Source organism: Fodinicola acaciae (assembly GCF_010993745.1).
Classification (GTDB): Bacteria; Actinomycetota; Actinomycetes; order Mycobacteriales; family HKI-0501; genus Fodinicola; species Fodinicola acaciae.
Map to the genome: position 1 here is coordinate 1,252,856 of NZ_WOTN01000002.1, position 57,671 is coordinate 1,310,526.

At 66.8% G+C, this 57,671-nt stretch carries 48 protein-coding genes and 1 pseudogene (2 of these 49 running past the window's edge); 29 read left to right on the forward strand and 20 right to left on the reverse strand.

The window, feature by feature from the left end:
* A protein-coding gene (locus GNX95_RS21145) for a helix-turn-helix transcriptional regulator (RefSeq protein ID WP_163509127.1) crosses the window boundary here: on the forward strand, nucleotides 1–162 show its final stretch. Its footprint begins 645 nt before the window's first position; 162 of the gene's 807 nt are visible here — the last part of the coding sequence; its start codon lies off the left edge, out of view; it ends in the stop codon at nucleotides 160–162.
* Here the strand turns inward: GNX95_RS21145 and GNX95_RS21150 are convergent.
* The gene (locus GNX95_RS21150; RefSeq protein ID WP_163509128.1) at nucleotides 122–742 is read right to left on the reverse strand and encodes a dihydrofolate reductase family protein; all 621 of its coding nucleotides are present in this window, start codon (nucleotides 740–742) and stop codon (nucleotides 122–124) included. The genes GNX95_RS21145 and GNX95_RS21150 overlap by 41 nt on opposite strands.
* A 149-nt stretch (nucleotides 743–891) precedes the next feature.
* Between GNX95_RS21150 and GNX95_RS21155 the strand changes: the two genes are divergently transcribed.
* Genes GNX95_RS21155 through GNX95_RS21165 form a run of 3 tightly spaced genes read left to right on the forward strand, consistent with a single transcriptional unit; the run spans nucleotide 892 to nucleotide 3,654 of the window.
* Nucleotides 892–1,878: a Gfo/Idh/MocA family protein gene (locus GNX95_RS21155; RefSeq protein ID WP_222853790.1), complete on the forward strand. Its 987-nt coding sequence runs from the start codon at nucleotides 892–894 to the stop codon at nucleotides 1,876–1,878.
* Nucleotides 1,875–2,849, forward strand: a complete 975-nt coding sequence (locus GNX95_RS21160; protein WP_163509129.1) for a Gfo/Idh/MocA family protein — start codon at nucleotides 1,875–1,877, stop codon at nucleotides 2,847–2,849. The genes GNX95_RS21155 and GNX95_RS21160 overlap by 4 nt, the downstream gene beginning before the upstream one ends.
* Before the next feature lies 1 nt (nucleotide 2,850).
* Complete coding sequence (locus GNX95_RS21165; protein ID WP_163509130.1) at nucleotides 2,851–3,654, forward strand: DUF3626 domain-containing protein; 804 nt, start codon at nucleotides 2,851–2,853, stop codon at nucleotides 3,652–3,654.
* Here the strand turns inward: GNX95_RS21165 and GNX95_RS21170 are convergent.
* Entirely contained in the window at nucleotides 3,648–4,385 is a 738-nt protein-coding gene (locus GNX95_RS21170; RefSeq protein ID WP_222853791.1) for a FadR/GntR family transcriptional regulator, read from the reverse strand. The two genes, GNX95_RS21165 and GNX95_RS21170, sit on opposite strands and share 7 nt — an antisense overlap.
* Before the next feature lie 188 nt (nucleotides 4,386–4,573).
* Here GNX95_RS21170 and GNX95_RS21175 point away from each other — a divergent pair, with 188 nt between their 5' ends.
* The 6 genes from GNX95_RS21175 to GNX95_RS21200 all read left to right on the forward strand — a co-directional run bounded on the left by GNX95_RS21175 (nucleotide 4,574) and on the right by GNX95_RS21200 (nucleotide 12,087).
* Nucleotides 4,574–5,695, forward strand: a complete 1,122-nt coding sequence (locus tag GNX95_RS21175; protein WP_222853792.1) for a sugar ABC transporter substrate-binding protein — start codon at nucleotides 4,574–4,576, stop codon at nucleotides 5,693–5,695.
* The gene (locus tag GNX95_RS21180) at nucleotides 5,695–6,663 is read left to right on the forward strand and encodes an ABC transporter permease (RefSeq protein WP_163509131.1); all 969 of its coding nucleotides are present in this window, start codon (nucleotides 5,695–5,697) and stop codon (nucleotides 6,661–6,663) included. Before GNX95_RS21175 ends, GNX95_RS21180 begins: the two co-directional genes overlap by 1 nt.
* A complete protein-coding gene (locus GNX95_RS21185) occupies nucleotides 6,660–7,400 on the forward strand; it encodes an ATP-binding cassette domain-containing protein (protein ID WP_163509132.1) in 741 nt (246 codons plus the stop codon). The genes GNX95_RS21180 and GNX95_RS21185 overlap by 4 nt, the downstream gene beginning before the upstream one ends.
* A gap of 55 nt (nucleotides 7,401–7,455) precedes the next feature.
* Entirely contained in the window at nucleotides 7,456–8,073 is a 618-nt protein-coding gene (locus tag GNX95_RS21190) for an alpha-ketoglutarate-dependent dioxygenase AlkB (protein ID WP_163509133.1), read from the forward strand.
* A 57-nt stretch (nucleotides 8,074–8,130) separates the two neighbouring features.
* The gene (locus GNX95_RS21195; protein ID WP_163509134.1) at nucleotides 8,131–8,664 is read left to right on the forward strand and encodes an HdeD family acid-resistance protein; all 534 of its coding nucleotides are present in this window, start codon (nucleotides 8,131–8,133) and stop codon (nucleotides 8,662–8,664) included.
* A 693-nt stretch (nucleotides 8,665–9,357) separates the two neighbouring features.
* A complete protein-coding gene (locus GNX95_RS21200; protein ID WP_163509135.1) occupies nucleotides 9,358–12,087 on the forward strand; it encodes an AfsR/SARP family transcriptional regulator in 2,730 nt (909 codons plus the stop codon).
* Here GNX95_RS21200 and GNX95_RS21205 read toward each other — a convergent pair.
* The 5 genes from GNX95_RS21205 to GNX95_RS21225 form a co-directional block, all read right to left on the reverse strand.
* Nucleotides 12,073–13,023: a DNA polymerase domain-containing protein gene (locus GNX95_RS21205; RefSeq protein ID WP_163509136.1), complete on the reverse strand. Its 951-nt coding sequence runs from the start codon at nucleotides 13,021–13,023 to the stop codon at nucleotides 12,073–12,075. The genes GNX95_RS21200 and GNX95_RS21205 overlap by 15 nt on opposite strands.
* On the reverse strand, nucleotides 13,020–13,208 hold the full coding sequence (locus tag GNX95_RS21210) for a hypothetical protein (RefSeq protein WP_163509137.1): 189 nt from the start codon (nucleotides 13,206–13,208) through the stop codon (nucleotides 13,020–13,022). The genes GNX95_RS21205 and GNX95_RS21210 overlap by 4 nt, the downstream gene beginning before the upstream one ends.
* A gap of 86 nt (nucleotides 13,209–13,294) precedes the next feature.
* Entirely contained in the window at nucleotides 13,295–14,197 is a 903-nt protein-coding gene (locus tag GNX95_RS21215; RefSeq protein WP_163509138.1) for a carbohydrate ABC transporter permease, read from the reverse strand.
* A gap of 10 nt (nucleotides 14,198–14,207) precedes the next feature.
* Complete coding sequence (locus GNX95_RS21220; RefSeq protein ID WP_163509139.1) at nucleotides 14,208–15,134, reverse strand: carbohydrate ABC transporter permease; 927 nt, start codon at nucleotides 15,132–15,134, stop codon at nucleotides 14,208–14,210.
* Nucleotides 15,135–15,310: 176 nt separating this feature from the next.
* A complete protein-coding gene (locus GNX95_RS21225) occupies nucleotides 15,311–16,399 on the reverse strand; it encodes a glycoside hydrolase family 172 protein (RefSeq protein WP_163509140.1) in 1,089 nt (362 codons plus the stop codon).
* Nucleotides 16,400–16,648: 249 nt separating this feature from the next.
* On the opposite strand from GNX95_RS21225, the gene ngcE reads away from it, so the two are divergent.
* A complete protein-coding gene (gene ngcE / locus GNX95_RS21230; protein ID WP_163509141.1) occupies nucleotides 16,649–18,073 on the forward strand; it encodes an N-acetylglucosamine/diacetylchitobiose ABC transporter substrate-binding protein in 1,425 nt (474 codons plus the stop codon).
* A 1,020-nt stretch (nucleotides 18,074–19,093) separates the two neighbouring features.
* Here ngcE and GNX95_RS21235 read toward each other — a convergent pair.
* Nucleotides 19,094–20,293, reverse strand: a complete 1,200-nt coding sequence (locus GNX95_RS21235) for a lipase family protein (RefSeq protein WP_163509142.1) — start codon at nucleotides 20,291–20,293, stop codon at nucleotides 19,094–19,096.
* An 89-nt stretch (nucleotides 20,294–20,382) separates the two neighbouring features.
* Between GNX95_RS21235 and GNX95_RS21240 the strand changes: the two genes are divergently transcribed.
* Nucleotides 20,383–21,021: a TetR/AcrR family transcriptional regulator gene (locus GNX95_RS21240; RefSeq protein ID WP_163509143.1), complete on the forward strand. Its 639-nt coding sequence runs from the start codon at nucleotides 20,383–20,385 to the stop codon at nucleotides 21,019–21,021.
* Here the strand turns inward: GNX95_RS21240 and GNX95_RS21245 are convergent.
* From GNX95_RS21245 to GNX95_RS21255, 3 genes are read right to left on the reverse strand one after another with little or no spacing between them, the layout of a single operon-like run.
* Nucleotides 21,014–22,003: a LacI family DNA-binding transcriptional regulator gene (locus GNX95_RS21245; RefSeq protein WP_222853793.1), complete on the reverse strand. Its 990-nt coding sequence runs from the start codon at nucleotides 22,001–22,003 to the stop codon at nucleotides 21,014–21,016. The genes GNX95_RS21240 and GNX95_RS21245 overlap by 8 nt on opposite strands.
* Nucleotides 22,003–22,830, reverse strand: a complete 828-nt coding sequence (locus GNX95_RS21250; RefSeq protein ID WP_222853794.1) for an ROK family protein — start codon at nucleotides 22,828–22,830, stop codon at nucleotides 22,003–22,005. Before GNX95_RS21250 ends, GNX95_RS21245 begins: the two co-directional genes overlap by 1 nt.
* A complete protein-coding gene (locus GNX95_RS21255) occupies nucleotides 22,827–24,500 on the reverse strand; it encodes a class I mannose-6-phosphate isomerase (RefSeq protein ID WP_163509146.1) in 1,674 nt (557 codons plus the stop codon). The genes GNX95_RS21250 and GNX95_RS21255 overlap by 4 nt, the downstream gene beginning before the upstream one ends.
* Nucleotides 24,501–24,630: 130 nt before the next feature.
* Between GNX95_RS21255 and GNX95_RS21260 the strand changes: the two genes are divergently transcribed.
* From GNX95_RS21260 to GNX95_RS21285, 6 genes are all read left to right on the forward strand, one after another.
* Complete coding sequence (locus GNX95_RS21260; RefSeq protein ID WP_222853795.1) at nucleotides 24,631–25,896, forward strand: ABC transporter substrate-binding protein; 1,266 nt, start codon at nucleotides 24,631–24,633, stop codon at nucleotides 25,894–25,896.
* Nucleotides 25,893–26,828: a carbohydrate ABC transporter permease gene (locus GNX95_RS21265; protein WP_187369668.1), complete on the forward strand. Its 936-nt coding sequence runs from the start codon at nucleotides 25,893–25,895 to the stop codon at nucleotides 26,826–26,828. Before GNX95_RS21260 ends, GNX95_RS21265 begins: the two co-directional genes overlap by 4 nt.
* A gap of 5 nt (nucleotides 26,829–26,833) precedes the next feature.
* Nucleotides 26,834–27,646, forward strand: a complete 813-nt coding sequence (locus GNX95_RS21270; protein ID WP_163509148.1) for a carbohydrate ABC transporter permease — start codon at nucleotides 26,834–26,836, stop codon at nucleotides 27,644–27,646.
* 7 nt (nucleotides 27,647–27,653) lie between these two features.
* On the forward strand, nucleotides 27,654–30,692 hold the full coding sequence (locus GNX95_RS21275; RefSeq protein WP_163509149.1) for a glycoside hydrolase family 38 N-terminal domain-containing protein: 3,039 nt from the start codon (nucleotides 27,654–27,656) through the stop codon (nucleotides 30,690–30,692).
* Nucleotides 30,693–30,778: 86 nt separating this feature from the next.
* Complete coding sequence (locus tag GNX95_RS21280) at nucleotides 30,779–33,556, forward strand: AfsR/SARP family transcriptional regulator (protein WP_163509150.1); 2,778 nt, start codon at nucleotides 30,779–30,781, stop codon at nucleotides 33,554–33,556.
* 55 nt (nucleotides 33,557–33,611) lie between these two features.
* A complete protein-coding gene (locus tag GNX95_RS21285) occupies nucleotides 33,612–34,247 on the forward strand; it encodes a class I SAM-dependent DNA methyltransferase (RefSeq protein WP_163509151.1) in 636 nt (211 codons plus the stop codon).
* A 610-nt stretch (nucleotides 34,248–34,857) separates the two neighbouring features.
* Here the strand turns inward: GNX95_RS21285 and GNX95_RS21290 are convergent.
* Both GNX95_RS21290 and GNX95_RS21295 read right to left on the reverse strand, forming a co-directional pair.
* Nucleotides 34,858–36,834 carry an ABC transporter ATP-binding protein gene (locus GNX95_RS21290; protein ID WP_163509152.1) on the reverse strand — a complete coding sequence of 659 codons (1,977 nt, stop codon included), beginning with the start codon at nucleotides 36,832–36,834 and terminating at the stop codon, nucleotides 34,858–34,860.
* A complete protein-coding gene (locus tag GNX95_RS21295; RefSeq protein WP_163509153.1) occupies nucleotides 36,831–38,564 on the reverse strand; it encodes an ABC transporter ATP-binding protein in 1,734 nt (577 codons plus the stop codon). Before GNX95_RS21295 ends, GNX95_RS21290 begins: the two co-directional genes overlap by 4 nt.
* Before the next feature lie 136 nt (nucleotides 38,565–38,700).
* On the opposite strand from GNX95_RS21295, the gene rnhA reads away from it, so the two are divergent.
* The gene (gene rnhA, locus GNX95_RS21300; RefSeq protein ID WP_163509154.1) at nucleotides 38,701–39,156 is read left to right on the forward strand and encodes a ribonuclease HI; all 456 of its coding nucleotides are present in this window, start codon (nucleotides 38,701–38,703) and stop codon (nucleotides 39,154–39,156) included.
* A 158-nt stretch (nucleotides 39,157–39,314) separates the two neighbouring features.
* Complete coding sequence (locus GNX95_RS21305) at nucleotides 39,315–39,485, forward strand: hypothetical protein (RefSeq protein WP_163509155.1); 171 nt, start codon at nucleotides 39,315–39,317, stop codon at nucleotides 39,483–39,485.
* On the opposite strand, the gene GNX95_RS21310 is transcribed toward GNX95_RS21305, so the two are convergent.
* The 3 genes from GNX95_RS21310 to GNX95_RS21320 form a co-directional block, all read right to left on the reverse strand.
* The gene (locus GNX95_RS21310; RefSeq protein WP_163509156.1) at nucleotides 39,472–40,233 is read right to left on the reverse strand and encodes a hypothetical protein; all 762 of its coding nucleotides are present in this window, start codon (nucleotides 40,231–40,233) and stop codon (nucleotides 39,472–39,474) included. The genes GNX95_RS21305 and GNX95_RS21310 overlap by 14 nt on opposite strands.
* Nucleotides 40,234–40,521: 288 nt before the next feature.
* Nucleotides 40,522–42,156: an amidase gene (locus tag GNX95_RS21315; protein ID WP_163509157.1), complete on the reverse strand. Its 1,635-nt coding sequence runs from the start codon at nucleotides 42,154–42,156 to the stop codon at nucleotides 40,522–40,524.
* Nucleotides 42,153–42,434: a hypothetical protein gene (locus tag GNX95_RS21320; protein WP_222853796.1), complete on the reverse strand. Its 282-nt coding sequence runs from the start codon at nucleotides 42,432–42,434 to the stop codon at nucleotides 42,153–42,155. Before GNX95_RS21320 ends, GNX95_RS21315 begins: the two co-directional genes overlap by 4 nt.
* Before the next feature lie 386 nt (nucleotides 42,435–42,820).
* On the opposite strand from GNX95_RS21320, the gene GNX95_RS21325 reads away from it, so the two are divergent.
* Nucleotides 42,821–43,099, forward strand: a complete 279-nt coding sequence (locus GNX95_RS21325) for a DUF2277 domain-containing protein (protein ID WP_163509158.1) — start codon at nucleotides 42,821–42,823, stop codon at nucleotides 43,097–43,099.
* Here the strand turns inward: GNX95_RS21325 and GNX95_RS21330 are convergent.
* On the reverse strand, nucleotides 43,096–43,638 hold the full coding sequence (locus tag GNX95_RS21330) for a CGNR zinc finger domain-containing protein (protein WP_163509159.1): 543 nt from the start codon (nucleotides 43,636–43,638) through the stop codon (nucleotides 43,096–43,098). The two genes, GNX95_RS21325 and GNX95_RS21330, sit on opposite strands and share 4 nt — an antisense overlap.
* Nucleotides 43,639–43,709: 71 nt before the next feature.
* Here GNX95_RS21330 and GNX95_RS21335 point away from each other — a divergent pair.
* A pseudogene (locus GNX95_RS21335) lies at nucleotides 43,710–44,537 on the forward strand (DMT family transporter); the annotation flags it as partial.
* A 9-nt stretch (nucleotides 44,538–44,546) separates the two neighbouring features.
* On the opposite strand, the gene GNX95_RS43330 reads toward GNX95_RS21335, so the two are convergent.
* Entirely contained in the window at nucleotides 44,547–45,278 is a 732-nt protein-coding gene (locus GNX95_RS43330; RefSeq protein WP_163509161.1) for an enoyl-CoA hydratase/isomerase family protein, read from the reverse strand.
* Entirely contained in the window at nucleotides 45,275–46,180 is a 906-nt protein-coding gene (locus GNX95_RS21345) for an SDR family oxidoreductase (protein ID WP_163509162.1), read from the reverse strand. Before GNX95_RS21345 ends, GNX95_RS43330 begins: the two co-directional genes overlap by 4 nt.
* Before the next feature lie 192 nt (nucleotides 46,181–46,372).
* On the opposite strand from GNX95_RS21345, the gene GNX95_RS21350 reads away from it, so the two are divergent.
* The 5 genes from GNX95_RS21350 (at nucleotide 46,373) to GNX95_RS21370 (ending at nucleotide 53,605) form a co-directional block, all read left to right on the forward strand.
* Nucleotides 46,373–48,196, forward strand: a complete 1,824-nt coding sequence (locus GNX95_RS21350; protein ID WP_163509163.1) for a glycoside hydrolase family 97 protein — start codon at nucleotides 46,373–46,375, stop codon at nucleotides 48,194–48,196.
* A 13-nt stretch (nucleotides 48,197–48,209) separates the two neighbouring features.
* The gene (locus GNX95_RS21355; RefSeq protein ID WP_222853797.1) at nucleotides 48,210–50,453 is read left to right on the forward strand and encodes a glycosyl hydrolase family 95 catalytic domain-containing protein; all 2,244 of its coding nucleotides are present in this window, start codon (nucleotides 48,210–48,212) and stop codon (nucleotides 50,451–50,453) included.
* A gap of 120 nt (nucleotides 50,454–50,573) precedes the next feature.
* Nucleotides 50,574–51,242: a DUF4097 family beta strand repeat-containing protein gene (locus GNX95_RS21360; RefSeq protein ID WP_163509164.1), complete on the forward strand. Its 669-nt coding sequence runs from the start codon at nucleotides 50,574–50,576 to the stop codon at nucleotides 51,240–51,242.
* 121 nt (nucleotides 51,243–51,363) lie between these two features.
* On the forward strand, nucleotides 51,364–52,764 hold the full coding sequence (locus GNX95_RS21365; RefSeq protein ID WP_281356868.1) for an IS1380 family transposase: 1,401 nt from the start codon (nucleotides 51,364–51,366) through the stop codon (nucleotides 52,762–52,764).
* 307 nt (nucleotides 52,765–53,071) lie between these two features.
* A complete protein-coding gene (locus tag GNX95_RS21370; protein WP_163509165.1) occupies nucleotides 53,072–53,605 on the forward strand; it encodes a GNAT family N-acetyltransferase in 534 nt (177 codons plus the stop codon).
* A 20-nt stretch (nucleotides 53,606–53,625) separates the two neighbouring features.
* Here GNX95_RS21370 and GNX95_RS21375 read toward each other — a convergent pair whose 3' ends face one another.
* Nucleotides 53,626–56,070, reverse strand: a complete 2,445-nt coding sequence (locus GNX95_RS21375) for a GH39 family glycosyl hydrolase (protein WP_163509166.1) — start codon at nucleotides 56,068–56,070, stop codon at nucleotides 53,626–53,628.
* A 388-nt stretch (nucleotides 56,071–56,458) separates the two neighbouring features.
* Here GNX95_RS21375 and GNX95_RS21380 point away from each other — a divergent pair, with 388 nt between their 5' ends.
* Nucleotides 56,459–57,301 (forward strand): helix-turn-helix transcriptional regulator, encoded by an 843-nt coding sequence (locus GNX95_RS21380; protein ID WP_222853798.1) that lies wholly within the window; start codon nucleotides 56,459–56,461, stop codon nucleotides 57,299–57,301.
* A 36-nt stretch (nucleotides 57,302–57,337) separates the two neighbouring features.
* Nucleotides 57,338–57,671, forward strand: partial view of a DMT family transporter gene (locus tag GNX95_RS21385; RefSeq protein ID WP_163509168.1) — the 5' end (the start) only. 584 nt of this gene lie beyond the right edge of the window; the window shows 334 of its 918 coding nt (coding positions 1–334); the start codon lies at nucleotides 57,338–57,340; the stop codon falls past the right edge of the window.

The window sequence follows — 57,671 nt, forward strand, 5'->3', positions numbered from 1 at the left end:
CGCCGCCGGCTCCTCGACGGCGAGCCGCTCGCCGAGGTCGCCGTCGGTGTCGGATTCTATGACCAGGCGCATTTTACCCGGCATTTCAAGCGATACGCCGGCATCACGCCGGGCCGTTTCGTCACCAGTTCCCGGTTTCCGGCCCCATCGCGCCATAGGTGAGCTCGCCGGCTCGAGTGTACGTCGCGGCGACGACACCGGTTTTCGAGGTGGTCGCCTCGACCAGTCGCAGGCCGGCCGGGACCGTGCCATTGCCGAAAAGTCGTTTGCCAGAGCCGACGAGCACCGGAAAGACATAGAGCCGGAATTCGTCGACGAGGTCGAGCAGCGTCTGGATCATCGCGCCACTGCCATGCACCTGGATGTCGCCGCCGTCACTGGACTTCAGCCGCTCGACCGCGGTGTGAACATCGCCGGTGAGCAGCGTCGAATTCTGCCACGACACCGAGCTGAGCGTGCGCGAGGCGACATATTTCCGCACTCCGTTCATCTTCGCACCAATCGGATCGTCGGCCGCCGCCAACGGCCAGGTCGCCGCGAAGATGTCGTACGTGCGGCGGCCGACGAGCAGTGCGCTGGCGCTGTTGGCAAACTCACCAACGTCCTTGATGTGCTGCTCGTCAATGTGCGGCACGGCCCAGCCGCCGTGCCGGAATCCGCCGTCGCGGTCCTCGTCGCTGCCACCCGGCCCCTGGACTACGCCGTCCAGGGACAGAAAAGCCATCACTGTCAGCTTGCGCATGTCACTCCTCGGTTCGTACGGTCCGTTCACCAACCCGACACGCGGCGTCGGCCGAAAATCGACACACCTGGTGCGCTGGCCGCTAGCGGCCGATCCGGAGCTTTCGCAATGGCCGTGACTCCGCCTCTTTCCGGACGTACGGTGAGGTGGTGGCTGATGCGAACTGGGTTGTGGGGATTGTCGGGGCCGGCGGCATAGCGCAGGCACACATTCCGGCCTGGCAGGCCGAAGGTGCGCAGGTGGTGCTCTATTCGCCGTACGACGGCGTGGAGCGGATCGCCGAGAAAGTCGGCGCGCGGGCCGTACACAGTTATGAGGAGCTGCTGGAGACGGTCGACGGTGTGGACATCTGTTCGCCGACTCCGACCCATCGTGACTACGTGCTGGCGGCCGCGGCGGCGGGTCGGCATGTGTTGTGTGAGAAGCCGTTGGCATTGGAGCCGGCCGACGCGCTCGAGATGATCGAGGCGTGTGAGGCCGCCGGCGTGCAGCTCTATCCGGCGCACGTCGTACGGTTTTTCCCCGAATACGCGCTGATGCGGCAACGCGTCGCGGCCGGCGACATCGGTCGGCCGGCGATTCTGCGGTTTTCCCGGACCGGCCGGTTTCCCGGCTGGAGCCCGTGGTTTGGCCAGGACGAGCTGTCCGGCGGGCTGGTGACCGACCAGATGATCCACGACCTGGACATCGCCCGCTGGGTCGCCGGACCGGTGGATCGCGTTTACGCGGTGGAAAACTCCGGTGGCTCGGTGCGCATGGCGATGGTCACGCTGACGCACGGAAGCGGAGCGTTGAGCCATGTGCACGGTGTGTGGGGACTGCCGGAGACGAAGTTTCGGACGTCCTTTGAGGTTTCCGGCGACAAAGGCATCCTGCGCTACGACAGCGCCGCCGACCAGACGCTGCGGGTCGAGCTCGGCGGCGGGTCTGGTGGCGGTGAGGCCTGGCCGTCGGTGGTGACCACGATGACGCCGTATCACCTGGAAATTGCCGCGTTTTACGCGGCCTTCCGCGGCGGCCCGGTGCCGCGCGTGTCGGCCAGGGACGGCTTGGTCGCGGTGGAGTTGGCCGCGGCGGCGCGCGAGTCGATGCGGTCCGGCAGCGCGGTGGATTTCGTCGAAGGGGGAGCGAAATGAAGGTCGGCGTGCTGTCGCTGGCACACATCCACGCGCCAGGATACGTAAAACTTCTCGCCGCCAGGCCGGATGTCACGCTCGCGATCGCTGATCCCGGCGGTGCGGAGATGGCCGAGAGCGCCGGCGCGGAATTCCACTCCACGTACGAGTCGCTGCTGGCCGCCAAGCCGGACGCTGTCGTTGTCTGCGCGGAAAACACGCGCCACCGCGCGCTGGTCGAGCTGGCCGCCGCGGCAGGTGCGCATGTTCTTTGCGAGAAACCGTTGGCGACCAGCACCGCCGACGCGGTCGCCATGATCGATGCCTGCGAAAAGGCCGGCGTGGCCCTGATGACCGCGTTTCCGGTCCGGTTTTCGCCGGCGTTCCAGTCCGTCCGCAACTTGGTCAGTTCCGGCAGCCTCGGCGACGTGATTGCCGCCGTCGGCACGAACAACGGCAAGCTGCCACCGGACGAATACGGCTGGTTCACCGAGCCGGAGCTTTCCGGCGGCGGCGCGATGATCGACCACATCGTGCACGTCGCGGACTTGCTGGAGGCATTGTTTTCGGCCCGGCCGGCGACGGTTTACGCGCAGTCCAACCGGATCACGTACGCACACCAGGCTCGCGTCGAGACAGGCGGCATTGTCACCGTGCAATATGACAACGGCCTGAAAGCGACGATCGACTGCAGCTGGAACCGGCCTCCGGCGTTTCCGACCTGGGGTGGTCTCACGCTTGAGCTGGTCGGCACCGCCGGCATTGTCGACGTGGATCCGTTCGCGCAGGCGGTGACCGGTTTTGCCGACGGCGCCGTGCATTACGCGTGGGGTGACGACCTCGACGCGTTGATGCTGGAGGAATTCCTGTCGGCCACCGCGGCCGGCCGCGCGCCACAACCCGGTGGAGCCGCCAGCCTGCGTACGGTGCAGATCGTCGAGGCCGCCTATCTTTCGGCGCGTACGAACGAACCGGTGACCATCGCCTCCTGACATGGACGCATTCGAGCGAGCGCTGCGTCACGTGGCGTCGTTGTCGACCGGAAAGCCGATCGACAGCCGCCTGCGCGTGACGCTGAACTTTCATCCCGACCGGCTGACGTTGGCGAAGCTGGCCGCCGACGGCGTTTATCGGTCACAGTTCGTCACCGGTACGAGCAACGGCGGCCTGACCGCGTATCCCGGCGGCGACCGGTGGCGCTGGGAGAGCCGGATTTTCGGTGGTGCGTACGATTCGGCCGCGCCGGACGAGCGGCCGGTCTACGGCGCGCTCAACTTCCGGCACAAGGCCGCCGGCGCCGCGCCACGTTTCGGATCGGCGCATCTGCGGCTGACCGAGGATGTCCTGAGCCGCGCGACCTTCTGCTATCCGGACAGCGTGCTTGAGCCGACGAGTTTCGGTGTGGCCGCAAAAATGGCGCTCATCGAGCTGGCCGCCGCGGACACTCAGGACGACCTCGACGACTACATCGAGGCGCAGGTGCACGGCGAGGTGCGTCTGGACCGCGATGTCGAGGCGCTGGTCCTCGATCCGTGTTATCGCGGCACCGCGGTGGAAACCGTCGACCTGCCGTGTGCGGTCGAGTGGCACGCCGGTTTCCGCCTCACCGTCGACGAGCTGCGGTCACATCCGGACTATCGTGGACCGGAGATCGTCGCGCTCGGCGCGAAAATCGCCGTGGATGGCGTGCTTGATCCGCGCATCATCGGGGCTGCGCTGCACACCGGCCGCTATGATCCGCAGCAGATCAAGAAAGTCTGGCATTACGTGGCACGTTTCGGTCCGCCGGCTCAATAGCCGCGCGCTCGCTCGGCAGCGTCGGCGGTGGTCTCGATCAGCTTGCGCATGGCGCGAAAAGCCGCTGTCTCGCGGCGCGCACGTACGGCCACCAACACGGCACGGTGCAGCGGCAGCGTTTCCTGCACGCTGGTGGAGGGATGGGACAGCACCTGCAGCGAATGCCGCAGGCCGGTCTCCAGCAGCCGGCCGAGCTGCTCGATCAGCTGGTTTCCGCTGGACTGCAGCAAGGTGAGATGAAAGGCGAGGTCGGCGCGGACGAACTCGTCCTCGCTGGCCGGCAGGTCGTCGGCGTGCTCGGCCATGCCATCGTACGCTGTCTGCAGCGTCAACAACTGCTCCTCGGTCGCGCGCGCCGCGGCGAAAGCGGCGGCCCCCGGCTCGACGACCAGCCGGAGCTCCAGCAGGTGCGCCAAAAAGGTCGCGTCACCGGCACGGCTGTGCCAGTCGATCACCTCGCGGTCCATCAGGTTCCACTCGCCGCGCGGCAACACCCGCGTGCCGAGCCGCGGCCGCGGCTCGACGAGTCCTTTTGCGGCCAATGCCTTCACCGCCTCGCGTACGCCGCCGCGGCTCACCTCGAGGGTGGCGGCCAGCTCCGCCTCGTTGGGCAGCTGGCTGCCGCCGGGCAGCTCGCCGGACACGATGCGCAGGCCGAGCCACTCCACCACCTGGCCATGCATCGTGCGGTGCCGGCCGAGCGGGCTGGCGTGGGTTCGCGCACGCGTCACCGAGGAATCATCGAATGATTAATCGATTATGTCAAACACTGAAAACCGGGTGTTTCGCGGCAGAAGGGACGCACTTCCGCTGAGTGAGGTCTTGACGTCATGAGCGAATCATCGAATGATTCACGCACCTGCTCGGGGTCGCGTCCCCGAGGCTCGGACCCTCTCGGCAGACGGGACACGTGTCAGCGATGAGTGACAACCGCGGAGCCAGGCCAGCCGACCAACAGTCTCGGCGTACGGTGTTGAAGGCCTTCGGCGCCGGTGGCGCGGCGGCGGCCGCGATGACGTTTTTGCAGGCCTGCACCGGTGCGCAGGGTGCCTCCGGCGGATCCGGATCCGGTGCGGCCGGTGCCTTTCCGTCGACGCCGAAGTGGCGTTTCGTCTTCGTCAACCACGTCACCACCAATTCGTTCTTCGTGCCGACCCGCAGCGGCCTGGCCGACGCCGCGTCGCTGCTCGGCCTGCCGACTCCACAGTGGACCGGCTCGCAGACCGGCAACGTCTCGGAGATGGCCAACGCGTTCGAGACCGCGATCAACAGCAACGCCGACGGCATCGCGGTCGCGCTGACCGACAGCAACGCCTTCGTCGACCCGACCAAGAAGGCGCTGGCCAAAGGCATTCCGGTCATCGCGTACAACGCCTCGGCGGCCAACAACTTCCCACTCACCTACGTCGGCCAGGACCTCTACCAGTCCGGTTTCCTGATGGGACAACGGATCGCCACCACGGTGAAGTCCGGCAAGATCCTGGTCGGCATTTCGCAGCCGGGCGGCAACAACGTGCAGCCGCGGCTGGATGGCATCGTCGCGGCGCTCAAGACGGCGGCGCCGGCGGTGAAGGTGCAGTCGGTCAACACCGGCGCCGAGCAGGCCGCCGAGCTCAACGCGATCACCGCGGCGTACACCGGAAACCCGGACGCCAAAGGCATCTACGCGGTCGACGCCGGCAGTACGGCCTCGATCGCGCAGCTGATCAAATCGCGCAACCTGCAGGGAAAGGTGCACGCCGGCGGCTATGACCTGCTGCAGGACACGCTGACCGGAGTCAGCACCGGGGCCTTGGACTTCACCATCGACCAGTCGGCCTATCTGCAGGGTTTCCTGCCGGTGCTGTATCTCTATCTCTACCGGCTGTCCGGCACGCTGGTGACACCGCCGTTCACCGACACCGGCCTGACCTTCGTCACCAAGGAAAACGTCGCGCCGTACCTGTCGGCCAACAGCCGTTTCGAAGGCGGCGCCAACAACAAGCTGATCGCGATGCCCAAGTCGATCCCGCTGCCGCCGCCGAGCACGGTGGGGCACTAGTGGCGTTGCTGGCCGGAGCCGTACGCGTCAAGGAGCTCAGCATTCTGCTGGTCACCATCGCGTGCGGCATCTATTTCACCGTCACCAACCCGGCCTTCACCTCGGCCGGCAACTATCAGACGATCGCGCAGTACGTGGCGCCGTGGGCCATCATCGCGGCCGGCGAGGTCATGCTGCTGATCTGCGGCGAGATCGACCTGTCGGCCGGTTTCGTGTTCACGCTCTCGCCGTTTGTGTTGATTCTGTTCTACAACAACGGTCTTCCGCTGATCGCCGCGTTGATCGGCGCGTTGGTGATCTGCGCGCTGGTCGGTGTGGTCAACGGTCTCATCCGTACGGTTTTCGGCCTGCCGTCGTTCATCGTCACGCTCGGCATGGCGTTTTTGCTGCAGGGCCTGGCGTTGATCATCTCCAACGGCGCGCCGGTGCCGGCGCCGACGGACAGCTGGGTCGTCACGGTCTTCGGCGGCGCGCCGTGGACGGAGCTGTTCTGGGCCCTGGCGATCGTCGTGGTCATGCAGATCGTGTTGACGGCGAGCAGATTCGGCGTCTACACGCAGGCCACCGGCGGAAATCCGATCGGCGCTGCCGAGTCGGGCATCCGGGTCAACCGGATCAAGGTGATCAACTTCGCGCTGACGTCCACGTTTGCCGGCCTCGGCGGCATCCTGGAAGGCATGCGCGTGCATTCCTTCGACCCGACCAACGGCGGCTTCAACTACATGTTTTTCGCCATCGCCTCGGCGGTCATCGGTGGCACGGCACTGCTCGGTGGTTCTGGTACGGTTGTTGGCGCACTTTTCGGCGCTCTGCTCCTCGGCATCGTCTACGACGGCTTCAACCTCATCGGCGTCAGCGCCAACGCCTTCAACGTCGTGCTGGGAATCGCGATCCTGGTCGCCATGTTTCTCAACGTTTATCTGTCGTATCTGCGAAAACGCGCCAGCACCGTACGGAGCGCGTCATGACCGAGTTCATCCGCGCGGAGCACCTCAGCAAGCGTTTCGGCCCGGTCACCGCGATCCGCGACGTCAACCTGCGGGTCAACAGGGGTGAGATCCTCGGCCTGATCGGCGACAACGGCGCCGGCAAGTCGACGCTGATCAAGATCCTCACCGGCTTTCACCAGCCGGACGGCGGTCGGCTGCTGATCGAAGGCGAGCAGGTGCAGCTCAAGTCGGTCGTGCACGCGCGGTCGCTGGGGATCGAGACCGTCTTCCAGGATCTCGCGATGGTCAACGAGCTGCCGGTCTATCTCAACCTGCATCTCAACAAGGAATTGGTGCACAAGCCGCTGCCTTTCCTGCGACGTAAGGAAATGCGTAAACGCGCACGAGAGGCACTGGACGCGATCGGCATCTCCATCCCGTCGGTCAACGCTCAGGTCGGACAGCTCTCCGGCGGCCAACGCCAGGCCATCGCGGTGGCGCGATCCGTTTACTCCAACGCGAAACTGCTGCTGCTCGACGAGCCGCTGGCCGCGATGGGCGCGAAGGAGGGCGGCCAGATCCTCCGGCTGCTGGCGCAGCTCAAGCAGCGCGGCGACCTCGCCATCATCCTGATCGCGCACAACTACAGCCAGGTCGTGGACGTGTGTGACCGGGTCAATCTGTTGCAGCACGGCGAAATCACCTTCGACAAGCCGGCCAAGGACACCTCGGTCGCCGAGTTGCTGGAGCTCGTACACGCGGAATACCGCCTCTGACGATCGTGTCCGGATCTGGCCGGTGTGCGGTCAGCGGCCGCCGTATATCTGACGCATGACAACGCAACCGGACCTGTTCGGCGTCGGCGACACCCTGGCGATCGACGAGACTTTCGCGACCGCACACCGGATCGAGCTCGATGCGACCTCGTGGGTCGAGCACGTCCCCGGCTGGCTGACCGGCAACGAGGTGCTGCTCGAGCGGCTCATCGCGACGGCCGAGTGGGAGCAACGCGAGCGGCGGATCGTCGACCGGATGATGGTCGAGCCGCGGCTCACCGCCGAATACCCCGACGTGCGGCAAGCGCCGGAGCCGATGCTGCACACCATCACGGCGGTGCTTTCCGAGCATTACGGTGTGCCGTACGACGGCCTGTGGATCAACTACTACCGCGACCACCGCGACAGCACCGGCTGGCACGGCGACTGGGCCACCTGCAAACGCCGCGAATGCGTCGTGCCGGTCCTCAGCCTCGGCGCCACCCGGCGTTTCCTTGTCAAGCCGCGCAAGGGCGGCCGCAGTGTGGTGCTGACGCCGGCCGGCGGCGATCTGGTGGTGATGGGCGGCCGCTGCCAGCGCGACTGGCGGCACTGCGTGCCGAAGCAACAGACGGTCGCGGGGGCGCGGATCAGCGTCAACTTCTCCAGCAGGTTTCAGGCGGCCGGTGATTGACCGTACGGCCGGAACAGGGCACCGTGTATCCGGACAAACGATAACGGAAGGCGCGCCATGTTCAAGACCCTCGCGTCGTCGCTGCTCTGGCGCGGCATCCTCGCCATCGTCATCGGCCTGGTCTCGATCGTCTGGCCGGGGATCACCGTCGGCGCGTTCGTGATCCTGTTCGCCGTCTATTGCATCCTGCTCGCGGTCATCGACGCGGCGCGCGGTTTCGCCAGCCATCGCGCCGGCTCGGTCGCTTGGTATCTGCTGCTCGCGGTCCTGTCGCTGCTCGCCGGCGTGATCGCGATCTTCCTGCCCGGCGTCACCGCGCTCGTCCTGACGCTGTGGATCGCCGCCTGGGCGGTCATCACCGGCATCGTGCAGGTCGCGATGGCCTTCGTACGCGGAGAGACCGCCGGCGAGCGCGCGTTGTGGGCGGTGACCGGCCTGATCTCGCTGGTCTTCGGCATCGTGATCGCCGTCCATCCGGGCAACGGAGCGGTCGCGCTGGCCACCGTCTTCGGCTTCTTCGCACTCATCTATGGCATCGGTGACGTGGTCATGTCGGTGCAGGTCCGCGGCCTCGGCAAAGAGCGTTCGTAACCGGTGGGACCGCCAGGCGTGGCAGCGCCACGTCGGCGGTTTCGCCGGGTTTCATGTTTGTTGCGTTGGGGGTGGTTGCTCCGTCCCGATTGGTGCGTTGGGCGGGTGGTGGTTTTCGCCTGCGCGGAGGGGCGACCTCAAGGAGAGGGGCGCGCGGGGTTTCGCTGTTGGTTCTGTTGGGTGCCGCGGTGCGGTTCTCGAGGTGGGTGGACCAGGAGTGTGGCTGGGGCGCCAGCGGTGCCGTGGCGTCCCGGCGGGTGGCGAGAAGGTCCAACATGTGGAACCCGAAGGCGTGTGGAGCGCTAAATGTCTGTCTTGCGAGGTTCAGTGATGATGTGAATGTCGAGTCACTTGCGCTGGACGCACGTAACGGGCCCTCACGCCATCACGGCCGCCGGATGCTGTGGCGGGTGTGACTATTGAGGCTGGTAATGCTGTTGTGACTGCCGGCTGGCGATAAATGTCCGGTTTGATGTCTTGTTAAGGTGACTGAGCAAGCCCAGAGAACCCAGCCCCAGCACGAAACCGCCGCCCGCACCCCTATGTACACGATGGCGTCCCGCGCCCCCTCCCTGAGGTCGCGCCAGGCGGCGTTTGGGCTCGGCTATCGCCGCATGAATAGCCCTGTTAGTACTAGCATTCGGTTACCTCAAACAACGTTGAAAAACGACGCTCGATAGATAGGTGGCCGTTGTGACCGCCGAACTGCGTATCCGGATCCTCGGGCCGTGGGACATCCAGGTGGACCACCGACAGGTGTCGATCCCGCGCGGCCAACTGCGCATTTTCCTCGCGTCCCTGCTGCTCTCGGCGCACGAGCCGGTGCCAGTGGCGACCCTCGTCGAACGCGGCTGGCCGGAGCGCGCGCCGCAGCGGGCCAGCGCGACCCTGCACACGTACGCGACCCGGCTGCGCAAGCTGCTCGGCCACGACCTGATCCAGACCGCTCGCGGCAACGGCTATCTGCTGCGCGTGCCGTCGGACGTCGTCGACCTGCATCAGTTTCGCGACCTGCTGTCGGCGGCGCACAGCGCGCCGTCGCCGGACGAGGAGCTGGACTGCCTGCACCACGCGTTGTCGCTCTGGCGTGGCAAGCCCTTCGGCGACGAGGCGTCGACCTGGCTGGACCGCGAGGTGGTGCCGCGGCTGATCGAGGAGTGGTTCACCGCGACCGAGCGGCGGATCGACCTGGAGCTGAGCCTCGGCCGGCCGGCGCAGCTGGTGCCGGAGCTGTGGGATCTCACCGAGCGTTACCCGACCCGTGAGTCGCTGTGGGTACGCCTGATCACCGCGCTGCACCAGGCCGGCCGCCGCGCGGACGCGTTGCACGCGTACCAGAAAGTACGCGCGATCCTGCACGACGAGCTCGGCATCGACCCGAGCGACGAGCTGGCGCAGCTGCAGCGCGCGGTGTTGCTGGATACGAACGGCGGCGCGTCGACCGCCTTCACCGCGAGCCGGCCGCGCCAGCTGCCGCACGACATCCCGCACGTGGTCGGCCGCGACGCCGAGGTGGCGCTGCTGGACGCGGCGGTGGTCGACGGGCGTACGGCCATCGTCGCGATCGACGGTGCTCCTGGCACCGGCAAGACGACGCTGGCGGTGCACTGGGCGCACCGGGTGGCCGAGCGCTATCCGGACGTACAACTGCACCTCAACCTGCGCGGATACGGTCCGGGCGAGCCGGTCGAGCCGAAGGCCGCGATCGAGACGCTGCTGCGCGCGCTCGGTGTCACGCACGAGAAGATTCCCAACGAGGTCGAGGAGCGCGCGGCGTTGCTGCGTACGACGCTGGCCGGCCGCCGCGCGCTGATCCTGCTCGACAACGCGCGCAACGCGAGCCAGGTGCGGCCGCTGCTGCCGTCCACCGACAGCCTGGTCGTCGTGACCAGCCGCAACCAGCTGCGCGGCTTGGCCGTACTCAACGGCGCACACCGCATCACGCTCGACCGGCTGGCCGACGCGCCGGCGCTGGAGGTGCTGGCCACCGCGATCGGCGCCGAGCGGGTCGAGGCGGAGCCGGCGGCGGCCGCCGAGCTGGTGGCGCTGTGTGACCGGCTGCCGCTCGCGCTGGCGATCGTCGCCGAGCGTGCGCACCGCAGCGAGCGGCTGGCCGACGTCGTACGCGCGTTGACCGACGAGGCCGCGAGGCTCGACGAGCTCGGCACCGGCGAGGACGATCCGCAGACCGACCTGCGAGCGGCGCTGTCCTGGTCGTACCAGGCGCTGTCGCCGGCCGCCGCGTCGATGCTGCGCCACCTCGGCCGGCATCCGGCCGGCGACATCGCGTTGGAAACGGCCGCCGCCCTGGCCGGCCTTCCGGTGCCGCGCGCGAAGGACGCGCTGGACCGGCTGCTGGCCGCGCACCTGGTCGAGCAGCGCCGGCCGGACCGTTACGAGGTGCACGACCTCATCCGTCTGTACGCCGCTGACCAGGGCGAACGGCATGAGACCGGCGCCGAGCGGGACGCCGCGATCGGCCGCGTACTCGACTGGTATCTGCACGCCGCGGTGAGCGCCGACAAGTGCTATCGGCCGCTGCGCCGCCGCGACTTCGTCCACCCGTACGAGCCGCAGACGCCGCCGCCGCGCTTCGACGGCCTGCCGGAGGCCGCTGCCTGGCTGGAGACCGAGTACGACAACCTGCGTACGGTCATCACCTGGGCCGCGACGCACGGCTGGGTCGGCCACGCGTGGCGCACCGCGGTCGCCATGGCCAGCTATTTCGAGTCGCGGCTGCCGTGGCGCGACGCGACCGACGCGCTGCGGACGGCGTACGAAGGTGCGTCGGCGGCGGGGGACGTGATCGGCCAGGCGTACACGCTGAACTCGATCGGCTGTACGCACCTCGACATGCACGACATCGTGGTCGCGAAGTCACATTTCGAGCGCGCGTTGGCTCGTTTCGTGGCTGAAGGCGACCTCGGCGGCGAGGCGATGGTGCGCGGCAACCTCGCGCTCGCGCTCGCCGAGAAGGGTGACCGCGAGCAGGCACTGGCACACTGCAGGCGCGCGTTGGAACTGTGCGAACAGCGCGGCTATCGGCGTGGTGTCGGCATGAACCTCGACAACCTCGGCATCGCGTACTCGCTGACCGGCGACCACGACCGAGCGATCGAATGCCTGATGCGCGCCAGACAGATGTTCCGGGAGCTCAACGACCGTGTGGAGCTGGCGTGGGTCGCGCAGCACATGGGTCAGGCGTATGCGCGCGTTGGCGAGCGGCGCGCCGCGGTCGCCGCGTTCTGCGAGGCGATCCGCGGCTTCCGGCAGGACGGCAACCGGCGGTTCGAGGTGTTGACGCTGGTCGAGCTCGGCCGGCTGCTGGAGCACTGCGGCCACGAGAAGATGGGCCGCGGGATCCTCGACGCGATGGCCACGTACGCCGATCTCACCGCCGACCGCGACCTACTCGCCAGCTAGCCTTTTCCTCCGTTTTCCCTCGTGCATCGCGACAACCCGCGCGACCGGGATGGTGTGACCCTCGGCGACCAGGTCCGCGGGAAGCGTCTGCGGAGCCGGCATCCGCTCGGACCACAGGTCGCGGCCGTCCAGCAGCGCCGGCGCGTTGTGGATGGTGAAGTCGGCCGGCGAGACCTTGTCCAGGTCGTCCCAGTCGACCGGGAACGACACCGGCAGGCCCGGCCGGATCCGCGGACTGTACGTCGCCGCCACCGTCGCGCCGCCGGCGCGCGTCGAGTCGAGGAAGACCTTTCCTTCGCGCTCGTCCTTGATGTAAGCGGTGGTGGCGATCGCCGGGTCGATCCGTTCGGCGCGTACGGCCAACGCGCGCGTCGCCGCGGCGATGTCCTCAGCCGACTGCTCCGGCGCCAACGGCACGAAGATGTGCAGGCCCTTGGCGCCACTGGTCTTGACCACGCCCGACAGCCCGGCGTCGGCGAGCGCCTGCCGCACGAGTTTCGCCGCCGCCACAGCCATTCCGAACGCTTCCGCCTGTGGCGGATCCAGGTCCATGACCATGAATTCCCAGTGGCCGTCGCGGACCAGCGGCACGTGATATTCGATCGCGCGCTGGTTGGCAAACCACAGCAGCGTCCTGCGGTCGTCGCACAGCGCGTACGAGACCTGACGTTTTGACGCCTCGGCCCAGATTTTCACCGTACGTACGAAATCCGGGGTGTATTTCGGCACGTTCTTCTGCATGAACGCCGGCTGGCCCGGCCGGATCCGCAGCACCGACAGCGGCCGTCCGGCCAGCCGCGGCAGGATCTGGTCGCGTACCGCGTCCAGATAGTCGACCAGGTCCCGTTTGGTGGCGTTGGCGCCGTCGAACAGCGACTGGTCGAGGTTGGTCAGCGAGACGCCGTCGCGCTGCTCGTCCTCGGTCTTCTTGCTCATCGTTTCTTCGCTGCCCAGTCGAACATGAAGCACAGCAGCCAGACCAGGCCGGCCACCACGAACACCACGTTGGTGAGGTTGCGCAGGATGCCGCCGGTGTTGGAGTAGGCCAGCAGAAACGCGGCGACCAACGCGACCAGCGCCACCTGGCCGGAGGTGCGGCGCCACTTCCGTACGACGTTCACTCTGCGGTGTCCTCCAGCTCGCGGTTGCTGGGTCCAGCCTGCCAGATCCGGAGCGTACGTGGGGAAGGCGCGCGCTGAGTGTGCCGTCAGCGCAGCGCTCCGGCCGTCATGCCGGCGGCGATGCGGCGCTGGAACAGGACGTAGACCACCAGCACCGGGATCATCGAGATCACCAGGCCGGCGAACAGGCCGCTGAAGTCACTGCGATAGCCGCGGCTGACCGTCAGGTTGGCCAGACCCTGCGCGATCACGTACTTGCTGGGGTCGGTGGTGAGCACCAGCGGCAGCAGATACTGGTTCCACATGCCGAGGAAGTTGAAGATGCCGATGCTGATCAGGCCGGGTTTGGCCAGTGGCAACATGATCCGGAAGAAGGCACCCCAGTGCGTGCAGCCGTCCAGGAGCGCCGCCTCGACCAGAGACGCCGGCTGCGTACGGAAAAACGCGCAGAGGAAGAAAATCGAGAAGGACATCGACTGCGTCGCGTAGACCAGGATCAGGCCCTGGTAGGTGTTGAGCAGGCCGAGGTTCTTGACCACGAAGAACAGCGGCACCAGGGCGAGGAAGACCGGAAACAGCATGCCGCCGACGAAGGTGTAGTAGACGATCCGGTTGCCGGGAAACTGAAAACGCGCCAGGACGTACGCGACCATCGACGACAGCAACAGCGTGAGGATGACGCCGCCGGCCACCACGATGACGCTGTTGAGGAAGTACGAGCCGATCTCGGCCTGGTTCCACGCGCGTACGAAGTTGTCGAAGCGCCACCGGCTCGGCAGCGTCCACGGACTGGTGAAGATCTCCGGGTCGGACTTGAAGGCGCTGACCACGCTCCACAGCAGCGGCACCGTGACCATCACCGCCCAGACGATCAGAAATCCGTGCGAAGCCAGCGAAAAACCGCGTCCGGCGATGTCGGCGCGTTCGGTCGTACGCGGCTGCGCCGGCGGTTTGCGGGTCACCGGCCGGTCCTCGCGCAGAGTCGTCATGGCTGTCCTTTTAGTATTCGACCCGCTCGCGGCGGGAAAGCCGGAAGGCGACGATGGTCAGGACCAGGGTGAGCGCGAACATCGTCACGCCGATGGCCGACGCATAGCCAAACTTGCTGTAGGTGAAGGCGTTGTCGAACAGATACAACGCGACCACGTTGGTGGCGTTGTCGGGGCCGCCGGGGCCGACCGTCAGGATCTGCACCAGAGCGAAGGTGTCCAGCGCACCGATCACCAGGTGCACGATCGCCACCTGCATGGCGTCCCAGATCAGCGGCAGCGTCAGATGCCAGAAGGTCTGCAGCCGGTTGGCGCCGTCCAGCAGCCCCGACTCGTACAGCTCACGCGGCACGGATCCCATCGCGGCGGTGAAAAGGACGACGTAGAAGCCGACGCTGCCCCACACCGACACGCCGAGCACCGCGGCCAGCGCGGTCTTGTCGTCGCCGAGCCAGACCTGCCGGAAGGCGTCCAGCCCGATCAGCGACAGGAATCCGTTCAGCAGCCCGTTTTTCGGCTCGTACACAAACTGCCAGAGCACCGCGATCACGGTCACCGACAGCACGCACGGAAAGAAGTAGACGACCTGGTAGAACTTGCCGCCGGCGATGCCGCGTACGCCGGCCTTTCGCGGCCCGGTGCCACCGCTGCCGCCGAAGTTGATCATCGACGAGAAAAACAGCGCCAGCACGATCACGATGATCGGGATCGAAATCAGCAGGAACAGGTTGTTCTTCAGGGCGATCCAGAAGATCGGGTCCTGGAACAGTCGGACGAAGTTGGCCAGGCCGACGAAAGACGCGTTCGCGCTGAACCCCTGCCAGTCGGTCAGCGCGATGTAGAACGCCTGCAGATACGGCGAGATCACGAACACCAGATAGAGCACGAACGGCAGCAGCAGGAAGCTCAGGATGAACCGGTATTTGCCGTAGCGCATCCGACCACTTCCTTCCGAACGTTCCTTCCGAACGATTGAGCGCATCAAAAGCCCTCGGCGGGTAGTGCCGCCACCAGACCCGGACATCCGACTAGACCAGTGATCTGCAAGCCTGGCCGACCGGCAGGCGTACGTCCAGCCGAAACAGCGGCGCGCGGGTAGACCGGTGGTCTCATTCAGTCGATCTCCAGGCCGGCCAGGCCAGGCAGCGGTGGATGCGGTGCGTGCGGCTCGGTCTGATACCACCAGGCGGTCGAGGCGATGTCGTCCTTCAGCGGCAGATAGCGCGGCTCACCGTTCCACTCCGGCCGCCAGCCGAGCGCCTGGATGGTCACCTCGATGCTCTCGGTGAACCGGATCGGGTCCGGCACGTGCCAGCGATACAGGCCGAAACGCTGTTGGTTGCGCATGAAACCGTCCGGCACGATGACCTGCGGCATGCCGAGGTAGGGGCCGGTGAACGCGCCGTAGGTGTTCTCCGGATGGACGAAGCCCCACGCGCCGCCGAAGTAGTCCTCCGTACCGGTGCCGCAGATCGTCGGCCATTGCTCGCCGTCGAGATGGAACTTCATCTCGCCTTCGCCCCACCAGCCGCGGCTGTGCGCCTCCCAGGCCAGGTAGGTGCCGACGTAATGGCCGCGACCGCGTACGCCGTCGAGCAGGGTGTGTAGCGCGCCGTCGACCGGGTCGCTGCGCCGCCATTGTGCGTGCAGATACGCGCAATCGTCCGGCACCTCGGTCAGCGCGTACGTGATCTGGTAGAAAAACCCGCGCGCCGGCTCCGGAGCGATGTTCTCCACGGTGATCCGTGCGTGCCGGCGAAACGGCATCTCCCAGTAGGAGTTGAAGCCGCCGGTGGGGTTTACCGCTACAGGGATTGACGTTACGCTGGCGTGTTCGCCCCAGCCGTTGCAGAAGAAGTCGCCGAGCGGCACCTCGATCGACGGGTTTTCCTCGCCGTCCCAGTGGAACCGCAGGATCAGGCTGCGCCAGAACTTCCGGTCCATGGTGATCCAGATGTGCTGGATCGCACCGGGTCCGTCGATGTCGGCCAGCGTACGGACCGACTCGGCCGGGATGTCGACGCACGGCGAGATCTTCCAGCCACGGCCGAGGTCGCGGCCGGCCACCGCGCCGTTGCCCTCGGTCGCCATGCCGCCGGCGCCGGGTCTGCCGTCCGGGTTTTCCGCGCTGATCGACCGGGTACGCGCGTCGGACAGCCGGGACAGGTTGCCCAGGTGGACGCCAAGGCCGCTGAATGTCATGCACATCTCCCGCGAATCGTGGTCGGCTCGCGGCCAGTGAATCACGGCAAACCGCGGTCGTTGGCGATTGTGCTAGACCAGTGCGTCGATGTGCTTACGTTGAATGAGCTGTTCGTGCGCTCGGCCTGCGACGATGGTTGGCCTAACTGGTCTAGCGGTGCGTTGACGGCTTTGGGTGCGCTCGGGCCGGCCGCTCGTATGCTGTCGCGATGTCGCGCGGGGTACTCTCCTGACTGGAAGGTCGTGAAAATGAAGGTGTACGACGTCGGAGGGGTCACCGTCGATCGCCGCACTTTGCTGCGGTTGTTGACGATGGCCGGTGCCGGTGCGACCCTCGCCGGCTGTGCGCTCGGCGGTGGTGGCGGCGGCAACAAGCAGGCCGCCGCCGGTGAGAAGACCAGCCAGAACCCACTCGGCGTACCAGCCGACGCGCCGCTGGAATGGTTCGATTTCGACGGTGGTTATGGCACCGCGTGGCGTAACGTGCCCAAGAGCACCTACCATGGCCGTTTCCCCAAGGCCGCGCTGAACTTCCACGGATCGCAGAATCTGCAGCAGGTGCTGCAGCCGCGCTTCGTCCAGGGCACGCCGCCGGACCTGTGCGGCACCAACACGCTGGACGTCGGCGCGCTGGTCAGCCAGAACCAGCTGACCGAGCTTTCGCCGCTGATGAGCGCGCCGGCGTACGACACGCCAGGAAAGACCGTGCTGCAGAGTCTGTTGCCGTCGGCTTCTGGTTTTGGGCTGTATGATGGAAAACGCTTCGGTCAGTCGTTTATTTACGGCGTCACCGGCATCTGGTACAGCAAAACGCTGTTCGACCAGCACGGCTGGACGTATCCGAAGACCTGGGACGAGATGATCTCGCTGTGCGGCAAAATCAAGGCCGCCGGCATCGCGCCGTGGACTTTCCAGGGAAAATATCCCGGCTATATTGGCAATGTCATCATCGTGATGGCGCAGAAGGTGTCCGGCAACAAGCTGATGGTCGACGTCGACAACCTGGTGCCGAACATCTGGCGCGACCCCGGCATGATCGCCGGCGCGACCGCTGTGCAGGAGCTCATCTCCAAGAAACTCATCCTGGAAGGCTCGGCCGGCCTCACGCACACGCAGTCGCAGACATACTGGGCGCAGCGCAAGGCCGCGTTCATCCCCTGTGGCTCCTGGCTGGAAAACGAACTCGGCGCGATCGCGCCGAAGGACCTCGGCATGACCGTGGCTCCGACGCCGAGCCTGTCCGCCAGCGACAAACTGCCGTTCGAGACCATCCAGGTCAACGCCGGCACCGACTACATCGTGCCGGCGCAGGCGAAAAACCCGCTCGGTGCGATGGAGCTGCTGCGTATCATGCTGTCGAAGAAGGTCGCGACATATTTTTCCCAGCAAACCAAGGAACAGGTCGTCGTCGCCGAGTATGCTGACAACCTCAACCTGTCGAGCGCCTTCAAATCGCGTACCGATGTGCTGAACAAGGCCGGCACCAACATCCTGCGGTCCTTCCGCTATACCGAGTGGTATCCAAAAATGGCGAAGGACATCGACAACGCCACGGCCTCACTGATGAACGGTGAGCTGACGCCCGACGCATGGAGCAAGCGGTGCCAGGCGGCGGCGGACGCGACCGCCAAGGACAGCAGCGTCAAGAAATACAGGCGGGACCCGTCGTCCTAGGGTTCAGGCCGCCTCACCTGCATTGTCGGCCACATGAGCCACACCAGCACCATTCCGGCCATCGCTGGATGTTCGCAAGGCCCCCTTACGTGCGCCAGACGCACGCAAGGGGGCCTTGCTACCAAATCACAAACCGGCAACGCGAACATTTAGCGCTATAGCAAAAATCGTCGGCATTCACACCGACGGGTTGCTCCCAAAACGCGACCTGGCAAGCCTGCAGTCACCTCACCACCGCACCAACTTAGATGTCCCGCATTTCGTACGTGGTGTGGACCAGGAGTGTGGCTGGGGCGCCGGAGGTGCCGTGGCGTCCCGCTCTGTGGCGAGAAGGTCCATTATGTGGGACGCGAAGGCACATGGAGCGCTAAATGTCCGGCTTGAGAGGTTCGTAGATGGCATGAATGTCGAGTTACTTGCGGTGGACGCAAGAAACAAGGCTTTCACGCCGCCGCGATCATCAGAGGCTGTGACCGGTGTGACTGCTGAGGCTGACAATGCTGGTGTGACTGCTGGGCTGTACCAAATGTTCGTTTTGATGTCTTGCTTAACAAGTATTACGCAGCCGAGCCGCCTCACCTGCATTGCCAGCCACAGTAGCCACATCAGCACCCCGGACGCTGTGATGGCGTCCAGACCGACGGGTTGCTTCCCATACGTGACCGAGCAAGCCCAGAAAACCCAGCCCCGCCCACAACCGCCGCCCGCATCCCCCATGCACACCGATTGGCATCCACGCGGCCCCTCCCTTGAGGTCGCCCTCCGCGCAGGAGCGCCCGCCGCGCAGGCGAAAAACCCACCGCCCACCCAACGCAACAACCAAGAGACGCAACCACCTCCCAAACGCAACAAGCGGAAAACGTAACCACTTCCCCCATGCAACAAGCAGAAAGCCCCAATCACCTCACCACCGCACCAACCGGAAACCCAATCACCTCATCAATTCACTAACCCACTCTCAGTCACAACATTGGAGCCACGGCACCCCGCGTATCCACGCAAGGTGCCGCACCCACACTCTCACCCGCACGTACTCCTCGCTGCCAGCCCCGCAAACCTCTGCCCTATCCACAACAAGGAATTCGGAATAGTCGAAAACAGGTTCACGACGTGCTCGGGCACCGGGTAGTCCTGATACTGCACCGTCGCACCTTTCGCGCACCAGCTCCGGTATGTCGCAATGTTGTACTCGGGCCGGATCAGCTCATCCAACGGCGACTGCTGGAAAAGCACCGGCGCCTTCGGCGCGGCTGTTCCGGTGCTGTTGTCGCGGAAAAGCGGCTGCGTACGCGGATCGTTCACGATGTCGACATCCGTGTACGTCGACACCTTCTGAAAGGCGTTGGAGGCGACCAGTTCCACCAGGCACTGCTTGCCGATCCGCGATTCGAGCTGCTTCCCCTTGTCGTTGAACAGCGGATTCACCTCGGGATACTGCCGGGCCTGCCCAACCAGCGCGCCGAGGACGAAACCGGAGGCGAAGCCGCCGTCGGTGCCCTGCAGGGTTTTCTTGAGGTCGCCGGGAAAATCGCCGACGGCCCAGCCTTTGACGTTGAGCTCGGGCGCGTACGACCCTTCCAGCTCGGCGGCCCAGGCGCTGGCCTGACCGCCACCGGAATATCCCCAGCCGGCGACCGGTGTGCCGGCGCCGAGGCCGGCCTCTGGCAGGCTCAGCGCGGCGCGGATGCCGTCGAGGGTGGCGTGGCCGGCCATCGGGCCGACCGTGAACATCATTCTGGGGCCTTCGAAATCGGTGATCACCGCGGCCCAGCCGTAGGACAGTGGCGTCCAGATGCCGGTGGAGTCCAGCTCGGTGCTGGTGCGCAGTTGGTATGACGGATTGCACGAAGTGCCGAGGCTGTCGATGGCGACCTGATACGACAGCAGCGGCCGCCGGCCGGGATACGGCGTCAGTGGCACGACGACGGTGCTGACCGTGGCGGTCGGCGCGCCGATGCCGTCGTTGGTGCGGACCAGCACCTGATAGACGCGCGCCGGCACCGGGATGCCGTACGTGCTCGCCTGCACCTCGCGTTTGCGCAGGATGGCGCCGGGCGCGCTGTTCTGGTAACCGGCCGGTGGCTGATAGAACGGGTCCTGGTCCGGTGGCAGGACCGCCGCCGACGCAGGTGCTGTGCTGGCTAACGTGGCTCCGATCGTGAGCAGGCTCAGCGTTGTGGCGAGCACGAGAGCAAACGCGCGCCACCGGCGTCCGGACATGGGACCTCCCGGGAAGGAGCGGTAGAGTAATACATCTGTATTACTATTGAGTGATACAGGAGTATCAATCACGGTTCGGGGATGTGTCAATGGCCGGTCGCGTACGAGGTGCTCAGCAGGAACGCAGTCGGGAGCGTCGCGAGGCGCTGTTGCGTGCCGCGATCGAGCTGATCGCCGAGGGTGGCACGCGGTCGGTGACGCACCGCGCGGTGTCGGCGCGCGCAGGCCTGCCGCCGGCCTCCGCCGGCTATTACTTCACCACCAGCCAGGAGCTCATCGAGCAGGCCTTGCGGTTTCACGTGCGAGAATGGTCGGCCTCGCTGTCCGCGGTCATCGATGGCGCGGCCAAGAGCGCCACGTCCGTCCGGCAGTTTGGCGAGCGGCTGGTACGCGCGTTGATCGCCGGCGAGCAGGGCGTGAGCGTCGCCGTCTACGAGGTTTATCTGGAAGCGGCGCGAAATCCGGCGCTGCGCGAGGTCGTCCAGGAGTCGATGGCGGCCTTCGAGGAGGTCGCCGCCGGCCACCTGAGCCGGCTCGGTGCGCGCGATCCGCGTGGCGCGGCCAAGTCCTTCGTCGCGATCGTGGACGGTTTTGCCTTGCACCGGCTGGCGAATCCACTGCCGCACGAGGAGCACGTCGAGGCGCTGCTGGTGACGATGTCCGGCATGCTGCTGGCGCACCGCCTCGATCGCGACGAGCTCTTTCGCCGCATCGACGAGGTCAGGTGATGATCTCGGTCGGGATCACGACGCGGCGCGGCGGCATGTCATGGTCGGCGTCGGCGCGGCCGAGCCGGTCCATCAACAGCTCGGCCGCGCGCCGGCCGATCTCGTCGGCGTCGTAGCCGACGACGGTGACCGGCAGCAGGTCGGCGAGCTCGAAGTCGTCGAAGCCGGCGACCGCCGGACCGCCGTCGAAGGCGCCGGTGCGCAGATGGATCGCGCGCAACGCGCCGAGCGTGTTTCGGTTGTTGGCGCAGAAAAACGCCGTCGGCGGATCGTCGAGTGCCAGCAGCTCCGCGGCCGCTGCCTCGGCCTCGGCAGTCTCGCGCTGACCACGGCGTACGAGCCGGTCGTCCAGCCCGACACCGGATTCCTCCAGTGCCACACAAAAACCGCGAAACCGCTCCGCGCCGGTGTAGACCGCCGGGGGATTGCCGAGAAAAGCGATCCGCCGGTGGCCCGCGGCGGCCAGTTTCGCGGTGGCCGCTCGCGCACCGCCGAAGTCGTCGACGAGTACGCAGTCGGTGCTGATGCCGATCGGCGGTCGCGCGGCCAGCACGACCGGCACGCCACCGAGCGCCTCCGCGGTGAGATGCGAATGATCCGAACCCGCCGGCACGACGATCACGCCATCGACCTGGCGACCGACCAGGTCGGCGATCATCTCGCGCTCAGAGCGTGGATCCTCACCGGTGTTTCCCAGCACCACACGCAAACTGTGGCGCGCGGCGACCGCCTCGACCCCGAGCGCCAGCCGCGAATAGAACGGGTTGCCCAGGTTGGTGACCACCAGGCCGAGCAGTCCGGTCGAGCCGCCGACGCGCAGGTTTCTGGCCAGCTCGTTGCGCCGATATCCGAGCTTCTGCGCGGCTTCCCGGACGCGCGTACGCGTCTCCGCGCTGACTTTGGCGTCGCCGCGCATCACGCGCGACACGGTCATCGGGCTCACGCCGGCCAGCGCGGCCACGTCACGGATCGTCGTCGGCATCAGCGCGCCGCCCATGCCGCCGCGCCGAGCAGGGCGGCATCCGGATTGTTGGCCGCCACGCTCGGAACGCCGAAGGCCAGCAACGGCCCGATCACGTCCCACGAGCCGGTCATCGCCCCGCCGACCACCGCGATCTCCGCGCCAAACCGGGAAAACCACGGCGCCAACGTGTCGCTCAGCAAGCCGAATGCGGATTCCAGCACGTCACGGGCCGCTTGCTCGCCGTCGCGCGCACGGCCGGCGATCACGTCGACGTCCACGTTTTGCGCGTACGCGGCCATGATCGCGCGCCGCGACACGAAATCCTCGATCGGCCGTCCGCGCGCGGTCAGCCGATACGCGTAACCGTCCGGCGGCACGGTCGGTCCACTGTGGACGGCCACACCGTCGGCGAGAAACGCAGAGCCGACGCCGGTGCCGAGCGTCAGGCCGACGACCCGCCGGTGCCCGTGCGCCGCGCCGGCCAGCCACTCGCCGCGGCCGAACGCCACCGCGTCGTTGCCAAACTCGATCCACTGTGGACTCGGCACGATCCGTTTTCGCAGCTCGGTGCGAAAATCCCAGCCGTCGAGCCGGTCGAACTTGCCGACGCCGGTGTAACGCGCGATGCCGTCCGCGTAGTCGAACGGACCCGGCAGCGCGACACCCCAGACCGCGTCGATCGGGGCCTCGACGGCGTTGGCGCACGCCGCGATCGTGTCGAGGATCTCGTCCGCCTCGCCGTCGGCGGCCAGCGGCCGCTTGTCGCGCGCGACGATCTGGCGCGCGTCGACCAATGCGGCGGTCACGTGCGTGCCGCCGATCTCCAGCACCGGAACCACTGTCACGGAACCCATGCTTTCACTACGTGCACCGGTTCGTCGCCAATGACCCGCACTTCGTACGGTCCGACCGCCGCTGGCACCACCAGCGTCTCGGCTCGCGCGAGCCGGTGCGTACGGGTGGCCGTCTCGATGACGACGGCGGCACCGGCGGTCACGTTGAGCACGTGGAAATGGCCGGCGGTGTCCTGCTTCGCGGCGTGACTCGGCGCGATTTCCAGTCGCCGCACCTCGTAGAACATCTCGTCGAGCGCGCCGACGACCAGCTCGCTCCACCCGTCGCCGCCGGCGACCTGGCGCGGCCGCTGCACCAGCTCTTCGCCGACGCGCCGGCCGATCCGCTCGGTCTCCAGGTTGGCGAAGCCGTGCTCGTACGGCAGCGGCCGCGGCTTTCCGTCCAGACCGAGCCGCAGCCAGTCATAGAACCGCAGCGAGTAAAGGTAAGGCGTGGCGCTGATTTCCAGCACGACGTTGCCGGCGCCGCTGGCGTGCGGCGTGCCGGCCGGGATCATGAACAGTTGGCCCGGCTCGGCCGGGAAGGTCTGGACGTGCTCGGTCACCTCCACCGGCTCGGCGCGGGTGACCGCTCTTTCCACCTGTTTGCGGAAAACCTCGGTGTCCACATCGGACCGCAGGCCGAGGAAGACCCGCGATCCCTCGCTGCCGTGCACCAGATAGTAGGTCTCGTGTTGCGTGTACGGCCAGCCGAAGACCTCGCGCATGTAGCGCTCTTTCGGATGACAGTGCAACGACAGGTTGTCGCCGCCGTCGGTGTCCAGATAGTCGAAGCGGATCGGAAAGGACGTGCCGAAATCCGGTCGCGCGGCTCCCATCACCTCGTCCGGATGCAGCACGACCAGCAGCTGGAACGGCACCTCGACCTGCGCGGTCGCGGAGTTTCCGAGCAGGATGCCGCTTTCCGGCGCGATCAGCTCATAGCCGAGCGCGGTGTTGGTGGCATCGGGCGAAAAACCGAGCTCGCGCTGAGCCCAGTGACCACCCCACGGCGTGCTGTTGAAATACGGCCGGGTACGCACCGGTGATGTTGCCAGCACGGCAAGGCTTTCCCGCAGCGCGTCGCCGCTGATCGACCGCATGCCTTCCTGCAGGTCGATCCACCTGTCGATCCGCGGCGCGATCGCGTCGCGGTGCGCGTCCAGGATCGGCCAGTCCACGAAGAAAAGCCGGCGCAGCGTCGCGTTTTCGGTGCCGAGGTTGACGCCACGGCCAGCCGCGATGTCGGCTTCGGCGTAGCGCTTGGGGATGTCGGCGTACCAGAGCAGGTCGGTGGCGGCGAGCGCGGCGCCGGGGCCGCAGACGATGCGTACGTCGGTGCCGGCCGGCGGCGCCAGCGGCTCGCGGAACAGGTCGGCGAGGCCGGCCGCCGGCAGCTTGGCGAAGTGTGGATCGCCGGTCAGCGGATCGCTCTCCGTGCGCGCGACGATCGTGTGCCACGGCGCGTACGCCTCGCGAGTGTCCAGGACTGTCACGTCGCGGTCGACGAAAGTGCTGGTCAGAGTGGTTATCACGGCATCCCACGGCAGGTTGGCCGGGCCGTCCAGCGCGAGCGTGAACGGCGTTGCCGGAAGGCTCGCGACCGCCGCCGGCCAGCCGTCGACCACGCTGCCGCCGGCCACCGGATAGCGCGGCTCGCGGTCGTACCAGATCGCATCCATGAGTGCATGTTAACGATAACTGCCGCAGCATGGCGATGCAGTTGCTCAAATCACCACCGAGTGGACGGAAAATCAGGAAAGAACGGTCAAGGGGTTGTGGCGGCGTCGATGGTGACGTTAACTTGCGCTCATGACCACACGCCGGAGCGTGCTAGGAGCCGGCCTCGCGCTGTCTGGGACCGCACTGGCGACCGCGGGTTGCGGCGTCGGGTCCGTGACACCGCCGGGGACGGTCAGCATCTACACCGACAATCCCGGTTGGAACGCCAGCCTGCAGGCCGGTGGTGCGGTGCTGCGGCGCCGGACCGGTGTCGGGCTGACTCCGCAGGAGTTACCCAGCACGACCTCGTTCCAGCAGGTCATCAAGGCGTCCCTGCGGACGAGGAAAACGCCTGACCTGATCAAGTGGTGGTCCGGCTATCGGTTGGAGGACCTGGCGCGTACGGGCGGCGCCACCGACCTGACCGACATCTGGTCCGCGGCCGAGAAAAACGGCTGGGTCCGGCCGACCCTGCGGCCGGCTTTCACCTCCGGCGGCCGGATCTACGGCCTGCCGATGAACCTCGCGTTCTGGGTTGTCTTCTACAACCCCAAGATGTTCGCCAAGCATGGTGTCGGCGTGCCGAAGACGTGGGCCGAGCTGGAGGCGGCGGCCGCGCTGTTCGCCTCTCGTAAGATCACGCCGTTTTTCGGCACCACGGCCGGACGCTGGCCGGCGTTCATCTGGTTTCAGGAGATCGTGTCCAAACTGGACCCCGATTTCTACGAGCGGCTGATGAGCGGCAGGGCGCGCTACACCGATCCGACCGCCGTACGCGCGATGCGGCTGTGGAAGTCGCTGCTGGACCGGAAGTGGTTCACCCCGCTGGACACCTCGGACAGCGACGCGGCTTCCCTGCTGAAGCAGGAAAAACTCGCGATGCTGCCGTTTGGCACCTTCATCAACACCAACTTTGCCAAGAACGGCATGAAACCCGGCGTCGACGTGCAGGCGTTCGTGCTGCCGACGGTCGATCCGCAGACGCCGCGGTCCGTCATTTTCGAGGCGTCCGCGCTGATGTTGCCGCGCAAGGCGCCGCGCCGCGAGGCCGCGTTGCGGCTGATGCGGCAGTGGTTGGCGCCGGAGGCGCAGACGGCTTTCACGTACGGGCTGCAGGACGGGTCGCCGGATCCGTTGGTGAAACCGCCGAACCCATTGGTTGCCGGCCTGTTGGAGCAGACCAGGAACGTCCGGCTGCTGAACAGGTTCTGGGAGTCCAGTCCGCCGGCGCTGGTGGAGAGCGCCGTCGACGACCTCGGCAGTTTCCTGCTCGATCCCTCGAGCTATCCCACGGTGCTGCAAAACCTGCAGGACAAGGCGGACGCCGAATGGGCCGTCTGGAGGAACGACTCATGACCCAGACAATCGCGCGACCGGACCGGCTCACCAGCCGGCCACGGATCGTACGGCCACGCAGCAGCACGCAACCGGTCGGCCGCGCCGCGTCGATCCCCTTCCTGGCGCCGGCGGTCATCTTCGTCGGCGTGCTGCTCGTCTATCCGTTCCTGGCCAGCGTGTGGTCGAGCCTGTTCGACGACAACGGATTCACCCAGCGGTTCGTCGGCCTGGACAACTTCGGCAAGCTCGTCGCCGACCCGATTTTGGCGCGGTCACTGCTCAACACGCTGATGTGGGTCGTCGGCACGCTGGTGCTGCCGGTGGTGCTGGGCCTCGCGATCGCGGTCGCGTCCAACTCGCTGTCGCGGCGCTGGGGTGCCTTCGTACGCGGCGCGATCGTGTTGCCGTACGCGATCTCCGGCTCCGCGACGGCCGCTCTTTGGCATTTCCTGTTGGAAAGTCACGGCGCGGTCAACCAGGTCCTGAACACGGTCGGTCTCGGCGGCCTGACCACCAGCTGGCTGTTGAACTGGCCGCAGAACACGCTGTCGATGATTGTCGCGAGCACCTGGCAGGCGACCGGCTTCAGCGTGATCCTGTTTCTGGTTGGCCTGCAGTCGATCCCGCGGGACACCGTGGAGGCGGCGTCGATCGACGGCGCCGGCGGCTGGCGGATGTTTGCCAGCATCATCTTTCCGCAGCTGCGGCCGGTCACCGTCGTCGTGGTCGGCATGGCGTTGGTGAACAGCCTGAAATCCTTCGACATCATCTGGGTGCTGACCCAGGGCGGTCCGGCGCGTACGTCCGAGACGCTCGCGTTGACCATGTATCGCGAGACTTTCCTGCTGTTCCACGTCGGATACGGCTCGGCCGTGGCGGTGCTGCTCACCGTCATCGTCATCGCCGCCGCGTGGCTCTATCTGCGTACGCAGCTGCCGCGAGTGAGGTGATCGGCATGGGTCGCGTGTTTCGCAACGTGTTTCTCGGCATCTGTGTGGTGCTGTGGATCGCACCGCTGTGGCTGCTGGTGGTGAACACGATCGCACCGGCCGACACCTACGCGGAGGATTCGCCGCAGTGGTGGCCGGACGGCTTCGGCCTGCTGGGAAACCTGGCCAGGGCCTGGACCGAGGCGGGGATCGGTGCCGGATTCGCAAACAGCGTTCTCTATGCCGTCGTGTGCTCCGCCGTCGCCGTGCTGATCGCGACGATGGCCGGCTTCGCGGTCGTGGTGTTGCCGGTGCGCCGGCCGGTGTTGTGGTTCTGGTTCATCTATTCCGGCACGCTCTTCCCGCTGCAGATGTTTCTCGCGCCGCTGTTCGGCATGTACGCCGAGTCCGACCTCTACGACACGCAGCTCGGCCTCGGCCTGGTCTATGTGGCGCTAGCCATCCCGTTCGCGTTTTTCGTCGTACGCAACCAGTTGACGACCATCCCGGCCGAGCTGACCGAGGCGGCGCAGCTCGACGGCGCGAGCTGGTGGCGCATTTTCGGCAGCATCCACCTGCCGCTGATGCGTACGGCCATGCTGGCCGCCTTCGCCTTCCAGTTCACCTGGGTCTGGAACGACCTGCTTTTCGGCATCACGCTGGCACGCAGCCCGCAGGTGACGCCGGTGATGGCCGCGCTGGCCAGCCTGTCCGGCAACTACGGCAGCGTGCCGACACCGGTCATCCTGACCGGTGCGCTTATCGTGTCCATTCCGACCATCGCCATCTTCCTCGGATTCCAGCGAGCCTTCGCTCGCGGAATCGGCGCCTCTCTCTAGGAGACTGATGACCACCCGTTCGCTGGTCCGCGCGTCCGTCTGGGACGCCGACCGGGTCCGCACCAGCCTGCGCGACTCCACGGTCGCCGCCGAAGCCGTTGTCGGCGGCCGGAAAGTCCGCGCGTACGTCGAGCCTTTGCTCAAGGACGACGGAAACGGCGGCCTGCTGCAGTCGATCCGGCTGGACGCCCAGGTTTCCCGGGTGGACGTACGCACCGAGAGCGGGCAGGCGGTCGCAGCCTCGGTGATCGACGGACCGGCGGGCGTACGCGTGCTGGTGCCGGCCGTCGACGCTGCCCAGCGGCTGTCGTTCGCATTCCCGGAGCTCGGCGGCGAGTCCGTCTGCGTGACCGTGACACCGCAGCGGCAGTGGACGATCCACCTGATCCATCATTCGCATCTGGACATCGGTTACACCGATCCGCAAGGCACCGTGCTGCATGAGCACCAATCTTTTCTCGACTCGTGCCTGGATCTGGCCAGGAGCACCGACGACTGGCCGGACGACGCACGGTTTCGTTGGTGTGTCGAGGCTCTCTGGTCGCTGCGCCAGTGGACGACCGCGCGGCCGGCGGCGCAGGTGGAGGAGTTTTTCGAGCGCGTACGGCAAGGCCGCATCGAGCTGACCGCGATGCCGTTCAACCTGCACACCGAGACCTGCTCCACCGACGAGCTGCACGAGCTGCTGCGGCTTTCTCGTGAGGTGGCCGACAAACACGGCATACGGTTTTCCTCCGCGATGCAGACCGACGTGCCAGGAGCCGTCGTCGGACTGCCGGACGTGTTGGCCAGCAACGGCATCCGATATCTGTCGGTCGCGCACAACTGGGCCGGCCGGTCGGTGCCACATCTGGTCGGCGGCGACCGGCTGCCGCGGCTGTTCCGGTGGCGTACGCCGGCCGGCTCGAGCGTTTTGGTGTGGGTGACCGACACCCCGCACGGACTGGCCTACATGGAAGGTCCGATGCTCGGTTTCGACACCAACTACCAGCTGGTCGACGACCTGCTGCCGGCCTATCTCACGTCGCTGGCCAGCAAGCCCTATCCGTACGAAGGCGGGGTTTTCGGCTGGCCGCTGGCCTCCGCGCCGAGCGAGCGCGAGCCGTATCCGTGGGACATCCTGCACCTGCGCATCCAGGGACATTTCGCCGACAACGCGCCACCGCGGCGGATCATCGCCGAGACGGTCAGGCAGTGGAACCAGACCTGGGCCTATCCGCGGCTGCGGCTCTCGCGTAACGAGGATTTCTTCGTGGACGCGGAAAATCGGCTGGGCGAGGCGATCCAGACCTTCACCGGCGACTGGTCGGACTGGTGGGTCGACGGCGTCGGCTCCGGCGCGCGACCGCTTGCTTTGACGCGGCGCGCGCAGGCCACCGTCGCCGACGCCCAGACGGTTGGGGCGCTGGCCACTGTGTACGGCGCCGCCGGCGTTGAAGACGCCAGGGACATCTACGAAAACATGTCACTGTTCGACGAACACACCTGGGGTGCCTCGGATCCGTGGACCGACGGCGAGGAAGGTGGCGACTCGGGCGAAAAACAGTGGCACTGGAAGTATTCGAAGGCGCTGGCGGCACACGACGACGCGCTGGCGTTGCTCGACCGCGCTGGCGCGCGCCTTGGCAGCCGGTTGCCGTCCGACTCCGACGCGCTGCTGTCCTATTGGGTCGTGAACACGTGTTCCTGGCAGCGCACCGAGATCGTACGCGCGTTCCTGCCGGAATCCGTTGCCGCACTGGACGCGCCGGTGCGGGTGCGAGACGGACGCAGCGGTGCCATCCTGCCGCATGACGAGCAACCACAGACCAACCCCAACCACCGCGACGCCGGCCGGTTTCTGCTCGTACGCGTCGACGACGTGCCGTCAGTCGGCGCCGTACGGCTGGACGTCCTCGCCGCTGACGAGCAGCCGGAACCGGCTTCGGCGGTGGCCGGCACGGTCATGGAAAACGAGTTTCTGCGTGTGGAGGTCGATCTGGCCACCGCCGCGGTGTCGTCCATTGTGGACAAGGCGACCGGCCGCGAATGGGTCGACCGGGATTCTTTGGTCGGTTTCAACGCCTACGTCTATGACCGCTATGCGTCGACCGGTGGATTCAACCATCTTTCCAGCCGTACGGAGGCGGACGAGGCGCTGAACCTGCTCGGTGAGCGCGGCGTCGCCGAGCATGCCGCGCTGGTGTCGCACACGTCCAGTGCCACCGGCTCGGAGCTGGTGATCCAGTCGACGGCGCCGGGTACGCGACGGTTGTCGACGACTTTCCGGCTGCCGGCGGGAATCGCCCGGCTGGACATCGAAAACCGGATCGCCAAGAACGCCACAATGGTCAAGGAAAGCGCGTATTTCGCCTTTCCGTTCGCCGCGTCCGATCCGGTCCTGCGGGCCGAGGCGACCGGCGGCGTGACCGGCACCGGCCTGCCGGTCGTGCCGGGATCGGCGCACCACATGCGAGCCGTTCGGCGCTGGGTCACCGTACGATCCGGTGACGCGACCGCCGCCTGGGCCACGCAGGACGCTCCGTTGCTGCAGGTCGGCAACATCGCGCTGCCGTACGCGCCGTTTCCGCCGACGTTGCCGGCGGACCAGCCGGCCACGCTCTATTCCTGGGTCCACAACAACCTGTGGGACACCAACTTTCCGTCGCAGCAGGCCTTCGACATGGTGTTCCGCTACAGCGTCGCGGTCGGCGGCCAGGTGCGCGGTCACCACGTGTCGGCGGCCGGCAGCCGGCCGCTGCACGCCGTACGCGCCGCCGGTCCGGCCAGCGCGGCGGCCGACTTCTCGCTGGTCGGCATCGACGACACGCGCGTCCGGCTGGTCGGCCTGACCATACCGTCGGACGGTCGTGTGCTGCTGCGCCTGCAGTCCTTCGCGGAGGAGCCGACCACCGTCGCGGTGACCCTCGGGTTCGGTGTTCGCGCAGCGTACGAGGCAAGTTACCTGGGCGCCAGCGGCGCGCCGATCGAGGCGAGCGACGGTCGCCTGTCGGTGTCGCTGCCGCCACTGTCCACCTCGGCGATCCTCGCCGAACTGTCCGATTAGCCGATTGTTTTTGCCGTCTTTCACCCCGACGACACTTAAGGCAGAGTAAAGTCGGAGCCCCCGGGCAGGGGAAGACGGAGTCACGCGTGAGCGGGGACCACAACCGCGAGCTGTTCTTTCGCGTACTGGGACCGTTGTCGATCGACGTGCGAGGAGTCGCGCGAGCCCCTGGCGGCGCGCAGCGGCGGGCCGTGCTGGCGCTGCTCCTGTTGGAGCGCGGCCGGTCGGTGTCGGTGGACCGGATCATGTTCGAGCTGTGGGGTGACCGGGTGCCGGCATCCGCGAAAACGCAGCTCCACGGCCATGTGTCGACGCTGCGGCGGCTGCTCGCCGGCGGCATCGTCACGACCGCCAACGGATATCTGTTGGACGGCGGCGAAGTCGACGCGGAGCTGTTCGCGGCCGGCGTCGCGCAGGGGCGGGCGCTGCTGGCGGCCGGCGACGCGGCGCAGGCGGCGGCGGCGTTACGCGCGGCGCTGGATCACTGGCACGGCCCGGCATATGCCGACGTGACGGCCGAAAGCGTACGCGCCGCGGCGACCCGGCTGGAGGAGTCGCGGCTGCTGGCGCTGCAGGACCGGATCGACGCCGAGCTGATCCTCGGCCGGCACGCCGAGCTGGTCGGTGAGCTGTCCGAGCTGGTCGCGGCCGAGCCGCTGCGCGAACGGCTGCGCGGATCGCTGATGACCGCGCTCTATCGTTCTGGCCGGCGGGCCGACGCGCTCGCGGCTTATCTGGCCTGGCGTACGGTGTCGATCGAGGAATACGGCTGCGAACCAAGTTCGCAACTGCGGGCGCTGCACGAGGCGATGTTGCGCGACGAGGTGGAGCAGCCGGCGCGACGGCAGTCGTTCGAGCGGATTTTGGCGCCGGCGCAGCTGCCGGTGGCACCTGGCTCGTACGTCGGGCGTACGGAGGCGCTGGCCGAGCTCGACCGGCACCTGCACGAGGTGGCCGGCCGTGGTCCGTCGCTGGTCGCGATCGTCGGTCCGGCCGGACTCGGCAAGACCGCGCTGGCCACGCGCTGGGCTCACCAGATCGCGGCGCGTTTCCCGGACGGCCAGCTTTACCTTGATCTGCACGGATATTCGCCGTCGCCGGCGGTGTCGCGGTGGCAGGCGCTGGCCAGCCTGCTGCGTTCGCTCGGCGCCACGCCGGACCAGATTCCACCGTACGAGGAGGAAGCAGCCAACCTCTATCGCACTTTCCTTGCCAACCGGAAGGTTCTGGTCTTCCTGGACAACGCCGCCAGTGCGACGCAGGTGCGGCCGCTGCTGCCGGCCGGCACCGGCAGCATGGCGCTGATCACCAGCCGCGACCGGTTGACCGGCCTGGTCGTCGAACACGGTGCGCACCGGCTCGCGCTGGACCGGTTGGCACCAGCGGAGTCCAGGCGGCTGATCGGCGCCGTACTCGGTGACCGCGCCGCCGCCGAGCCACATGCCGTCGACCGGCTGTGCGAGCTGTGCGATCACTGGCCGCTCGCTTTGCGTATCGCGGCGGCGAATCTGCACGACAATCCCTACAGCACGATCTCCGGTTTCAACGAGCAGGTGAGCGCGGGCCCGCTGCGGACGCTGCAGCTGACCGGCGACGAACATGCCGGCGTGAAGCTGGCCTTCGACCTGTCATATCGCGCGTGCCGCGTCCGCGAGCAACGCACTTTCCGTTTGATGGGTGCGATTCCTGGCACCGACATCGCGCTGCCGGCCATCGCCGCGCTGACCGGCACCGACGAGGAGGCCGCGCGGCAGTCGGTCGAGCTGTTGGTTTCCGCGCACCTGGTGGAAAGATGCGGTCCGGACCGCTATCGGATGCACGACCTGATCCGCACGTATGCGCAGGACTGCGCCAATGCCGAGGAAACTCAGGAAAATCGCGCGGCGGCGGTGGAGCGGCTGCTCACCTGGTATGTGCGGACGGCCAACGCGGTCGACCGGCTGATCATGCCGCGCCGGCCGCGGCCGCACCTGACCGGCGCCGATCCGGCTCGGCCACCGGTGGTCTTCGGCTGTGTCACCGACGCCGTACGGTGGCACGAGGCGGAGCGCGCCAACCTGTTGGCCGGCGTACGCGAGGCAGAGCGGCTCGGGCTGTGGGAAGTCGTCTGGCGGTTGCCGATCGCCAGCATTGCCTTCTATTACCGCAACAACCACGCGGCCGAACTCAACGAGATGGCGCACATCGGCCTGGCCGCGGCCAACCGGATCGGTGACCGGCTGGCCAGAGCCAGCTCGCTCACCGCGCTCGGGCTTTCCTACAGCGACTTGAGAAACTATGGCAGGTCCATCGGCTGCCTGCGGCTGGCGCTGCGACTTTGGCCGCAGATCGGCGATCCGTGGGCCGAGGAGATCGCGCTCACCGGCCTGGCCGTCGCGCTGCGCAAGGCCGGCCGGCCGGCGCAGTCGATCCCGTACTTCCACCAGGCCATCGCGGTCGCCGACCAGATCGACGACTCCTGGGGGAAAGGCATCGCGCTGCACAACCTCGGCGAGGCCTATCGCAACCTCCGGCTCTATCCGGAAGCCTTCGAATATTACGAAAAGTCGATCAGGGTGCGGCGTGAGCTGAACGAGGCGCACGGTGAGGCGTGGGTCCTGCACGACCTCGGACAGGCCCATCTGGATCTCGGCCGGCTGCGTGACGCCGAGCGATGTTTCCGCCGCGCGCTGCGATTGCGGCGCGCGGTCGGTGATCGTCATGGCGAGGCAACGACGCGCTATGCGCTCGGTGAGCTCGCGTACGCACGTGACGAGCCGGACACCGGCAGCGATCACTGGCAGGCGGCGGCCGGCCTGTTCCGGCTGGTGGACCCGGTCCGTGCCGCCGAGGTGGAGGCCGCGCTGCTGACCGCGTGTCGCTGACGCGGATCTGTTGAGCCTCGAGTAATCGTTGAGGCCCAACAGAAACGGAGAGCCTGTGTCCTTCCTCGAGACGACCCGCATCGCGTACGACACCGTTGCCGAGAGCTATGCTGAGTTCATCGAGGACGACCTGCCCAACCGGCCGGTCGAGCGCTCGGTGCTCGGCCTGTTCGCCGAGGTCGCCGGTGGTGGGCCGGTCGTCGAGGTCGGCTGCGGACAGGGCCGCGTCGCCGCGCATCTGGACGCGCTCGGAGTCGACGCCGCCGGCATCGACCTGTCGCCGGAGATGATCGCGCAGGCCAGGAAACGCTATCCTGGCCTACGATTCGAGGTCGGCACGATGACCGCGCTCGACCTGCCGGACGCCGGCCTGGCCGGCCTGGTCGCGTGGTATTCGATCATTCACGTGCCACCGGCGCTGCATCCGGATCTTTTCCTGGAATTCCGCCGGGTGTTGCGGCCAGGTGGTTTCCTGTTGCTCGCCTTCCACGTCGGTGACGAGACGCGCCACGTCACCGCGGCATACGGCCACGACAATCTCTCGTACGACGCCCACCGCCTGCCACCGGAGCGGGTCGCCGACCAGTTGGTGGAGGCCGGTTTCGCGATGGTCGCGCAAACCATCCGCCAGCCGATCGGCTGGGAACCGATGCCACAGGCATTCCTGCTCGCCACTCTCGGCACCGACTAATTTTTGGACGATTTCGTCGCTTGCCGCGACGGCGCCTTGGCCGATGACGTCCCGGTAAGTGGCGAGAAGGTCCGCCATATGGGAATCCATAGCACCTGTAACGCTAAATGTCCGGCTGGGAGGTCGCAAATGGTGTGAATGTCGAGTTACTTGCGCTGGACGCAAGAAACAAGGCTTTCACGCCGCCACGATCACTGGAGGCTGTGACGGGTGTGACTACTGAGGCCGACAACGCAGTTGTGACTGCTGTGCTGCAGCAAATGTCCGTTTTGATGTCTTGTTAAACAAGTATTACGCAGTCAGCCGCTACAGCACGATCGTTTGGCGTCCATCCCGACAGGTTGCTTCCAAAACATGACCGAGCAAGCCCGGAAAACCCAGCCCCGCACGCAACCCCCGCCCGCACCTCCATGCACACCGATTGGCATCCACGCGCCCCCTCCCTTGAGGTCGCCCTCCGCGCAGGAGCGCCCGCCGCGCAGGCGAAAAACCAACCACCCCCTGACGCAACAATCAAGAGACGCAATCAACAGAAACCCAACCACCTCACCAAAAAGCGGACCACACAGCGAAAGACGGCTGGAGACCCCTCCAGCCGTCTTTCGCCTTATTACTCGACTTCCGCAACAGCCTGCGCAAACTGAGCCGCATAAAGCCGCGCGTACGCTCCGTCGGCGGCGAGAAGTTCCTCGTGGCTGCCTTGCTCGACGATGCTGCCGTGTTCCATCACGAGGATCACGTCGGCGTCGCGGATGGTGGACAGCCGGTGCGCGATGACGAAGCTGGTACGGCCCTTCCGCAGCGAGTTCATCGCCCGCTGGATCAACACCTCGGTGCGGGTGTCGACCGAGCTGGTCGCCTCGTCCAGGATGAGAATCGCCGGTGAGGCAAGGAAGGCGCGTGCGACGGTGATCAGCTGTTTCTCGCCGGCGCTGACGCTGGTGCCTTCCTCGTCGATGATCGTCTCGTAGCCGTCTGGCAGCGTACGCACAAACCGGTCGACATGTGTCGCGCGTGCCGCCGCCACGATTTCCTCGCGGGTGGCTGAAGCGCAGCCGTACGCGATGTTTTCGGCGATGGTGCCACCGAAAAGCCATGCGTCCTGCAGCACCATGCCGGTCTTGGCGCGCAGATCCTCGCGTGTCATCGTGGCGATGTCGACGCCGTCGAGGGTGATCCGGCCGCCGGTGATCTCGTAGAACCGCATCAGCAGGTTGACCAGCGTGGTCTTGCCGGCACCGGTCGGTCCGACGATGGCGACCGTGCTGCCCGGCTCGACGACCAGCGACAGGTCCTCGATGAGCGGTGTGTCCTCCTGGTAACGGAAGGACACGTGCTCGAACGCGACGCGGCCGTGGGTTTTGCCCATCTCCACTGGCGTAACCGGATCCGGGTCCTGTTCTTCGGCGTCCAGCAAGGCGAAAACCCGCTCGGCAGAGGCGACGCCGGACTGCATCAGGTTGGCCATGCTGGCGACCTGCGTGATCGGCTGGGTGAACTGGCGCGAATACTGGATGAACGCCTGTACGTCGCCGAGCGACAGCGCGCCTGAGGCGACCCGCAGCGCGCCGACGACCGCCACCAACACGTAGTTGATGTTGCCGATGAACATCATCGCCGGCTGGATCAGTCCGGAGATGAACTGCGCGCGGAAGCTGGCGTTGAACAGGGTTTCGTTGTGCTTGGCGAAAGTCTCCGCCGACTCCTGCTGCCGGCCGAAGACCTTGACCAGCGAGTGGCCGGTGTACATCTCCTCGATGTGCGCGTTCAGCCGGCCGGTCGTGCCCCACTGTTTGATGAACTGCGGCTGCGCGCGCTTGCCGATCCGTGCCGCCACGAAGATCGAGATCGGTACGGTCACCACCGCGATCACCGCCAGCAGCGGGGAAATGATGAGCATCAGGATGAGTACGCCGACGATCGTCAACAACGAGGTGACGACCTGGCTCAGCACCTGCTGCAGCGACTGCTGGAGATTGTCGATGTCGTTGGTGACGCGGCTGAGCACCTCACCGCGCGGCTGCTGGTCGAAATACCGCAGCGGCAGCCGGGCGAACTTGTGCTCCACCTGCTCGCGCAGATCGAAAACCGCGTGCTGGACGACGGTGGTTGTCAGCCGCCCCTGGAAAACGCCGAGCACGGCGGCGACGACGTACAGCAGTGTGGCGAAAAGCAGCACCTGGCCCACCGCGCCGAAGTCGATGCCGTGGCCCGGCACGAAGTTCACCGAGCCGAGCAGGTCGGCGAGCTGACCCTGGCCGCGCTGGCGCAGACCGGCGATCGCCTGTGCCTTGGTCACGCCGGCCGGATATTGGCTGCCGACGACGCCGGCGAAGATCAGGTCGGTCGCGGCGCCGAGGATTTTCGGTCCTACGGTGGTCAACGCGACGCTGATCACGCCGAGCGCGAGTACGACGCCGACGAGCAGACGCTGTGGCTTCAGCAGTTTCAGCAGCCGCCGGCCGGATCCCTTGAAATCCAACGCCTTCTCGGTCGACATGCCGCTCATGAAGCGGCCGGGGCCAGGTGTCGGCGCCGGACCGGGTCCGCGTTTGGGTACGGCTCTCTCGCCCTGGATGGTGGTCATGCCGCCTCCTGCTCGGTGAGCTGGGAGAGCACGATCTCCCGGTACGTCTCGTTGGTTTCCATGAGCTCGTGGTGCGTGCCGGCGCCGACCACTTTTCCGTCGTCCAGGACCAGGATCCGGTCTGCCGTACGGATCGTGCTGACGCGCTGCGCGACGATCACCACCGTCGCTTCGGCGGTTTCACGCGCCAACGCGGCACGCAACGCCGCGTCGGTCGCGTAATCCAAAGCGGAGAACGAGTCGTCGAACAGATAGATCTCCGGCCGGCTGATGAGCGTACGCGCGATGGCCAACCGCTGCCGCTGTCCGCCGGAGACATTCGTGCCGCCCTGCGCGATCGGCGACTCGATGCCGTCCGGCATCTGCTCGACGAAAGACTTGGCCTGCGCCACTTCCAGCGCGTGCCAGATCTCCTCCTCGGTCGCGTCCGGCTTGCCATAGCGCAGGTTGGAGGCGACCGTCCCGGTGAACAGATATGGCTTCTGTGGCACGAAACCGACCGTCCGGGACAACACCGCCGGATCCAGGTGGCGTACGTCGATGCCGTCCACCAACACGTGGCCGCCGGTGGCGTCGTACAACCGGGGGACGAGGTTGAGCAACGTCGTCTTGCCGCTGCCGGTGCTGCCGATCACCGCGGTCACCTCACCGGGTCGCGCCAGCAGGTTGACACCGCGCAGCACCGGCTTTTCCGCGCCGGGGAAGCAAAACTCGACCTCGCGCAGCTCGAGCTGACCGTGCGTCGGCACCGCCGAGACCGGCTCGTCCGGCGGATGCACGCTGCTCTCGGTGTCGAGCACCTCGGTGATCCGCTCGGCGCACACCTCGGCGCGCGGCACCAGCATGAACATGAAGGTCGCCATCATCACCGACATCAGGATCTGCAGCAGATACGACAGAAACGCGGTCAGCTCGCCGACCTGCAGCTGGCCAGAGGCGATCAGGTGGCCACCGAACCAGAGCACCGCCACGCTGGACAGGTTCATCACCAGCATGACGGTCGGGAACATCAGCGCCATCAGCCGGCCGGCGCCCAGCGACACGTCGAAAAGGTCGGTGTTGGCGGTGCCGAAGCGCTCACGCTCGCGGGTGTCGCGGACGAACGCGCGGATGACGCGGATGCCGGCGATCTGCTCGCGCAGCACTCGGTTGATGCTGTCGATGCGTTCCTGCATCCTGCGGAACAGCGGCCGCATCCGCGAGATGATCCAGGCCAGCGCGGCCGCCAGGATCGGCACGATGACAACCAACAACGACGACAGCTGTACGTTTTGGTAGAGCGCCATGATGATGCCGCCGATGCACATGATCGGCGCGGACGCCATCAGCACGAAGGTCATCAGTGCCAGCATCTGCACCTGCTGGACGTCGTTGGTGGTGCGCGTGATCAGCGACGGCGTGCCGAAGTTTCCGACCTCTCGCGCGGAAAACGACTGTACGCGGTGGAAGATGCCGGCGCGGATGTCGCGGCCGAGCGCCATCGCCGTACGCGCGCCGAAGAACACCGCGCCGATCGAGCAGGCGATCTGCACCAGCGAGACGGCGAGCATCACCGCGCCGATCCGCAGGATGTAGCCCATGTCGCCCTTGACGACACCGTTGTCGATGATGTCGGCGTTCAGGGTCGGAAGGTAAAGTCCGGCCAAAGTCTGGACCAGTTGAAAGAGGGCCACCAGCGCCAAAGGAGCGCGGTATGGCCGCAGAAAGTCGCGCAACAGTCGTATCAGCACGGGACGAGCTCTCTCATTCTAGGACTCCTTACCGGCCGGCTAGGTAGTCGACCGAGTCCATCATGACATCCGCCGCAACAGATTTGCCGCCACCCTGGTTCGGCTGGTGGAGAAATCGCGGCGGTATGTTGCTGGCATGGACGAAGCGCCCGTGGAGATCTACACCGACGGCGCCTGTCGCGGCAATCCGGGACCGGGCGGCTGGGGTGTGGTGCTGCGCTACGGCGCCGTCGAGAAGGAGCTGTTCGGCGGGGACGTCGGCCCCACGACCAACAACCGGATGGAGCTGACCGCACCGATCGAGGCGCTTGGCGCGCTGAAGCGGCGCTCGCGGGTCGAGCTCTACACCGACAGCACGTACGTCCGCACCGGCATCATGGAATGGGTGCCGAAGTGGAAGGCCAACGGCTGGCAGACCAGCGCCAGGAAGCCGGTCAAGAACGTCGACCTGTGGCGCGCGCTCGACGAGGCGGTCAAGCGGCACGACGTACGGTGGCACTGGGTCAAGGGCCACGCCGGCCATCCGGAGAACGAGCGCGCCGACCAGCTGGCCAACCGCGGCCTCGATGAGGCACTCGCCGCCGCGCGATAGGGCAGTCACTCTCGGTCACCGTTCGGTGAACCGATGCGCCTTCGCAAACCGGAAACGGTAATCTGGTGGATCAGCGCCATCCGCGGCTGGCCTGCGTTTCCGTCCCGCGGAACGCGCTGGCGAGCGTCCCCAGCGACCTCCGAGAGGGGGAACGAGCGGTGAATCAGCGCAAGCGCCGGCCGGCGTATCCCTCCCGGCGCGGTGGTCCGCTGATGACCCTCGCGCTGCTGGTGATCTTCGTCGGCATGGCGGTGATGGTGATACGCCAGCTGCCATCCACCACCTTCGAGTCCGTCTGGGACTGGTTCCGCTCCATCACTGGAGGATGAGGACGAAGACCGCCGCGGCGACGGCATAGCAGCCGATCCCCAGCCAGACGATCTGCACGCGCCGCCGCTCCGGCAGCTTGGTGAAGGTCAGCAACCACGCCACAGCCGGCAGCACCAGCACCGCGTGCATGGTGACCGCGTGCTCGGGCTTGAGCCAGCCGCCGGTCGCGTACGCCGCCTGCTGCTGGCCCTGGAACACCAGGATCAGCCCTTTGGCGATCATCGCCGCACCGATCAGCAGCGCCGCGTTGAGGGTGAGCAGGCCGGTGCGTACGGCCAGCCGCATGCTCGGCGCGGTCTGCGCCGCCATCCGGAACGCCAGCACGGTCAGGCTCGCGATGACCACCACGATCAGGCCACCGCCGAAGGCGAGCGTACGCGCCACGACCCCGTCGAACGGCGTCTCCAGGTTGTAATGCGACGGCACGCCGCGCCAGGCCTGCGTCGTGACCAGCGCGACCTCGGTGACGCAGGCGAGTGAGAACGCGCCGATCAGCAGCGTACGGACCCGCGGACCCATCCGGATGTAGGTCGCGACCCAGGCGACGGTGATCAGCGTGAGACCGAAGGACAGGCCGAAAGTCGTCGGCTTGCGGAATGACAGCGGTCCGTCCCAGCTGCCGCCGGTGGCGAGCAGATAGGCGAGGTGGACGAGGCCGGAGGCGATCAGCGCGACGCCGATCGCGTACGCGACGCGGTCGACGGTGGCCGACCGGTCCCATTGTTTCTGCAGCGCCATCGTGGTCATGCCGACGAGTATCGGGGCTGGTCCGCGCCCTGTCGTGAGGTCGCCGCCGTATCCCGCCGTACGCAGCTGGACGTACGGCGGGACTTGGCTTGAGTTTCAACCTCTGGGTTGGTGACTGGTTCCGCGCCACTGGACGCCCGATGGCTGGCAGGCTCTCACGCCTGCGTGACTGCTGGGCATGGCGAAACCGCCCACGTGGCGCTGCCACGCCGGGCGGTCCCGGCGCACCGCCAGATGACGTTTGGTCTCGACTCTCATCCACGTGGGAGTTCGAAACAGACCCAGCGGTCAGGCGGACTGCGCGGCGACTTGTTCCGGCGTCAGCCGTCGTACGGTGCCGCGGTCGGTCGGCTTCGCGCCGGCGGCCTTGGCGACCCGGCGGTGCAGGTCGCCGGAAGCGGCGGCCGCCGGTGGATCGGCCGGCCGTTGCGTGTGCCAGTCGGTGAGCGACTGATAGGCCGCCGCGATCTCCAGCAGCCGGTCCTCCTCGTATGGCCGGCCGCCGACGATCGTGCCGACCGGCACCTTCGGATGCGCGCCGACGGCGTGGAAACCGATCGGCAGGCCAAGCTCGGGCAGCCCGACCGCGTCGAACGGATTGGGACTGGTCTGCAGGACGACGTCGCAGTGCGCCATCACGCCGTCGAGGATCTCGCGCAGCAGCCGGTTTTTCGCGCGCTGGCCGGTGATCCACTCGTCGCCGGACAGCAACAACCCCTGCAGCCAGGAAATCGAGGAGACACCGAGCAGCGTCGGATCCTGTTGCAGGAAGGGCAACATCTGCTCGGCGCGCTCACTGAGGCGTACGTTGTTGAACACGCCGGTCAGCAGGCTCCAGTCGTCCGGATAGCCGACATCGACCAGCCGCGCGCCGGGAATCGCCGCCATGGTGGTCAGAAATGCTTTGCGCAGAGCCAGAATGTCGGCCGGCGTGGAGCTGGCCAGATAGTCCGGCGGCACGCCGATGCGCGTCGGACGGCGCATGACGACGCGGTTTGTCCCGTCGCGGCGGGGAAGTGCGGCGCCGATCAGGTCGGCGACCGGCGGCAGTCCGAGCGTACGCACGTCGTTGCGGTCAGGCCCGGCCATGATCGACAGCATGATCGCGGCGTCGAGCGCGTCGCGCGCGAGCGGACCGGAATGGTCGCGCGTGTACGAAAGTGGGATGACGCCATAGATCGACGTACGACCCATCGTCGGCTTGAGACCGGTGAGATTTTGTGCCATCGAAGGGTTCACGATGCTGCCGCCGGTCTGCGTACCGATGGACGAGGTCGCCATCCGGCCGGCCACCGCGCAGCCGGGACCGGTCGACGAGCCGCCCGGATCGACCGTCACATCGGTCGGTGTCCACGCGTTCACCGTCGTGATCGTGCCGTTTGGCGTCGTCGCGCGGGTCGTCGCCAGCGGACCCATCTGGCCTTTGCCGAGCACGATGCCGCCGGCGGCGGTGAGCCTCGCGACCGAGGTCGCGTCGTACGGCGGGACGAAGCTGGCGAAAACAAACGAGTTGGCCGTCGTGGTCACACCGGCCGTGTAGTAGTTGTCCTTGATGCACAACGGGATGCCGCCGAGCGGTCCGGTGCGCCGCTGGTCCTGCCGGCGCGCCGCCTCCAGCGCGGCCTCGCTCGGGATCGCGTTGTAAGCCTGATAAGTCGGCTCATACCGGGAAATCCGCTCGAGGTAGGCCTCGGTGAGCCCGGTGGCGGTGAGTTTTCCTCGGCGCATCAACGTGACCGCCTCGGCGATGGTGACCTCGGTCGGGTCCGCGGCCGCCTCCGTACGCACCGGCACGTCCGGGATCGTCCGCCGCCGCGGCGCCGCTTCGGCTGCGACATCGACGAAACTCGCCGCCGCGACGCCGGCCGTGACCGCGGCCGTACGCGCCAGGAAGACGCGCCGGTTGACCTCGCGCTGGCTCATGCCGTCCACGCCTCACTGATCGACGGATACTCCAGCGGTGGCGCCAGCATCTGGCTGAGCATCGGATCCGGCGCCGGTGGCCGCCACCGGTTGATCGCCGCGGGGTTGGACAGGATGAACGACCGCAGCGCGGCGAGCACCTGTTCCTGTGTCGGCGCACCGGAAACCGGGTCCGGCGCGGTGGGGAACGACGCGAGGTCGATCCCGGAGATGACCAGTTTGGCCGTGATGTAGGCATTGAGCTGGTCGGTGCTCAGGTCGGCTGGACCAACTGTCACCGCAACACTCCTCTACGTCGAGTTTGTCCGCGTACCACGGAAAGCAGCAGTTTCCGCTTTGTCGGGCGCGATGTCGAGGGTGACGGCGAGCTGACAGCCGGAGACTGTCAGATTTCCCTTGCTGATGCGCTTCGGGCGAGCAGTCGTCTGTGCCCGCGGAGAGTCCCGATGCGTGTAACGCTAAATGCCTGCCTTGTCAGGCTTAGCGGAGGCGTGAATGTCGAGTTACTGGCGCTAGATACACGAAACGAGGCCTTCACGCCTGCGTGACCGCCGGCCCCTGTGGTAGGTGTGACTGCCGAGGCCAGTAATGCCGTTGTGACCGCTCGCCGGGCCGGGCTCAGTTGAGGCGCCCGCGGCTGCAATACTCCGCCTACGATCGGGGCATGTGTCGAAACATCACCACCTTGCGTGGCCTGGAGCCGGCCGCGACCACTGAGGAGATCGAGGCGGCGGCGCGCCAGTACGTCCGCAAGGTCAGCGGCGTACAGAGTGTCACCGACCAGACGCGTGACGCCTTCGAGGAGGCGGTGGCCGCCGTCGCCGCGGCCACCACGCAACTCCTGGAGGTGCTGCCAGCGCGCCGCAATCCGCCGACGACCGTGCCGCCGTTGCGCCGGCCGGAGGTCCAGGCCAGGATCGCCGCGCGCGCCGCGAAGAGCTAACCGCGTTTTCGAGCGCGATAGGCGGCGACGTTCGCGCGGTTGCCGCAGTTGCCGGTGTCGCAGTAGCGGCGGGATTTGTTGCGGGACATGTCGATCAGTACGGCATCGCAGTCGTCGGACGCGCAGTGCCGCAGCCGGTCCAACTCCTGGAAGCGGATGAGATCGGCGAACGCGAGCGCGTCCTCGGCGGCGATCCGGCGGTCGAGCGGCGCGTCCTCGTCGGTCGCGTGTACGTGCCACTGGCCTTCGGTGTGCCTGACCAGCCGAGGAAGAGCGCGCGCGTCGCGCCACAGGTCGTTCAGGATCTCGGCCGCCGCCAGGTCGTCGGCGGCCTCCCAGAGTGCGCGAAACCGGCCGCGTATGCGCCGTATCGCCTGCAGCTCGCGATCGGTGCGGGCCCAGTGCGCGCGTGGCCGGTGGCGGGCCAGGAACTCGCCGAGCTCGGTCAGATCGGTGAGCCGATCGACACCGTTCAACCTGGTGTTGACCAGCGCGGTCGCCTCTGTCAGAGCCGTACGCGTGTCATGACTGAAATCCATCTTGACTCCTGAGCATCGCCTGCCGTACTGTCACGAGCGTAACAGCCGGACGGTCATGACAGGAGCCGATCATGAACCGAGCGACCCTCGCGGTGTTGGCCGGCGCGATCCTGATCGCGTCGTCGGCCGTGCTGATCCGGCTGTCCGACGCGTCGCCGACGGCGGCGGCGCTGTTTCGTTGCCTGTTCGCCATTCCGCCGCTGGCGTTGATCGCCTTCCTGACCGGTGGTCCGAAGCTGCCGGCCAGCCAGCGATGGATAGCGCGCTGTGCCGGCCTGATCCTGGCGGCGACACTGGTCCTCACCGCATACACGATCGAGGCGGTCGGCGCTGGCCTGGCGACCGTGCTCGACAACCTGCAGGTCGTCATCGTCGGCCTGATCGCCTGGCGGTTTCTCCGCGAGCGTCCGGGGACGGGCTTGTTCGTCGCGATTCCGGTCATGGTCGCTGGCGCGACACTCGTCGCCGGGGTGGTCGGCGGCGGCGCGTACGGGGACCAGCCGGTGCTCGGCGTCTTCCTCGGCCTGGCCACCTCGGCGCTCTACGCCGTTTTCCTGCTGGTGCTGCGAAAAACAAGCACTGGAGGCAATCCGGTGCGGCCGCTGTTCGATGTCACGATTGGCGCGGCCGCCGGCTCCGCCGTGCTGGCCGCGGTGCTGCCCGGCTTCCATCTCGGTCCGCGGCCGGTGGTGTCGCTGGCCTGGCTGGCGGCGCTGGCACTGGTCTCGCAGGTGGTCGGCTGGCTGTTGATCACCGGCGCGATGCCGCGGGTGCCGGCCGCGCTGACCAGCGCGTTGCTGCTGCTCCAGCCGGCCGGCGCGGTCGTGCTGGCGGCAGTGGCCTTCGGCGAGAACCCGTCCGGCTGGCAGCTGGCCGGCGTGGTGCTCATCCTCGCCGGAGTGCTGGTGTCACTTGCCGAGGTTGGCCAGCACGGCACGAAGCTCGTCGCGCGCGCGATCGGTGCTCCACATCGCGACCGTACGCGCGTCATCCATCGCTCGGGTCGCGGCGATCCGCTCCAGGGCCGGCCGCCGCAACTGGTCCTTGCTGAAGGCGTAGACGTCGGCGGGGACGCTGGCGAGCTGCCTGGCCTGCCGGACGGCCGCCGGCAGCAGCTCGTCGGCCGAAACCAGGCCGTCGACCAGGTCGATCGGCACCGCTTCGGCGGCCTGCAGCCGGCCGGCGACGAGCACCATCCGTGAGGCCACCGGTCCGACCACGTGCCGCATGATCTCCAGCGGCACCGGCGGAAACGGCAGGCCGACGGCCAGCTCGGTGAGTCCGATGGTGCCGCTGGACATCAGCCGGACATCGCAGGCGGCGGCGAGCACACAGCCGCCGGCGAGCGCGTGGCCGTTGATGGCCGCGACAACCGGCTTCGGATACGTGAAAAGCGCGTAGAGCGCGTCGCTGAGCGCCGGCAGGAACTCCGCGACGTAGGCCGGACCGCCGTCGACGATCCGCTTCAGGTCGACACCGGCGGAGAAGCACCTGCCGGCGCCGGTGATGACCACGGCCGGCGCCTCGACGGCGGCCAGCGCGTTCGGCAGCGCGGTGAGGACCTCCAGGTCGAGCACGTTCACCGGTCCGCGCGCCAGGGTCAGGACACCGACGCCATCCTGCTCAGAAGTCTCGATCACCCGGCCATTATCGCGGTGGTGATGTCCCGCACGTACGTCGCGTAGGAGCGCGGCATCCGGCCGAGCAGACCAGTGGTGCAGGCGAGCGCGTCGTCGGACGTGGCGAGACCGTGGCGTCGCAGCACCCGAAACGTGCTGATCCAGTCGTCCAGCTTCGGGCCGGACAGCCGCCGCCGATAGACGGCCTCCCAGCCACGGTCGTGGCCGCCGTAGCGCACCGGCCGGTCCAGCGCCTGCGACCAGTGCCGTGCGCAGTCCACGCCGCTGAGCGAGGCGGGTCCGACGACCGGGTACGCGCCGGCCGGAAAACGCGGCCGAAGCAGTGCGTCGGCGGCGATGTCCGCGACATCGCGCAGGTCGACCCGGTTGACCCCGGCGGCGGCCAGCGGCTCGGGAAACACGCCACCGAGGATGTCCTCCAGGAAGACCTCGTCGTTCTGCATGAAGTTGCTGACCGCGAGCACCACCGGCCGGGTCGTCGAGTTGGCCATCAGCTCACCGACTCGCAGTTTGCCGCGATAGCGCGGAAGCGCGAGCGAAAACGCCGTTCGCTTCAGCAGTCGCATCAGGTCGTGCCGGCCGGTCAGGTGCACACCGGCGAAGACTATCCGGATGCCGCCGGCCTCACACGCGCGTACGAACGTGCTGGCCAGCCGGATCTCCTCCGGATCGTGCGGCGACACGTAGAACGCCGCGCCGACGCCGAGCAGGGCTTCCTGCAGTCCATCGACGAAGCGCAGGTCGCCGATGTGCCGCTGCACCGACGACGGCAGCTCGGCGACCTTCGCCGGATCCCTGACCAGGACGCGTACGGTCGCTCGGCGCGCCAACAACGCCTTCACGACCGCACGACCGACGCTGCCGGTCGCGCCGACGACCAGGACCGGCTCTCTCCGTGTCACCTCCATCATGCTTCCTTCCTAGCGCGTGGCGCCGCCGCGGGACATCCGTGAACGTTGCCCGGTTGGCCGGCCGGCCACATCGAGACAGATAACTTGACCGTGGAAAAGAACGACGCGTACGGTCTGCGCCGAATCCTATTTCCTGTTTCAGAGACCATTCTCATATGGGAACGGTTTTCGGGGGAGGCGTGGATGTTCCGGCTGCTTGTCGTTTTCCTTCTGATCTTGGGTTTCGCGACTCCCGCGCAGGCCGCGGAGTCGTCATGGACCGTTACCGGTGTCGCTCCCGGCAGTCCCCGCGCGGTCTTACGACTCGATGGCGCGGCGCTCTCGCTCGCGGTGTTTCGCGGCAACCAAACGGTTCTCGCGCCGAGTCCGCTCGGAATCGTGACCACCGGCGGAGATCCCGACCTGCGGTTCGTCCGGCGCAGCGACCGGGTCGTGGTCGAGCATTACCGGATGACGACCGGCAAGTCGTCGGTGCGTACGGTGATCATGCGCGAGGCACGTTTTTCGTTCACAGGCATGAATCTGGTCGTACGTGTTTCCCGAGACGGCGTCGCGTATCGTTACGAACTGCCGGCAGGGGCCGGAAACGTGACCGGCGAGAAGTCGGCGTTCACGATTCCGAACGACGGCTCGGCCTGGCTCGCCGCCTATCGCAAGGACAACGAAAACGCATATCTGCCGACCACGGCGGCTGGCGCGGCGACCGGTGAGTTCGGCCAACCGGCGCTGTTCAAGGTCGGGCCGACCTATCTGCTGCTCGCCGAGTCGGACGTCGACGGTCGCTATTCGGTCGCTCGGCTCGTTCATCAGACCGGCGAGCTGACCTACCGAGTCAAGCTGTGGGACGACGTCGTTTCGGTCGACGGCGCGCTGGCGACGCCGTGGCGGACGATGATCGTCGGCGATCTTTCCACCGTCACCACGTCGACGCTGACCGACGACCTGGCGCCGCCGGCGAAGATCGCCGACACGTCGTGGATTCACGCGGGTCCGGTGCTGTGGACGTGGCTGGCCGGTGGCCGCGGCGCCGGTCAGAGCCTGGAGAAACAGGAGGCGTACGTCGACTACGCGGCGGCGCGCCACTGGCCGTACGAGATGGTCGACGCCGGTTGGTACTACCTGCCCGACCATTGGGAAACACCCGACCCCAACTGGAAAACCGACAGCTGGATGCCCAAACTCGTGCAATACGGCAGACAACGCGGCGTGCAGATCCTCGTGTGGATTCATTTCCGCGAGCTGGACACGCCGGAGGAGCGCGCCCAGTGGCTGCCGACGCTGGCCGCCTGGGGGATCAAGGGTCTGAAGATCGACTTCATGGACTCCGAGGCGCAGGAGCGGCTGCGCTGGTATGACCAGGTGCTGCCGGAGTTGGCCGCCAACCATCTCATGGTGTTGTTCCACGGATCGACGGTGCCGCATGGCATCCAGCGCACCTGGCCCAACGTGATGAGCATGGAAGGCGTACACGGTCAGGAAAAGAAGGACGTCACCACGTCCCTGCTGACCACTTTGCCGTTCACTCGCAACGTCATCGGCTCGATGGACTACACACCGGAGGCGTTCCATCGAGACGTACGGCCGACGACCGACGCGCACGAGCTGGCGCTGTCGGTGCTCTTCGAGTCGGGTTTTCAGGACTATGCCGGCACACCTGAGTCCTACGACGCGCGGCCGGAGGCACGACGGTTCCTCGAACAGGTGCCGGCGGCGTGGGACGAGACGCGGTTGCTGGCCGGCGATCCGGGTCAGGACGTGGTGATGGCGCGCCGCTCCGGCGACCGCTGGTTCATCGGCGGCGGATTCTCCGGCGCCGCGCGTACGGTCTCCGTGCCACTGCGGCTCGGTGCCGGCCTCTATCTGGTCGACCTGGTGCGCGATGGCCTGGTGCGCGAGCGGCACGTCATGTGGTCCGGCCAAACGTTGACCGTACCGGTGGAAAAAGACGGCGGGTTCGCGGCCATCGCCTGCCGGTGGCGTCCCGGACTGACCAGCTGCGATCGTTAGGAGTCGGGCAGACATGCGACGCAGGACCGTGCTCGGAGCCGCGCTCAGCGCACCGCTGCTGTCTTTCGGCTCCACCGCTGACATCGACTGGGAGTCGTTTCTCGGCACCTGCGATCTGCGCTGGCGCCGGATGCCGAAGACCTGGTATGAGGGACCGTTTCTTGGCAACGGATTCCTTGGCTCCGGCATTTACGCCCAGCCCGGCGCGAACGCGATCCGGTTCAACGTGCAGCACAGCCAGGTGCAGGACCACCGTCCGGAGTTCGGCTCGCTTTTCGGCCTGGCGCGGCTGCCGATCGGCTATTTCACCTTGGAACCGGTCGGCGCGATCACCTCGATCGACTGGCGGCTGGACCTGTGGAACGCCGAGCTGCGCGGCACGATCGTCACGGCCGCCGGCAGCATCTCGCTGCGTGCGATCGTCCACAGTGGACGGTCGGTGCTCAGCATCCGGACGCAGGCAACGGCCGGCGAGCGGGACTTCCGCTGGACGTTCCACCCGTTGGAAGCCGTGAGTCCGCGCGCCGATCCGGTTTTCGGGAAACCGCCGCCGGCCGGCTATCTGCCCAATCCGGCGCCGGTCCTGTCCTCCAGCGGCGACTGTTCGCTGGCCACGCAACCGCTGCTGGCCGGTGGTGAACATGCGACGGCGTGGCGGGAAAACATCAGCGGCAGCGTGCGTACGTTGACGGCGGCGGTCGCCTGGTCGCATCCGGACCGTACCGCCACCTGGCAGGCATTGCGGGCCGTACGATCCGCGAGCCTTCCGTTCGACGTGTTGGCGCTGGACCATCGGCGTTGGTGGCGTGCGTACTATCGGCGCAGTTTCCTGTCCATTCCGGACCAGCGGCTGCAGAGTTTCTATTGGATCCAGCTCTACAAGGTCGCCTCGGCGGCACGCCGCGAGGCACCGGTGATGGCCACCAGCGGGCCGTGGCTGGAGCCGACGCCGTGGCCGGCGACCTGGTGGAACCTGAACGTACAGTTGGAATACTGGCTGATCCACGGGTCCAACCACCTGGAGCTGGACGCCGTGACGTACGCGCTGCATCGCTATGCCGACAGGCTGTCCTCGCAGCTCGCCGCGCCATATCGGGCCGATTCGGCCGGGATTCCCCGGACGACGGACATGACGCTGCTGAACGGCGCCGGCTCGGGCACGAGCGGTTTCGCGGTCGGCATTCCCGGCCAGGATCCGCCGACGCCGGAGGTCGGCAACCTGACCTGGGCGCTGCACAACGTGTGGCTGTCCTATCGACACACGATGGACGCGTCCATCCTGCACCGGGTCGTCGTTCCGTTGCTGCGCAAGGCAGTCAACTACTACCTGCATTTCCTTTCGCCGGATCCGGACGGATTCTTGCACCTGCCGGCGACCTTCTCGCCCGAATACGGTGTCGACGCTCCGGACTGCAACTATGACCTCTCGTTGATCCGATGGGGATGCCAGACGCTCCTGGAGTCTGCCGCCGACGACCCACTGGCGCAGCGCTGGCGTGAGGTGCTGGCGAAGCTGGCGCCGTATCCGGTCGACGCCAACGGATTCATGATCGGAGCCGGTGTGCCTTTTGCCAAGTCGCATCGGCATTATTCGCACATGCTCTCGGTCTATCCGCTTTATCTGGTGAACTGGGAACAGCCGTCACAACGTACGCTCATCGAGACGTCGTTGAACCACTGGATTTCCTTCACCGGCGCCCTGCAGGGCTACTCCTACACCGGAGCCGCCTCGATTTCCGCGCAGATGCTGCGAGGTGACGTGGCCGCCGGTTACCTGGGCGATCTGTTGCGGTTGTTCGTACAGCCGAACACGATGTACAAGGAGTCGGGGCCGGTGATCGAGACGCCGTTGTCCGCGGCGCAGTCGATCCACGACATGATCTGCCAGAGCTGGGGCGGCGTGGTACGGGTTTTTCCGGCCGTGCCGGCGAGTTGGCCGGACATCGCGGTGCGCGACTTCCGCACGCAAGGCGCGTTTCTGCTTAGTGCCGTGCGCAGCGGCGGCGTCACGCGTTGGGTCCGGTTGCACAGCGAAGCAGGTGCGCCATGTGTCGTACGGCCAGGAATCGCGGGACCGCTGACCGTACGCGACGACGCCGGTCGCGAACTCCGTTCGCATGATCTTGGAAACGGCACGCTGGCCATCGACCTTCGTCGCGGCCAGGACGCGTACATCTGTCGCGCCGGCGACCGGCCGGATTTCCGTGTCACGCCGGTGACTCCGAGTGGTTCGTCGCAACCGTGGGGACTGCCATAGCATACTTTCGTATGACGTCGGTCGATGCCCGCGACGTAGGTGCGGATCGCGCTGGCGTACGACGACGAGGCGGTGTCTGTCGCTCTACCGTTGGCCTAACGCCAAGGTGAGGAGACAGACATGCGCAACGGCTTGCTGCTGCTCGCGGTCGTCGGGGTCGGCGCGAGCCTGGTGAGCGCGTGCGGTGTCGTGCCGCAGTCGGTGGCTCGCGACGCGGCCACGCTTACGTCGCAGGTGAGGACCGTACGGTTGGACAACAAGGCCGGTGACGTGACGGTCCGCGGAGCCAGCGGTGTCCGGCAGGTGAGCGTCGAGCGGGTCGTCCACTTTGTCGGCAGCAAACCAGGTCTGCCGAGCCTGCGCGTCAACAATGGCATCCTGCAGTTGGACGGCTGCCCCGCGCCCCGATGCGACATCGACTATGTCGTCACGGTGCCGACCGGCACGACAGTCGAAGGAAAACTGACCGCCGGCGACATCACGCTGTCGACACTTGCCAAGGTCAGCGTCGAGTCGACCTTCGGCGACATCAACGCGGACGGCATTTCCGGCGACGTACGCGTCCAAAGCCAGAACGGCACGGTCAACGTCGCGCTGGCCAAGCCGGCCAACGTACAGGCGACGCTCGTCAACGGCGACGTGACCGTCAGTGTCCCGGCCGGCCGCTATCGCGTCGACGCCCAAACCACCCGTGGCGACCGGAATGTCAGCCTCAGCAACGATTCCGCCGCGGCCTACCACGTCGACGTCCGTACGACCAACGGCGATGTGACCGTCAAACAGTTCTAGCCTCGGGCTTTCATCTGTTGGCCGGTGACACGGCCTAGAAATGCACGGAAGTGCCTGTCCAGTGCGGGAAACTTGGGATTGCGACGTCTCAAGGGTCACTGCACTGGAAGGCACTCCGTAGGTGAAGGTTAACAGGGTTGGCGGGTTGGTTCTGGATCCGGCTCGCGAGTCGTTGGTGTCCTCTGCTGGCGGACTGTTGTTACGGCAGACGATCCGGTTGTCAGGTGTGCGGCGAGCGTTGTCGGTAGCCCTTGATCCGTGGCGTGGTCGCCGGGTCCGCCACGGTCCGGGGAAGATCGTTTGCGACCTGGCGACCGCGGTTGCGCTCGGCGGTGACTGTTTAGCGGATGTGAGCGTGGTCCGGGCGCAACCTGGACTGTTCGGGCCGGTGGCCAGCGATCCGACGATATCGCGGCTGGTCAGCACGTTGGCTGGCGATGTTGATGCTGTCCTGCCGGCGATCCGGTCCGCGCGGGCTCAGGCGCGGTGCGCGGTCTGGAAGCGGCGCCGGCCGTTGGCCGGCCGTGCGGGTAGTCGCGACGGCGGCCAAGTCATCATCGATCTGGACTCGACATTGGTGACCGCGCACTCGGACAAAGAACGTGCCTGCGCTACCCACAAACGCGGGTTCGGATTCGCGCCGATGTGCGCGTTCGTCGACCATGGCCAGTACGGGACCGGAGAAAGCCTGGTGCTGCAACTGCGTCCTGGCAACGCTTCACCGTGGAACAAGCAGGACCATGTCCAGGCTCTGGATCTGGCGCTGGCCCAGCTGCCCGAAGGCGAGCGCGCGCAGGTGTTGGTCCGTGCCGATTCCGGCGCGTGTTCCAAGGCGTTCCTGCATCACATCACCGATCTGGGGTTGGAGTATTCGATCGGATTCCCGGCCCATGAAACGGTCAAAGCCGCGATGGAGGCTATCCCGCCGCAGGCCTGGAGACCGGCTGTTGACGGTGACGGCCAGCCGCGCGAGGGCGCGCAGGTCGCCGAGCTCACGCGATGGATGCCCGACCCGACCCCGGCAACCCGACCCGGTCCTCAACAATGGCCAGCCGGGATGCGGGTGATCGCCCGCCGGGAACGACCACACCCCGGCGCGCAACTACGCCTCACCGACCAGGACGGGTGGCGCATCACCTGCTTCGCCACCAACACCCACGGCCCCGGCTGGACACTGGACACACTGGAAGTACGCCACCGGCAACGAGCCCGTTGCGAGGACCGTATCCGCGCGCAGAAAGACACCGGCATGCGCAACCTGCCCTTCCACGGATACGCCCACAACCAGATCTGGCTGGAAATCGCCGCACTAGCGGCGGACTTGCTGGCCTGGACCCAAACCCTGGCCTGGGACACACACCAACCCGCCAGACGCTGGGAACCCAAACGCCTACGGCTACGCATCCTGGCCGTCGCCGGCCGCATCATCCACAGCGGCCGACGACGACGCCTACGACTACCCCGCAACTGGCCCTTCAACCACCTCATCGACAACGCCTGGAAATCCCTACAACCCAGCTAAAAACGACGAACCAACCCCACAACCAGGACCGGAGAACCGGCGACACAGCGCCGGAAACCAGCCCTGCCACAAACAAACACACAGACCCCACAACCAGCCAAACAGTCACTCAACTCCCACGCGAAAGATCGAGGCTAGGGCCTGTTTCGAAGTCCCACGCGGCGATAGCCGATCCGCTGTCACATCTGTCTCGGGCCGCCTGACGGCGTTTGGATGTCGACTCTTATCCACGTGGGACTTCGAAACAGACCCTAGCGCTATGGAGGCTTGGCAGAAACCTCCACTACGAAGCGAGAGAATGAATTAGATGGATCTTCGACTGCGACCGTTCCAACAGCGCGATCTGGACATGCTGCGCCGGTTCGCCACCGAGCCGGGCTTGATCGGCTTGGACTGGTCCGGTTTCCGGGACGCCGAAGCGCCGGCGCGGAGGTTTGCCGAGGACGGCTATCTGTCCACTGTAGACGGACGCGATGCGCGACTGGTCGTCGAGACGCCCCAGGAGACGTCCGCCGCCGGGTTCGTCAGCTGGCGGGTCGGTCCGGTCAGCGAACATCACTGGGAAATCGGCATCGCCCTGTTGCCTGAGTGCCGTGGCCAGGGCATTGGTTGGCGCGCGCAGGCGATGCTGTGCGACTACCTTTTCCACCACACGCCGGCGCAACGCATCCAGGCCGGTACGCACCCGGAGAACGCCGCCGAGCAGAAGGCGTTGGAGAAGGCCGGATTCCGGTTGGAAGGGGTGATCCGCGCGGTCGAGTTCCGCGCCGGCCAGTGGCGGGACGGCTGGCTCTACAGCCGGCTCCGCGACGATCCGTCGCCACTGGCCGGCGCCGGCTAGGGTCTGTTTCGAAACAGGACCTAGTTGTAGAGCTTGATCTCGCCGAGTTGGAACAGATAGAAGCCGTTCTCCGGCAGACGTTGCAGATGGCTGGCATAGACGCGTACGCACCGCGCGTTGACCGGCGCGAATCCAAGCGTCTGACGGAAACCGCCGGGGTTGGCCTGACCGGTGCGGCTGGCGACGGTGGTGAAGGTGGCGCAGTCCGGCGAGGTCTGGATGCTGACATCCACCGGGAAACCCTTGCCTTCGTTGCCGGCGTCGTCACGCGGAAACAGGTCGACGCGGCTGATCGTCCTGGCGCTGCCGAGATCCAGCTGGATCCACTCCGGATGGTCGGTCGACACACCCCACTGGCTTGACCAACCGTGCGCCGCGCCGCCGGTGCTTTCCGTGCCGTCGTTGACGAACGCCGTCGACCAACCCCAGTCCTGGATCGAGCTGGAGGCGCTCACGGTGCTCGACACGGCCTGGTTGGCGCTGCCGTAGACCTGCATTTCAGCCAGTTGGAAATAGTGGTTGGTGTCCGCGACGCCAGGACAGCCGAGAGCCAGGTTGGAGCCGACGGCGCGGATGTAGCGATGGCTGCCGGAGACCGAGAAAACCTGCGCGGTGGCCGGTTGTGGCAGCGGCTGCGCGAAATTCGACGTGCTCAGTGTCGTCCATCCGGCGTTGGGGTCGTTGCTGCCTTGGATCTGTACGGTCCCTGGAAAGCCGTAACCTTCGCAGTCCTTGTCGTCGCGAGGAAACAGCTTCACGCTGTCGACATGCATCGAGCTGCCGAGGTCGACGTACGCCCATTCCGTGTGGTTGGCGTCCGGGTATCCGGCACTGGCCCAGCCATTCACCGCCGGACCGTTGTCGGCGCGCGGAAAAGTGTGGTTGAGTCCGTCGGTCAGCGCGGCTCGTGACCAGCCCCAGTTTTCCACCGAGCTGCTGCTCGTGACCGGCCGGCCGAAGGCCAGGTCACGTGAACCGATCGCGATCGGTGTCGGACCCACCTGGGCGGCGTCGGTCACGGCGTCGCCGGTTGGTTCGAGGACGTACGCGACCACGGCTGAAGCGCCGAGGTTGAGCGTACGAGTAAATGCCTGTGTCGGCGCGACGATCCGACTTTCCTGTGGATCCGCATTCTCCCGCGGCCCCACGTCCCAACCGCGAGTGCCGGCGGCGAAATCCGCGTAATAGTTGCCATGTGTGGCGTCGACCAGATATTGGGTGACCTTGAGATTCGACGTGCCAGGAAGGTGGTCGAGGGTCAGCGTCAGGTTGGTGGCCGCGTTTTGGTCGTTCCAGGCGAGGATGGTGACCTTTCCGGTCGCCGGATCCTTGGTGGCGATGGCGCCGACCGGCTCGTCCGTGCCGGTGCCGGAGGTCGACAGGATCGTCGGCTGCATCAGGTCATAGAGCTTGACCGCGTTGTACGTGGCCTTCCGGTGGTTGTCGACGGTCATGATGCCGAGGTCACCATTGAACAACTGGCTCGGCGTGAGACCTTCCTTGGGGGAGAAGAAGAAAATCTTCGCGAGCTCCGGCTTGCCCACCGCGCGGTTGATCTGCCTGGCCACGTACGCCGCGTTGATGTCGGTCGACGTGCCGGGGCCGTTGGCCATGTTGGCGGTGCTGTTCCACTCGGTGACGAAGATCGGCGTGCCGCCACGGCCGGCGTTCTGCAGTGCCGCCATCGTGCCTTGCGTGTCGAAGGCACCGCCGTACTCGTGGAAACTCAGGAAGTCCAGCGGGACTGCCGGGTTGTCCTTCAGAAAGGCCAAGAACGAGTTGGTGAAGGCAAGGTTTGGTGCGTGTACGACCGGACCGCCGACCTTGGCTGACGGGTCGCCGGCACGTACGCCTTCCGCGGTCGCCTGATACATCAGGTCGTAGGTCGAGACGTCCGCGTCCTTCCAGAAGTTCGGCGCCGACGGCTCGTTCCACACCTCCCAGTACCAACCCCGATAGCCGAGATCGGCGTAATGCTGGACCAGGTTCTGCACGACGGACTTCCACCGCCGGTTGTCGTTGGGGATCGCGTTGTTGAATCCCTGCGTACGGTCCGCACCGCCGAGCGCCTGCGGCGTGAATCCGATCTCCATCACCGGCGTCATGCCGTGGCGTACGAGCGGGAGCACGACGCGGTCGAGCCTGCTGAAGTCATAGAGCAGGTCATCTTTGCCTTTTGTGACAACATTGTAGAAATTCTCGTTGGGCAGGTGGGTGATGGTCACCATCCGCAGGCCGGCACCGGCGAAACCATCGTAGGCCTCCGGCAGCCAGTTGAGGCTGGTGTGGGTGAGATAGCCACCTTCGTTTGCGTTCAAATACTTGGACTTGTCGAAAGTCCCGGCGGCGGTGTCGTAGTGCGAGGTGATGCTGACGGTGGCGGCCTGCGCGGACGGCGGTGCGAGCAGCGCCGACGCGGCGATCGTGACGGCAGCGCACAGCGTGCCGATCTTTGCCTTGGTCACGGCGTTCTCCCCCTGCAGAGAGCGGTCGATGCGCGCGGCAAGCTACCCGCCGGCCTCGGTCGACCACAAGAGCAGCGCAGGAAAAGCCGGAAATCAGCAGCGCACGTACGGCTGACAGAGCGGCACGATGACCCGGTCGACCAGATCGATCACGCATTCCTCGGAAGATCCAGCAACACGGCACGGCGAACATCATCGAAACTCCGACGCTTGCGATCAACACGTCGTCCGCTGCGTTTTCGGTCAGCTCGCCGCGAGCTGTCGCGCGCCGCATGGTGGCTCACAGGATTTCTCGCCGAGACGGTTGCCTGGTATCGCGGCAACAGGGACAGGTCGCGACGTACGCTGCCGGTGTGATCGCGGCACACTGCGGAGCTATGCTCGCACTGTGCGGGAAAGCGGTTCCGGCGGCATACCGGTCGCCGAATGTGCTGTGTGGAGGCGTGTCGCCGGGGTCGGGGCCGAGCCGTTGGACCTCTTCGACGCGCGATTCAAACGCGGCCATTTCACCATGCACAGCCACGACGAGTATTCGATCGGCGTGTGCCTGGACGGTGTGGAGCTGATCCGGCACCGCGGCCAGCTGCATCGCCTCGGACCCGGCACCGTGGTGGTGATCGAGCCGGGCGAGCCGCACACCGGCGGACCGGCCGACGCGGCCGGCTTTGCCTATCGCGTGATGTACCCGGCGATCGGCATGTTTGCCAATGAAACACCGCATTTCGCCGATCTCATTCAGTACGATCCGCAGCTTGCCGAGCAGTTTCGGGTCGCGCACGAGTCGCTGAGTCGCGGCGACGACCGGATCGAGGCGGAGTCGCGGCTCACCGCCGCACTCGCCGAACTCGTGGCGCGGCACGCGAAAACCGCGCCACCGGCGCAGCCGCGGATCGGCGGACGCACGGCCAGGCTGGTGATGGCGCGGTTGGAGGACCAGATCGTCGCGCCGCCGACGCTCACCGACATCGCCGACGACCTCGGACTGTCGCGTTTCCAGGTCGTACGCGGATTCCGCGACACGGTCGGCATGCCGCCGTACGCGTGGCTCGCGCAACGCCGTGTCGCCAAGGCGCGCGTGCTGCTGGCCGGCGGTGCACGGCCGTCGGAGGCCGCCGCGCGGGTCGGTTTCGCCGACCAGGCCCACATGACGCGCTGGTTTCGCCGCGTCATCGGTGTGACGCCAGGCACATATCGCAACAGCGTTCAAGACAGCCACGGCTCGCGTTGCTGATCATTTCCGCGTGATGACGACAACGCGGAGCGCGCGGTGAGCCGGCGCGGGTGGCTGCTTTTCGCGGCGATGTGCCTGATCTGGGGTATTCCGTATCTGATGATCAAGGTCGCGGTGCTGGAGGTTGCCGCTCCGGTGCTGGTGGTGGCGCGTACGGCGGTGGCGGCCGCGGTGTTGCTGCCGCTGGCGATCCGGTCCGGCCGGTTTGACCTGATACGCAAATACTGGCTGCCGATCACGGCTTTCGCCGTGCTGGAAATCATCGGACCGTGGTGGCTGCTCGCCGACGCCGAACGCAGCCTCACCAGCTCGACGACCGGCCTGCTGATCGCCGCCGTGCCGATCTTCAGCGCGATCATCTCGCGGCTGA

What these genes read in the sequence shown, in the direction of transcription:
- GNX95_RS21150 (WP_163509128.1), bottom strand. Translation starts at nt 742, where the DNA reads ATGCGCAAGCTGACAGTGATGGCTTTTCTGTCCCTGGACGGCGTAGTC.
- GNX95_RS21160 (WP_163509129.1), top strand. Translation starts at nt 1,875, where the DNA reads ATGAAGGTCGGCGTGCTGTCGCTGGCACACATCCACGCGCCAGGATAC.
- GNX95_RS21165 (WP_163509130.1), top strand. Translation starts at nt 2,851, where the DNA reads ATGGACGCATTCGAGCGAGCGCTGCGTCACGTGGCGTCGTTGTCGACC.
- GNX95_RS21175 (WP_222853792.1), top strand. Translation starts at nt 4,574, where the DNA reads ATGAGTGACAACCGCGGAGCCAGGCCAGCCGACCAACAGTCTCGGCGT.
- GNX95_RS21185 (WP_163509132.1), top strand. Translation starts at nt 6,660, where the DNA reads ATGACCGAGTTCATCCGCGCGGAGCACCTCAGCAAGCGTTTCGGCCCG.
- GNX95_RS21190 (WP_163509133.1), top strand. Translation starts at nt 7,456, where the DNA reads ATGACAACGCAACCGGACCTGTTCGGCGTCGGCGACACCCTGGCGATC.
- GNX95_RS21195 (WP_163509134.1), top strand. Translation starts at nt 8,131, where the DNA reads ATGTTCAAGACCCTCGCGTCGTCGCTGCTCTGGCGCGGCATCCTCGCC.
- GNX95_RS21205 (WP_163509136.1), bottom strand. Translation starts at nt 13,023, where the DNA reads ATGAGCAAGAAGACCGAGGACGAGCAGCGCGACGGCGTCTCGCTGACC.
- GNX95_RS21215 (WP_163509138.1), bottom strand. Translation starts at nt 14,197, where the DNA reads ATGACGACTCTGCGCGAGGACCGGCCGGTGACCCGCAAACCGCCGGCG.
- GNX95_RS21220 (WP_163509139.1), bottom strand. Translation starts at nt 15,134, where the DNA reads ATGCGCTACGGCAAATACCGGTTCATCCTGAGCTTCCTGCTGCTGCCG.
- GNX95_RS21225 (WP_163509140.1), bottom strand. Translation starts at nt 16,399, where the DNA reads ATGACATTCAGCGGCCTTGGCGTCCACCTGGGCAACCTGTCCCGGCTG.
- ngcE (WP_163509141.1), top strand. Translation starts at nt 16,649, where the DNA reads ATGAAGGTGTACGACGTCGGAGGGGTCACCGTCGATCGCCGCACTTTG.
- GNX95_RS21235 (WP_163509142.1), bottom strand. Translation starts at nt 20,293, where the DNA reads ATGTCCGGACGCCGGTGGCGCGCGTTTGCTCTCGTGCTCGCCACAACG.
- GNX95_RS21240 (WP_163509143.1), top strand. Translation starts at nt 20,383, where the DNA reads ATGGCCGGTCGCGTACGAGGTGCTCAGCAGGAACGCAGTCGGGAGCGT.
- GNX95_RS21245 (WP_222853793.1), bottom strand. Translation starts at nt 22,003, where the DNA reads ATGCCGACGACGATCCGTGACGTGGCCGCGCTGGCCGGCGTGAGCCCG.
- GNX95_RS21255 (WP_163509146.1), bottom strand. Translation starts at nt 24,500, where the DNA reads ATGGATGCGATCTGGTACGACCGCGAGCCGCGCTATCCGGTGGCCGGC.
- GNX95_RS21260 (WP_222853795.1), top strand. Translation starts at nt 24,631, where the DNA reads ATGACCACACGCCGGAGCGTGCTAGGAGCCGGCCTCGCGCTGTCTGGG.
- GNX95_RS21265 (WP_187369668.1), top strand. Translation starts at nt 25,893, where the DNA reads ATGACCCAGACAATCGCGCGACCGGACCGGCTCACCAGCCGGCCACGG.
- GNX95_RS21270 (WP_163509148.1), top strand. Translation starts at nt 26,834, where the DNA reads ATGGGTCGCGTGTTTCGCAACGTGTTTCTCGGCATCTGTGTGGTGCTG.
- GNX95_RS21275 (WP_163509149.1), top strand. Translation starts at nt 27,654, where the DNA reads ATGACCACCCGTTCGCTGGTCCGCGCGTCCGTCTGGGACGCCGACCGG.
- GNX95_RS21290 (WP_163509152.1), bottom strand. Translation starts at nt 36,834, where the DNA reads ATGACCACCATCCAGGGCGAGAGAGCCGTACCCAAACGCGGACCCGGT.
- rnhA (WP_163509154.1), top strand. Translation starts at nt 38,701, where the DNA reads ATGGACGAAGCGCCCGTGGAGATCTACACCGACGGCGCCTGTCGCGGC.
- GNX95_RS21310 (WP_163509156.1), bottom strand. Translation starts at nt 40,233, where the DNA reads ATGACCACGATGGCGCTGCAGAAACAATGGGACCGGTCGGCCACCGTC.
- GNX95_RS21315 (WP_163509157.1), bottom strand. Translation starts at nt 42,156, where the DNA reads ATGAGCCAGCGCGAGGTCAACCGGCGCGTCTTCCTGGCGCGTACGGCC.
- GNX95_RS21325 (WP_163509158.1), top strand. Translation starts at nt 42,821, where the DNA reads ATGTGTCGAAACATCACCACCTTGCGTGGCCTGGAGCCGGCCGCGACC.
- GNX95_RS21330 (WP_163509159.1), bottom strand. Translation starts at nt 43,638, where the DNA reads ATGGATTTCAGTCATGACACGCGTACGGCTCTGACAGAGGCGACCGCG.
- GNX95_RS21350 (WP_163509163.1), top strand. Translation starts at nt 46,373, where the DNA reads ATGTTCCGGCTGCTTGTCGTTTTCCTTCTGATCTTGGGTTTCGCGACT.
- GNX95_RS21355 (WP_222853797.1), top strand. Translation starts at nt 48,210, where the DNA reads ATGCGACGCAGGACCGTGCTCGGAGCCGCGCTCAGCGCACCGCTGCTG.
- GNX95_RS21360 (WP_163509164.1), top strand. Translation starts at nt 50,574, where the DNA reads ATGCGCAACGGCTTGCTGCTGCTCGCGGTCGTCGGGGTCGGCGCGAGC.
- GNX95_RS21370 (WP_163509165.1), top strand. Translation starts at nt 53,072, where the DNA reads ATGGATCTTCGACTGCGACCGTTCCAACAGCGCGATCTGGACATGCTG.